General features: G+C 69.6%; 38 protein-coding genes. 19 read left to right on the forward strand and 19 right to left on the reverse strand.

The window, feature by feature from the left end; translation table 11 throughout:
• From ACIHFD_RS62890 to ACIHFD_RS62905, 4 genes are all read right to left on the reverse strand, one after another.
• Positions 1-204, reverse strand: a 204-nt coding sequence (locus ACIHFD_RS62890; protein WP_397375111.1) for a hypothetical protein, incomplete at its 3' end; no start/stop codon positions are given.
• Positions 158-1,042 carry a sugar phosphate isomerase/epimerase family protein gene (locus ACIHFD_RS62895; protein WP_397375112.1) on the reverse strand — a complete coding sequence of 295 codons (885 nt, stop codon included), beginning with the start codon at positions 1,040-1,042 and terminating at the stop codon, positions 158-160. The genes ACIHFD_RS62890 and ACIHFD_RS62895, both read right to left, overlap by 47 nt.
• Positions 1,012-1,857, reverse strand: coding sequence for an SCO3242 family prenyltransferase (locus ACIHFD_RS62900; protein ID WP_397375113.1), 846 nt, complete (start codon positions 1,855-1,857; stop codon positions 1,012-1,014). Before ACIHFD_RS62900 ends, ACIHFD_RS62895 begins: the two co-directional genes overlap by 31 nt.
• Positions 1,854-2,993: an inositol-3-phosphate synthase gene (locus ACIHFD_RS62905; protein ID WP_397375114.1), complete on the reverse strand. Its 1,140-nt coding sequence runs from the start codon at positions 2,991-2,993 to the stop codon at positions 1,854-1,856. The genes ACIHFD_RS62900 and ACIHFD_RS62905 overlap by 4 nt, the downstream gene beginning before the upstream one ends.
• 391 nt (positions 2,994-3,384) lie before the next feature.
• On the opposite strand from ACIHFD_RS62905, the gene ACIHFD_RS62910 reads away from it, so the two are divergent.
• From ACIHFD_RS62910 to ACIHFD_RS62945, 8 genes are all read left to right on the forward strand, one after another.
• Positions 3,385-4,374 carry a multicopper oxidase domain-containing protein gene (locus ACIHFD_RS62910; protein WP_397375115.1) on the forward strand — a complete coding sequence of 330 codons (990 nt, stop codon included), beginning with the start codon at positions 3,385-3,387 and terminating at the stop codon, positions 4,372-4,374.
• 143 nt (positions 4,375-4,517) lie between these two features.
• Complete coding sequence (locus ACIHFD_RS62915) at positions 4,518-8,456, forward strand: ThuA domain-containing protein (protein WP_397375116.1); 3,939 nt, start codon at positions 4,518-4,520, stop codon at positions 8,454-8,456.
• 91 nt (positions 8,457-8,547) lie between these two features.
• Positions 8,548-10,206, forward strand: coding sequence for an OmpL47-type beta-barrel domain-containing protein (locus ACIHFD_RS62920; RefSeq protein WP_397375117.1), 1,659 nt, complete (start codon positions 8,548-8,550; stop codon positions 10,204-10,206).
• A gap of 419 nt (positions 10,207-10,625) precedes the next feature.
• Positions 10,626-10,802 (forward strand): hypothetical protein, encoded by a 177-nt coding sequence (locus tag ACIHFD_RS62925; protein WP_397375118.1) that lies wholly within the window; start codon positions 10,626-10,628, stop codon positions 10,800-10,802.
• 86 nt (positions 10,803-10,888) lie between these two features.
• Positions 10,889-11,548: a DsbA family protein gene (locus ACIHFD_RS62930; RefSeq protein ID WP_397375119.1), complete on the forward strand. Its 660-nt coding sequence runs from the start codon at positions 10,889-10,891 to the stop codon at positions 11,546-11,548.
• Between the two features lie 269 nt (positions 11,549-11,817).
• Positions 11,818-12,414 carry an RNA polymerase sigma factor gene (locus ACIHFD_RS62935; protein ID WP_397375120.1) on the forward strand — a complete coding sequence of 199 codons (597 nt, stop codon included), beginning with the start codon at positions 11,818-11,820 and terminating at the stop codon, positions 12,412-12,414.
• Positions 12,411-13,313: a CU044_5270 family protein gene (locus ACIHFD_RS62940; protein ID WP_397375121.1), complete on the forward strand. Its 903-nt coding sequence runs from the start codon at positions 12,411-12,413 to the stop codon at positions 13,311-13,313. The genes ACIHFD_RS62935 and ACIHFD_RS62940 overlap by 4 nt, the downstream gene beginning before the upstream one ends.
• Complete coding sequence (locus ACIHFD_RS62945) at positions 13,310-16,471, forward strand: S8 family serine peptidase (RefSeq protein ID WP_397375122.1); 3,162 nt, start codon at positions 13,310-13,312, stop codon at positions 16,469-16,471. Before ACIHFD_RS62940 ends, ACIHFD_RS62945 begins: the two co-directional genes overlap by 4 nt.
• Positions 16,472-16,690: 219 nt before the next feature.
• Here ACIHFD_RS62945 and ACIHFD_RS62950 read toward each other — a convergent pair whose 3' ends face one another.
• Positions 16,691-17,704: a zinc-binding alcohol dehydrogenase family protein gene (locus ACIHFD_RS62950; protein WP_397375123.1), complete on the reverse strand. Its 1,014-nt coding sequence runs from the start codon at positions 17,702-17,704 to the stop codon at positions 16,691-16,693.
• A gap of 80 nt (positions 17,705-17,784) precedes the next feature.
• On the opposite strand from ACIHFD_RS62950, the gene ACIHFD_RS62955 reads away from it, so the two are divergent.
• The gene (locus tag ACIHFD_RS62955; protein WP_397375124.1) at positions 17,785-18,414 is read left to right on the forward strand and encodes a CGNR zinc finger domain-containing protein; all 630 of its coding nucleotides are present in this window, start codon (positions 17,785-17,787) and stop codon (positions 18,412-18,414) included.
• Between the two features lie 33 nt (positions 18,415-18,447).
• Here ACIHFD_RS62955 and ACIHFD_RS62960 read toward each other — a convergent pair whose 3' ends face one another.
• Together ACIHFD_RS62960 and ACIHFD_RS62965 are read right to left on the reverse strand one after the other, a co-directional pair.
• On the reverse strand, positions 18,448-19,344 hold the full coding sequence (locus ACIHFD_RS62960; protein ID WP_397375125.1) for a hypothetical protein: 897 nt from the start codon (positions 19,342-19,344) through the stop codon (positions 18,448-18,450).
• Positions 19,345-19,438: 94 nt separating this feature from the next.
• A complete protein-coding gene (locus ACIHFD_RS62965) occupies positions 19,439-19,627 on the reverse strand; it encodes a hypothetical protein (RefSeq protein WP_397375126.1) in 189 nt (62 codons plus the stop codon).
• A gap of 10 nt (positions 19,628-19,637) precedes the next feature.
• Between ACIHFD_RS62965 and ACIHFD_RS62970 the strand changes: the two genes are divergently transcribed.
• Positions 19,638-19,970 carry a DoxX family protein gene (locus ACIHFD_RS62970; protein ID WP_397375127.1) on the forward strand — a complete coding sequence of 111 codons (333 nt, stop codon included), beginning with the start codon at positions 19,638-19,640 and terminating at the stop codon, positions 19,968-19,970.
• 21 nt (positions 19,971-19,991) lie between these two features.
• Here the strand turns inward: ACIHFD_RS62970 and ACIHFD_RS62975 are convergent, their stop codons facing one another.
• The 5 genes from ACIHFD_RS62975 to ACIHFD_RS62995 all read right to left on the reverse strand — a co-directional run bounded on the left by ACIHFD_RS62975 (position 19,992) and on the right by ACIHFD_RS62995 (position 26,628).
• Positions 19,992-21,218: a protein kinase gene (locus ACIHFD_RS62975; RefSeq protein WP_397375128.1), complete on the reverse strand. Its 1,227-nt coding sequence runs from the start codon at positions 21,216-21,218 to the stop codon at positions 19,992-19,994.
• Between the two features lie 202 nt (positions 21,219-21,420).
• Positions 21,421-23,130 carry an aminotransferase class V-fold PLP-dependent enzyme gene (locus tag ACIHFD_RS62980; RefSeq protein WP_397375129.1) on the reverse strand — a complete coding sequence of 570 codons (1,710 nt, stop codon included), beginning with the start codon at positions 23,128-23,130 and terminating at the stop codon, positions 21,421-21,423.
• 133 nt (positions 23,131-23,263) lie between these two features.
• Positions 23,264-24,742: an apolipoprotein N-acyltransferase gene (locus tag ACIHFD_RS62985; protein WP_397375130.1), complete on the reverse strand. Its 1,479-nt coding sequence runs from the start codon at positions 24,740-24,742 to the stop codon at positions 23,264-23,266.
• A 103-nt stretch (positions 24,743-24,845) separates the two neighbouring features.
• A complete protein-coding gene (locus ACIHFD_RS62990) occupies positions 24,846-25,508 on the reverse strand; it encodes a response regulator (protein ID WP_397375131.1) in 663 nt (220 codons plus the stop codon).
• Between the two features lie 4 nt (positions 25,509-25,512).
• Positions 25,513-26,628, reverse strand: a complete 1,116-nt coding sequence (locus ACIHFD_RS62995; protein WP_397375132.1) for a sensor histidine kinase — start codon at positions 26,626-26,628, stop codon at positions 25,513-25,515.
• 218 nt (positions 26,629-26,846) lie between these two features.
• Between ACIHFD_RS62995 and ACIHFD_RS63000 the strand changes: the two genes are divergently transcribed.
• Positions 26,847-28,799 carry an exo-alpha-sialidase gene (locus tag ACIHFD_RS63000; RefSeq protein ID WP_397375145.1) on the forward strand — a complete coding sequence of 651 codons (1,953 nt, stop codon included), beginning with the start codon at positions 26,847-26,849 and terminating at the stop codon, positions 28,797-28,799.
• Positions 28,800-28,868: 69 nt separating this feature from the next.
• Here ACIHFD_RS63000 and ACIHFD_RS63005 read toward each other — a convergent pair whose 3' ends face one another.
• Entirely contained in the window at positions 28,869-29,813 is a 945-nt protein-coding gene (locus ACIHFD_RS63005; protein ID WP_397375133.1) for a dihydrodipicolinate synthase family protein, read from the reverse strand.
• A gap of 184 nt (positions 29,814-29,997) precedes the next feature.
• Between ACIHFD_RS63005 and ACIHFD_RS63010 the strand changes: the two genes are divergently transcribed.
• Positions 29,998-30,684 (forward strand): FadR/GntR family transcriptional regulator, encoded by a 687-nt coding sequence (locus tag ACIHFD_RS63010; protein ID WP_397375134.1) that lies wholly within the window; start codon positions 29,998-30,000, stop codon positions 30,682-30,684.
• A 193-nt stretch (positions 30,685-30,877) separates the two neighbouring features.
• Positions 30,878-32,431: a sulfatase gene (locus ACIHFD_RS63015; protein ID WP_397375135.1), complete on the forward strand. Its 1,554-nt coding sequence runs from the start codon at positions 30,878-30,880 to the stop codon at positions 32,429-32,431.
• A 48-nt stretch (positions 32,432-32,479) separates the two neighbouring features.
• On the opposite strand, the gene ACIHFD_RS63020 is transcribed toward ACIHFD_RS63015, so the two are convergent.
• Both ACIHFD_RS63020 and ACIHFD_RS63025 read right to left on the reverse strand, forming a co-directional pair.
• Entirely contained in the window at positions 32,480-33,253 is a 774-nt protein-coding gene (locus ACIHFD_RS63020) for a hypothetical protein (protein WP_397375136.1), read from the reverse strand.
• Positions 33,202-33,738 (reverse strand): hypothetical protein, encoded by a 537-nt coding sequence (locus ACIHFD_RS63025; protein ID WP_397375146.1) that lies wholly within the window; start codon positions 33,736-33,738, stop codon positions 33,202-33,204. Before ACIHFD_RS63025 ends, ACIHFD_RS63020 begins: the two co-directional genes overlap by 52 nt.
• Between ACIHFD_RS63025 and ACIHFD_RS63030 the strand changes: the two genes are divergently transcribed.
• On the forward strand, positions 33,643-33,975 hold the full coding sequence (locus ACIHFD_RS63030; RefSeq protein ID WP_397375147.1) for a hypothetical protein: 333 nt from the start codon (positions 33,643-33,645) through the stop codon (positions 33,973-33,975). The genes ACIHFD_RS63025 and ACIHFD_RS63030 overlap by 96 nt on opposite strands.
• Positions 33,976-34,098: 123 nt before the next feature.
• Here the strand turns inward: ACIHFD_RS63030 and ACIHFD_RS63035 are convergent, their stop codons facing one another.
• Positions 34,099-37,164, reverse strand: a complete 3,066-nt coding sequence (locus ACIHFD_RS63035) for a S8 family serine peptidase (RefSeq protein WP_397375137.1) — start codon at positions 37,162-37,164, stop codon at positions 34,099-34,101.
• 905 nt (positions 37,165-38,069) lie between these two features.
• Here ACIHFD_RS63035 and ACIHFD_RS63040 point away from each other — a divergent pair.
• Positions 38,070-38,657, forward strand: a complete 588-nt coding sequence (locus tag ACIHFD_RS63040) for an RNA polymerase sigma factor (RefSeq protein WP_397375138.1) — start codon at positions 38,070-38,072, stop codon at positions 38,655-38,657.
• Entirely contained in the window at positions 38,650-39,987 is a 1,338-nt protein-coding gene (locus tag ACIHFD_RS63045) for a CU044_5270 family protein (RefSeq protein WP_397375139.1), read from the forward strand. Before ACIHFD_RS63040 ends, ACIHFD_RS63045 begins: the two co-directional genes overlap by 8 nt.
• Before the next feature lie 513 nt (positions 39,988-40,500).
• Here the strand turns inward: ACIHFD_RS63045 and ACIHFD_RS63050 are convergent.
• Positions 40,501-41,175, reverse strand: coding sequence for a DUF899 family protein (locus ACIHFD_RS63050; RefSeq protein WP_397375140.1), 675 nt, complete (start codon positions 41,173-41,175; stop codon positions 40,501-40,503).
• Between the two features lie 98 nt (positions 41,176-41,273).
• Here ACIHFD_RS63050 and ACIHFD_RS63055 point away from each other — a divergent pair, with 98 nt between their 5' ends.
• Positions 41,274-41,513, forward strand: a complete 240-nt coding sequence (locus ACIHFD_RS63055; RefSeq protein ID WP_397375141.1) for a hypothetical protein — start codon at positions 41,274-41,276, stop codon at positions 41,511-41,513.
• 9 nt (positions 41,514-41,522) lie between these two features.
• Here the strand turns inward: ACIHFD_RS63055 and ACIHFD_RS63060 are convergent, their stop codons facing one another.
• Positions 41,523-41,939 (reverse strand): nuclear transport factor 2 family protein, encoded by a 417-nt coding sequence (locus ACIHFD_RS63060; RefSeq protein WP_397375142.1) that lies wholly within the window; start codon positions 41,937-41,939, stop codon positions 41,523-41,525.
• Positions 41,940-42,118: 179 nt separating this feature from the next.
• Here ACIHFD_RS63060 and ACIHFD_RS63065 point away from each other — a divergent pair, with 179 nt between their 5' ends.
• The gene (locus ACIHFD_RS63065) at positions 42,119-42,808 is read left to right on the forward strand and encodes a LuxR C-terminal-related transcriptional regulator (RefSeq protein WP_397375143.1); all 690 of its coding nucleotides are present in this window, start codon (positions 42,119-42,121) and stop codon (positions 42,806-42,808) included.
• A 69-nt stretch (positions 42,809-42,877) separates the two neighbouring features.
• Here ACIHFD_RS63065 and ACIHFD_RS63070 read toward each other — a convergent pair whose 3' ends face one another.
• The gene (locus ACIHFD_RS63070) at positions 42,878-43,009 is read right to left on the reverse strand and encodes a hypothetical protein (protein ID WP_397375144.1); all 132 of its coding nucleotides are present in this window, start codon (positions 43,007-43,009) and stop codon (positions 42,878-42,880) included.
• Positions 43,010-43,288: 279 nt separating this feature from the next.
• Here ACIHFD_RS63070 and ACIHFD_RS63075 point away from each other — a divergent pair, with 279 nt between their 5' ends.
• A complete protein-coding gene (locus ACIHFD_RS63075) occupies positions 43,289-43,495 on the forward strand; it encodes a hypothetical protein (RefSeq protein WP_363973284.1) in 207 nt (68 codons plus the stop codon).
• Positions 43,496-43,917 lie beyond the last annotated feature (422 nt).

Here is a 43,917-nt window from a genome sequence, read left to right on the forward strand (position 1 = left end):
CGCGGACAGGATGGCCAGCCGCTCGCCGGTGTCGCCGCGCTCGTACAGGTTGCGGATCACCGCGTGGTGACCGTGCAGCGCGCCGAGCAGCGCGCTCCGGGCGGTGGGGCCGCCCCGCCGTTCGGCCTGCGGGAAGAGCAGGTGGATCGCGTCCGGGTCAGACTCGACCCGCCGTACGGCCTCTGTCTGCCACTCGTCCCTCATGTGCCCTCCTCAGGAACTCGATCGATCGGCGGGCGACCTGCGGGGCCGCGTGGCCGTGCCGGGCCAGCTCCACGGCCACGAGACCGGAGTAGCCGTGCAGAGCGGCGAGCACCGGGACGAAGTCGATCTCACCCTCGCCGAACTCCAGGTGCTCGTGGACTCCCCGGCGCATGTCCTCGATCTGCACGTGCACGGTGTACGGCAGCGCCCGCCGGACGCAGGCCGGCAGATCGTCCCGCTCCACGCAGTGGCAGTGCCCGATGTCGAGGGTGAGGCCGAACCGGGGATGGTCGCCGAGCATCCGGCGCAGCCGCTCGAAGCCGTCCAGGTCGGCCACGAGCATCCCGGGTTCCGGCTCGAACCCCAGGGTGACGCCGGTCCTGTCCGCCTCGTCGAGGAGCCGCTCGCACTGGTCGGCCAGCCGTGCGTACGCCTCCTCCTCCGTCATGCCGTCAGGTTTGACCCCGCTCCACAGATGGACCACCGGGGCGCCCAGATCGGCGGCGATCCGCATGGCCGTCGTCAGGAACTCCGCCCTCCGGCCCGCGTCGTCGCTGATGAGGGTCGGATGATGCTTGCGCCACGGGTCCAGGGTGTAGCGCCCGCCCGTCTCGACGACGGCCGCGAGGCCGAGGCGTTCGAGGAGTCCGGCGATCCTCGACACCTCCGCGGCCAGGCCGGGGGCATAGGGGTCGAGATGGCCGCGGTCGAGCGTGATCGCCGCGCCGGTGTACCCGAGATCGGCCAGGACCGCGAGCGCCTCGGCGAGCCGGTGGTCGCCGAAACCGTTGGTGCAGTAGGCCCACTTCATGACGTGGCCATCCGGGACGAGAGCCATCTGCCCAGGGGCAGCGAGCACAGCAGCGCGCCCGCCGCCCCGAACCGCCCGTTCCCGGCGAGCGCCGCCGCCTGGAGCGGGATCAGGGCGAGGATGCTCAGCCGGACGGCGTGCCGCACGTTCTCGGGATCGGGGTGGGCCCGTAACCCGGCCTGGACCGGGAGGGTCGAGGCGAGATAGCCGGCGATGAGGACACCGGCGCCCGCCCGGGCGGCGGCTCCCCTGCGCAAGCTGGCCGCGGCCGCCAGACCGGCCGCCGCGGTGGTGGCGGCGAGGGCACGCTCGGCCGTCCCGGGCACCGCCCCCGCCACCTCGGCCCGGCCGAGGATGCTGATCCCGTACGTGTGCGCGCCGACCGCCAGCGCCATCGGCACGGCGGCTCTCCCGTCCGCGCCGGCGCCCAGGAGCACGTCCAGGGCGCGGCAGGCGGCCATCGAGGCGGGGCCCGCCGCCGTCCGTTTGAGGCCGAGGTCGTAGGCCCACACCGCGCCGGCCAGCAGGCCGGCGACGGTGAGGCCGCGGCGTCCGCCGGTGACGGCGGCGGCGGCCAGGCCGGCACCGGTGAGGGCGGCGGCGACCCCGAGTGCGGCGCCCGGGCGGACCCGGCCTGACGGGATCGGGCGCTCGGGCCGCTCGATGGCGTCGGCCTCGCGGTCTGCCCAGTCGTTGAGCGCCATGCCCGACCAGTACATGAGCACCGAAGCCACGGCCAGCCCCGGGTTCGGGCTCCGTCCCGCGGCGACCGCACCCGCCATGGTGTCGCCGGGCACCGACAGTGCGGCCGGTGCGCGGACCAGCTCCAGCAGCGCCCTCATGACAGCTCCTCGGCGAAGGCGAGCAGGCGGGCGTACTGGGCGGCCAGGGCGTGTTCGCCGGTGCCCAAGGGGTTCTTGAAGAAGTAGCCGAGCTCGGGGAGCATCCCGCTGCGTCCCTTCTCATGCGCACGGGCGACCAGCCGGGCCAGGTCCAGGACGAGGGGGGCCGCCAGCGCCGAATCGCAGCCCTGCCAGGTGAACTGCAGCGCCATCCGCACGCCGAGGAATCCCTCGAAGGTCACGTGGTCCCAGGCGGTCTTCCACTCTCCCAGGTCAGCAACGTAGTCGATGTGCGTCCGCCCCTCGACCGGCTCTCCCACGACCCCGGCGACGACCTGGTCCTTGGAGAGCTCCTTGCTGGACCTGGCGGCCGGATCGGCGAGCGTCGCCCCGTCTCCGCCGCCGAGCAGGTTGAGCCCTGACCAGGAGCGCACCCGTAACGCCCGATCGGCGAACATGGGCGCGAGCGCGCTCTTGACCAGGGTCTCGCCGGTCTTCCCATCGCGTCCCGCGTACGGCACGCCCCGCCGGGCGGCGAGTTCCGCCAGCGCCGGCAGGGTCGGCCCGGTGGAGGGCGTGAACTCCACATAGCCGCACCCGGCCTGGAACGCCGCGTAGGCGTACAGCGAACTCGGCGGCAGGACGTCGTCCCCCGTCGCAAGCCGCTCCTCGAGATCGGCCAGCCTCTCGAACTCAGGACGCGGGCCGACGGGAGGCTCGGTCGACGACACGTTGATGACGACCACTCTGGCCAGGCCGTGCCGGGCGCGGAAGTCGGCGATGTCCCCGCTCAGGCGGGCCGCGGCCGCGGCCTGCCCGCCGTCGCCGCGGACGTGGCCGCGCCGGATCTCGGCGTCGGCGGCGTCCAGGTCCGCGGCGATCAGCCGTGGCAGGTCCGGCGGGATCACCCCCGCCCTGCTCAGCTGTTCGGCGCGTTTGCGTAAAGAGACCTCGCTGATGTCGTGGCCGCCGAACACCAGGCCGGCGAACGGGACGAGCCTCGCGGGAAAGCCCGGGGACTCGGTCACGCATCCCTGCGGGGGCGCGAGCCCTGCCCTGATCGCCGCGGCGCCGGCGGTCGCGGTCGTCGCCGCGGATCCCCGTGCCCCAATGAGCCACACCCCGACCTTGTCCATGCAAGCTCCTACGTGTCGGGCTCCATGCCGGACGAGAAATACGTCCGATATGTCACTAGCCGCGATGCTAAGAGCGACTTTTACCGATGGTCAAGCAGAAGATGACGGGCACACGTCCTATCGCGGCGATGATCGGATGCGAGCGACGCACCCAGCGGGCCGCCCTGCAGAGGAGCACGCCGACCTTTGGCCAGATTTTGGCGAAAGTCTTGACATTTGGCCAAAAAAGGCGCGTACTTCCATCGGCGGTCACCCTAACTACCACCCTCGACTCTCTGTGATTCCCACTCTTACACGCTCGCTCCCGAACCACACGAGCAGCCGCACCCAGCCCTCACGCGAGTGGGGCGCCGTCACCGATTGGGGAACCATGACCGAGGTAGGCAGAGGCATGGCGAAAAGCCTGTTCTCCCGGCGTGCCTTCACCGCCTCCGCGGCGTTCGCCGCGGTCGCACCGTTAGTGGCATCCAGCCAGGCCGAAGCAACGATCGACAAGCCCGCGGACAAGCCCGGCAAGGGCAACGTCCGCCGCATGACCCTCTACGCCGAGCGACTGCCGGACGGCCGGCTGGGCTACGGCCTGGAGCCCGGCAAGCCCACGATCCCCGGCCCTCTCCTCGAAATGGTCGAGGGCGACACCCTCGAGATCGAGATGGTCAACAACCTCGACGTGCCGGCCAGCCTGCACGTGCACGGGGTCGACTACGACGCGGCCAGCGACGGCACCCGACTGAACGACAGCGTGGTGGAACCGGGCGGCCGGCGTACCTACACCTGGCGCACCCACGCCCCCGGTCGGCGCCCGGGCGGCAGCATCGAGCCCGGCAGCGCCGGCTACTGGCATTACCACGACCACGTCGTGGGAACCGATCATGGCACAGGGGGGATCCGGCAGGGGCTCTACGGGCCGCTGGTGGTCCGTCGTAGGGGCGACATCAGGCCCGACAAGCAGTTCACCGTCGTCTTCAACGACATGTCGATCAACAACCAGCCGGCCCACCAAGCACCCGAGTTCGTCGCGAAGCTCGGCGAGCGGGTGGAGTGGATCGTGATCACGCACGGCGAGTTCTACCACACGTTCCACATCCATGGACACCGCTGGGCCGACAACCGCACCGGCCTGCTGGAACACCCGCAGGACCAGAGCCGGATCATCGACACCAAGATCACCGGACCGGCCGAGTCGTTCGGCTTCCAGGTGATCGCCGGGGAACGCGTCGGCCCGGGAGCGTGGATGTACCACTGCCACGTCCAGAGCCACTCCGACATGGGGATGGCCGGGATCTTCACGGTCACCGACGCGGACGGGAACGTCCCCGATCACTCGGGTGACGGCCACGCGGGCCCCACGACGAGCCCCACCACGGGCGCGCATCACTGACGCGGCCCAGGACCCGGCCGCGGCAGAACCCTCAGCTCTTCCCCAGCAGGTCCCGAATCACCCTCAACCCGAAGGAGCGAACGATGGGCCGAAAAGCCCTCTTACCGCCCCGACCAACCGCTTGGCGCCGCTTACTGATCACGATGTCGAGCGCCGTCCTGATCCTCGGGCTGGCGACCCCCGCCGCCGTACCCGCCCAGGCACAGGCCGCCGCCCCGAAACCGCCGGAACACGGCCCCGGAAAGGGCCCTGTCAGCGTGCTGGTCTTCCACGGCCCCGCCGACAAGCAGGACGACCCGGTCAAGCAGGCCACGGCGGCGATCAAGGAACTGGGCGGGAAGAACGGCTTCTCCGTCGACGCCTCGCAGGATCCGGCGGTCTTCACCACCGACAACCTGGCGCGCTACCGCGGCGTGGTGTTCCTGTCCGCCAAGGGCGCGGAGCTGAACGACGGCCAGCTGGCCGCCTTCCAGGCGTACATCAGGAACGGCGGCGGGTTCGTCGGAGTCCACGACGCCGCGCGCGCCCAGGCGGACTCGGCCTGGTTCACCGAACTGATCGGCACCCGCCCCGCCGGCGCCCTGCCCCCTCCGGAGAAGGTGGTGGAGAGCGCCGCCAGCGCTGAGAACCCGCCGAACGAGACGAAGGACAAGCTGTTCGACGGGAGCAACGACACCAAGTGGCTGGCCCGGACGCCGACCGGATGGGTCCAGGGGAAGCTCGAGAAGCCGGTCGCGATCGCGCACTACGCGTTGACGTCCGCCAACGACTTCCCCGGGCGTGACCCGAAGGACTGGGCCCTACAAGGCTCCCAGAACGGAACGGACTGGACCGACCTCGACAAGCGGAGCGGGGAGAGCTTCTCCCAGCGGTTCCAGACCAAGGAATACACGTTCGCCAACAGCACGGCGTACCAGTACTACCGGCTCAACATCACCGCGAACAGCGGCGAGCCCCTGATCCAGCTCGCCGAGCTGCGGCTGTTCGGCCCCACCGCCGGAGAGCCCCCGGAGAGCAAGCCGCAGGAGGCCGTCGTCGACCTCGTCGACCGCCAGCACCCGGCGAACAAGGGACTGCCCTTCACCGTGAAGCGCACCGACACGTGGATGAACTGGAGCCCCAACCCGCTGGGCAAGGTCCACACGGTCGCGCAGGTCGGCGAGCACACGTACGACCAGGGCCTGAACGGCAACGGCGCGTTCCATCCGATCTCGTGGTGCCGCGACTACGACGGTGGCCGGTCGTTCTACACCGGCATGGGCGGCACCAAGGCCGGCTACACCGGCGACGAGCAGTTCCAGAGCCACCTCGGCGGCGCCATCCGGTGGGCGGCCGGCCTGGTGCGCGGTGACTGCCAGGCGACGATCGCCTCGAACTACACCGTCGAACGGCTGACCGCGCAGAACAAGCAGGGCCAGCTCGACCAGATCGGCGAGCCCCACGGTCTGACCATCGCCCCGGACGGCAAGGTCTTCTACATCGGCAAGGCGGCCTGCACGACCGGCCCGATCGCCGACTGGAACGACCCCAAGGTCGGCCTCGGCTGCGGCACCATCCACCAGTGGGACCCGAAGACCAAGCAGGTCAAGCTCCTGACCACGCTCGCCGTCATGGGCAACCGCGGCAGCGGCGACGAACTGGTCAAGAACGAGGAAGGCCTGATCGGCATCACGCTCGACCCCAAGTTCGAGCAGAACGGCTGGGTCTACGTCTACTGGATGCCGCACGAGTCGATCGACAGGGACAAGCGGATCGGCAAGCGGACGGTCTCCCGGCTCACCTACGACGCCGCCAACCAGACCATGGACCAGGCCACCCGCAAGGACCTGCTGCAGTGGGACACCCAGATCCACAGCTGCTGCCACGCGGGTGGCGGCATGGCCTTCGACAAGGACGGCAACCTCTACGTCGGCAGCGGTGACAGCAACTCCTCCGGCGGCTCGGGCGGCTACTCCGGCAACAACTGGACCGCGGACTACAAGGGCGTCTCGTTCCAGGACGCCCGCCGTACCGCGGGCAACACCAACGACCTCAACGGCAAGATCCTCCGTATCCACCCGGAGCCCGACGGCACCTACACCATCCCCAAGGGCAACCTGTTCACCGGCAAGGAGGAGGGCGGCGGCAAGACCCGCCCGGAGATCTGGGTGATGGGCGTCCGCAACATCGCGCGCATCGCCTGGGACAACGTGAACAACTGGCTGACCGCCGGATGGGTCGGTCCCGACGCCGGCGGCCCCAGCGAGACCTGGGGTCCCGCCAAGTACGAGACCGCGACGATCCTCAGGTCCGCCGGCAACCAGGGCTGGCCGTACTGCATGGGCGACAAGCAGCCCTACCGTGACCGCAGCAACGCCGACGCCACCCAGCCCGCCGACTGGTACGACTGCGACCACCTGAAGAACACCTCACCGCGCAACACCGGCCTCGTCGACATCCCGCCGGCGCGCTCCAACATGATCTGGTACTCGCCGCAGGGCGGCGGCCCCGTCTACCCGAAGCGGAACGACGGCAGCGGCCTGCCCACGTACAAGCCGGGCGAGGAGACCCTGACCATTCCCTACCTCAAGGGCGGCGGCCAGGCGGTCATGTCGGGGCCGACCTACCATCGCTCCCAGGTCGACACCGACAGCGGTGTGGCGTGGCCGGCGTACTGGGAGAACAAGTGGTTCATCGGTGACGAGTCCAACGGCAACAACCGCGTCGCCGTGACCGTCGACCCGAAGACCGTGCCCGAGGCGGGCCGGCCCGTGTTCGGCGAGGACCTGCGCCAGATCATCCCGGGCGGCGGCGGCAACACCCAGATGCAGTCGTGGATGGACGCCAAGTTCGGGCCGGACGGCGCGCTCTACATGCTCGACTACGCCGGCGGGTTCTTCAGCCTCCACCCCAACCAGAAGCTGATCCGCGTCGCCTACAAGGGTGGTCCGGCGACGCCGAACCCGAGCTTGGCCGTGGCGCGTCCCGTCCGGCAGAGCGACCCCAGGACGATGGCGTTCTCCAGCACGAAGGCCGGCGGCGTGTCGTGGGAGTGGGACTTCGGCGACGGCGGCAGGCCGTCGAAGGAGGCGAACCCCACGCACTCCTACAAGGACTTCGGCACCTACAAGGCGACGCTGAAGGTCACCTACGCCGACGGCACGACGGCCACCGGCACGATCGACGTCAAGGTCGAATGCACCGCCCCCGACGCCCGGCCGACGGTCCGGCTGCTCGACACCGACACCGGCGTGGCCAACCGCGTGGCCGGCGGCGGCTGCACGCTGAACGACCTGATCGACGACGAGCGCGACTGGAAGAACCACGGCGAGTTCATGAGCCACCTCAACGACGTGGTGAACAAGGCCCGCAAGGACGGCGTCATCGACGACCGCGAGGCGTCCGCACTCAAGAAGGCGGCCGCCGAGTCCCAGATCGGCAAGACGAACGGATACGAGACCCTTTTCGACGGGACGGCGCAGTCGCTCCAGGGGTGGACTCAGGCCCCGTCGGGACAGTTCAACCTGCAGCCGGACGGCACGATCCGCGCTTCCGGCGGTCTCGGAATGCTGTGGTACTCCAAGAAGGCGTACGCCGACTTCTCGCTGAGGCTGCAGTTCCGTGACGTCGCGCCCGACGCGCTCCGCGCCAACAGCGGGGTCTTCGTACGGTTCCCCGACCCGAGAACGCCGCTGGAGCAACGTCCGGCGGGAAGCTGCGGAACGACCGGCTCGGCCCGTACGTCGCCCGCCTGGGTCGCGATCTTCTGCGGTCACGAGATCCAGATCTACGACGGCGACACGGGCGAGCCGCAAAAGACCGGCTCCGTCTACAACTTCGCCGCCACGGGCCTGGACAAGGCTGGGGTCACCCCGAAGGGCACGTGGAACGACTACGAGGTCCGGGTGGTCGGGCAGCACTACACGATCACCCGCAACGGCAAGGTGATCAACGAGTTCGACAACACGCCGGGCAAGACGTCGTCCCGCGCCGGCGACCCGCCCACGGACCTGCGCCAGTTCATCAGCGGGTTCGTCGGGTTGCAGAACCACAGCAACAACGACGCGATCGAATTCCGCAACATCCGGGTGCGCGAACTCTAGGCCGGTCCATCGGCCGGGTGCCGGGCCGGGGCGCCTGCCCCGCCCGGCACCCCACCCCAGCCGCGCAGACTTTGAGAGGTGCATCGATCCCATGCATGTCCGATTGATCCATGCCTTACGCAGGACGTTCAAAGCCGCTGCCACTGCGCCGGGCCTGGCCGTGGTGCTGCTGGCCGTGGGGCTTCCCGCGCTCTTCCTGTCATCGGTCCAGGCCGGCGCGCCCCCCATGCGGCTGACGGCCCAGGCGGACCAGGTGCTCACCTGGAACGCCGACAACAGCATGACCGCGTACAAGTCGACGCCGGACACCGCCACCGCGGGGCCCACCACCATCGTCTTCGAGAACAGTGCGGCGACCGGCAACACCACCGGCATGACGCACACCCTGACCTTCGACGTCTCCACCCCCGGCTACAATCACGACGTCAGCCTCAACATCATCGCCAGCCCCTTCGACGCGAACGGCGGCCGGCACCAGGCGCAGGTGAACCTCACCCCGGGCAAGTACCGCTTCTTCTGCGCGATTCCCGGACACGGCCAGATGGTCGGCGAGCTGGTGGTCACCGACGGCGGCGGCACGGACACCACCGCGCCGCAGGTGTCGGCTCAGGTGGCGGGCGACCGGAACGACGACGGCGACTACATCGGCTCCGCGACCGTCACCCTCACGGCTACCGACACCGAGTCGGGGGTGGAAACGGTGGAGTACGCGCTCGACGGCGGGGCATTCACGGCGTACTCGGCTCCGGTGACGGTCAACGAAGTGGGTGCGCACACTGTGCGTTACCGCGCCACCGACAAGGCCGGCAACACCTCCGAGCCGGGCACGACGACGTTCACCGTGGTGGCCCCTCCAGGCCAGGACACCACTCCCCCGCAGGTGACCGCCCAGGTGGCGGGCGATCGGAACGACGACGGCAACTACATCGGCTCCGCGACCGTCACCCTCACGGCGACCGACGCCGGGTCCGGGGTCGACAAGGTGGAGTACTCCCTCGACGGCCAGCCGTACGCGGTGTACGCGCAGCCCCTCCCCGTCACCCAGCCGGGCGCCCACACCGTGGCCTACCGGGGCACCGACAAGGCGGGCAACACCTCCGACCCGGGCACGACGACGTTCACGGTGGTGGCGGAGCAGGAGAAGGACACCACTCCCCCGCAGGTGACCGCCCAGGTGACCGGTGACCGGAACGACGACGGCGACTACATCGGCTCCGCGACCGTGACCCTCACGGCGACCGACACCCAGTCCGGGGTCGACACGGTGGAGCACTCCCTGGACAACGGCGCCTTCACCGCGTACTCGGCTCCGGTGTCGGTCAACCGGGCAGGCGCGCACACCGTGCGCTACCGGGCCACCGACAAGGCCGGCAACACCTCGCCGGTAGGCTCGGTGACGTTCACCGTGGCGGCTCCTCCGGGAGAGGACACCACTGCGCCGCAGGTGACGGCGCAGATCACCGGCAACATGGACTGGGCCTGGAACTACGTGGGCTCCGCCACGGTGACGCTCACCGCGACCGACGCCGGGTCCGGGGTCGGCACGGTGGAGTACTCCCTCGACGGCCAGCCGTACGCGGTGTACGCGAAGCCGCTCGCCGTCAGCCAGCCGGGCGCCCACACCGTGACCTACCGTGCCACCGACAAGGCCGGCAACACCTCGGCTGTCGGCACGGCCAGGTTCATGCTGGTCAAGTCCACACCGGGCGCGGGATGCCCGAAGCCGGGCAAGGGCTGCAAGGACACGTGACCCCAGCCGGCGGGCGGCCTCCCTCTTGAACGCCGCCCGCCGGTCTCGGCGCGTATCCCTCACAGACCGCCCTCTCAGACCGAGAGGCCGGGCTGGAGCAGGCGAACGGTCGGCCACGCAGCTCGGTGATACTCGTTGATCAGTCCAGCACCGCCACTGGCAGCCCTGGAAGCAGGCGCCGGCAGCGGCTCAGTCACCCGGGCCCCCGAGGCAGCCGCCTGGACATCGTCGAAGCCAACCCCCGCTTCGCCACCTCATCGCTGCGTTGTGTTTCCGGAAGTCACTCCCGGAGGCTGCTTCCGGCCGGAAGTAGAGCAGGGTCGGTACGCCTCCGCACGGGCGGTTGACCTCAACTGCGGTTGAGATTGCACGATGACGGCCGGGGCGTCGCCCCACATCCGACCGTGAGGAGTATGTCCGTGAGCACGGATTCCGGTTTCTATTCCATCATCGACCACACCGTTGATGGCTTTGACGCGCAGCGTGAGCTGGTGGAGGCGTTCGCGGAGATCCAGGAGCGGTGGGTGCGTTTCTATCCCGGCTACCGCTCGGCCCGCTTCGAGATCGGACCCGGGCCGCAGCGCCTCGATGCCTGATCGCCCGATCCCTCCCGGCGGGCGGCTGCACGCCGCCGGGTGGGCCGAACTCGCTCCATCAACCACGATCACCGTGCGGGACGCTCATGAAGCTTGAGATATACGCCGATGTGCTGTGCCCCTGGTGCTACATCGGCAAAAGACGCCTGACGGCCGCCTTGGCCCAGCACACCGGCCGCGACAGCATCGAGATCATCTGGCGCGGCTACGAACTCGCACCGGACGAAGGCCGAACCCCCGGCCCGACCGCCGCAGAGGCCATGGCCGGCTGGTGGGGCGAGCAGGCGCCCGCCCGCATCGCCCGGATCCGGTCGCTGGGCGCGGCCGAAGGCCTGGAGCTGAACCTGCATCTGGCCCGCCCGGTGAACACCTTCGACGCGCACCGGCTGGTCAAGCTCGCCGCTGACCGCGGCCGGGCCGACCAGACGCTGGAGCTGCTGCTGCACGCGTACCACACCGAAGGGCTCAACGTGGCCGACCTGCAGGTCCTGCGGCGCCTGGGCGGCGAGGCCGGGCTGAACGCCGGAGAGGTGCGCGCCGTCCTGGACGGCGACGACTACGCCGACGAGGTCCACGCCGACCGGCGCCGCGCGACCGAGCACGGCGTCACCGGCGTGCCCAGCCTGGTGATCGACGGCCGCCCGCCGGTCTCCGGAGTCCTGCCCGTCGCCGATCTCCAAGCGCTCCTGCGGTACGACCCGACCGGCTCAGACGGCCTCCCGATCAAGCCCGACCAGCCACGCTGACGGACGATCCGGTCACGCTGGATCGGCTCACCGCAGTCACGGCGTCCAACGGCCCGTGGGCCCGCGACCGGCCACACCCGGCGGGCCCGCCTTATGGTCCCCGATGCCAGTGCCTGATCCGGACCGCCACCCGGTGCTGATGTGCGGTGGGGCGGTGGGTGCTGGGAGGGCGATTGGGGGTGGTGGGAAGAAGAAGTGGGCCTGCGGCGAAGGATGGGTGAATGCAATGATCACCATCCGGAAGGCACACTCATGACGGAGACGGGCACGTGACCGCCGACGTGGGCGAGCAGGTGACCGACGCCGACCTCGTCGCCGGTTATCGGCGGAACCCCGAGCTGTTCACCGCCGTGCATGACCGCTATTTCCGCGACATCTACCTGTACGTGGCGGGCCGCCTGGACACGCAGGTGGCCGAGGACATCGCGGCGGAGACGTTCCTGCTGGCGTTCGATCGGCGGGATCGGTTCGACCCGGAGCAGGGGGGATTACGGCCTTGGCTGTTCGGGTTCGCCACGAACCTGGTGGCCAGGCATCGCCGTAAGGAGGCCCGCCGCTACAAGGCGCTGGCCCGGCTGGACCCCGCGCCGGTCGTGGAAGGGCACGAGAACCGGGTCGTCGCTTCGGTGTCCGCCCAGCGCATGCAGCCACAGCTGGCCATGGCGCTCGCCTCGCTGAACGGTGGCGAGCGTGACGTGCTGCTGCTCCTGGCGCTGGGAGGGCTGAGCTACGACGAGATCGCCCAGGCGCTCGGCATCTCCATCGGCACGGTGGGTTCGCGGCTCAGCCGGGCCCGCGCCAAGATCCACGCCCGGATCGACGGCGCCCTTATCGACAGCGCACTCAAAGGCAAGGAGACCCCATGAATGACCTGGAGGAAGTGGCCAGCCTGCTGGCCAAGCCGGAGCCGTCCGAGGAGGTGGCCGCGCGCAGCCGAAGCAGGCTCCAGCACAGGACGCGGGGCCACAAGACGCTGGGCCGGGGGCGCGTCAGGTGGTTCGTACCGGGCGTGGCGCTGGTCGCCGCCGGGGCGGCCGCCGCGGTCGTGATCGCTACGGGGGCGGTCACGAACGGCGGCGCACCGGCGCAGGTGATCGCCGCGGCTCCGGTCTCGGGCAAGGAGGTCCTGCTCATGGCTGCCGTCAGCGCGGAACGTATGCCGCAAAGCTCCGGGACCTACTGGCACGTCACCGCCACGTGGTCACAGAGTGACATTCCCCCCATGGAGAGCTGGACCTCGCGCGACGGCAAGCGCTGGACGAGGAACGGGCCGGGCGACCCTCCGGGCGACGTCGTACCGACCCCGGTCTCGCTCGCGCTCAAGGGCGCCGACGTGAGCTTCGCCGACCTCGAGAAGCTGCCGACGGATCCGGAGGCGCTGAAGGCGTGGATCGTCCAGCGCAAGGGCAACCCGAACGACATGTCCGCGTCCGAGATCCAGGGCGACCCCACCCTCACCCTGCTCGCGCTGATCACGGAGCTACCCGTGCCCGCGGAGGTCCGTTCCGCGGCGTTCCGGGCGCTCGCCGCGACGCCGGGAGTCGAGAACAGGGGCGCGGTCGAAGGCGGCCAGGCGCTGCGGATGCCCGACCCCGACGGCAAAGAGAAGCCGATCGAGCTGGTCGTCGATCCCGAGAGCGCCCGGGTCGTCCGTGCCAACCTCCTCCTCGCCGGTGACGGAGGCGTGGCGCTGACCGACGGGTACATCGCCGTGACCACCGACTGGACGGACGAGCTCCCCGAGACGCCGAAGGGCCGCCCGTGACCAGAGGCGAGGCATTACTCGCCGCCGTCCTGGTGACGGCGGCGACCACGGCCGCGACGCCGGCCCCCACCCAGCAACCCGCTGGGCAAGCGACCCGGCAGCCCACCCAGCGGCCGGACAGCGTGACCCTGATCACCGGTGACCGCGTCACGGTCACCGGCCAGAGGTATCGCGTGCAGCCCGGTCCCGGCCGTGAGGTCTCCTTCACGCGGCAGGTCCGGGAAGGCCATCTGTACGTGATCCCGTCCGACGCCCTGCCGCTGCTCGCCCAGGACGTACTGGACCGGCGCCTGTTCGACGTCACCCAGCTCCTCCAGTGGCGCTACGGCGACGCCGACACCTCCGACATCCCCGTCATTTCGCAGGGGTTCACCAGCTCCCAGGGTCAGGTACGGCGGCTGTCCGCCCTCGGCATGAGCGCGGCCCGCCTGCCCAAGGCGAACGCCGCCCGGACCTGGCACGACCTCACCCGAGCCCGCACTCTGACGGCCGGCCGTACAAAACTCTGGCTGGACGGCCGCAAGGAGTTCACGCTGGACGAGAGCGTCAAGCAGATCGGCGCTCCGCATGCGTGGGAGCAGGGCTTCACGGGCAAGGGCGTCACGGTCGCGGTCCTGGACTCGGGGTACGACCCCGACCATCCGGACCTGAAGGGCGCGGTCGCCCAGGAACGGAACTTCACCACCGACCCCGACATCCGCGACGAGAACGGCCACGGCACCCATGTCGCCTCGATCGTGGCGAGCCGCGATGAGAAGTACCGCGGGGTGGCGCCGGAGGCGAACCTGGCCATCGGGAAGGTGGGCGGCCGGAGCGGCATGACGGACTCGACCATCCTGGCCGGCATGGAATGGGCCGCCACCGAGGTCAAGGCCAAGGTGGTGAACATGAGCCTCGGCGCCCCCGACGGCCCCGACCTGGACCCGGTGGAACAGGCGGTGAACACGCTGTCGGAGCGTACGGGCACGCTGTTCGTCGTGGCGGCGGGCAACGACCGGCCCATGGTCTTCACTCCGGGCAGCGCCGACGCGGCGCTCACTGTGGGTGCGGTGGACAAGCAGGGCCGGCTCGCCGACTTCTCCGGTTCGGGCCCGCGAGCGGGCGACCACGCGATCAAACCCGACGTCACCGCGCCTGGCGTGGGCATCGTGGCCGCCGTTCCCGGGGGCGGTCACGAGTCGAAGGACGGCACCTCGATGGCCGCCCCCCACGTGGCGGGGGCGGCGGCGATCCTGGCCCAGCGCCATCCCGACTGGACGGGCGCGCGTCTCAAGGCCGCGCTGATCGGCAGCGCCGCGCCGGTCCAGGGGGCGACGCTCTATCGGCAGGGCGCCGGGCTGATCGACCTGGTACGCGTGCTGCGCCAGGACGTCGTGGCCCAGCAGGCCAACGTGTGGGCGGCGTTCCCGTACAACGGCTCGGACGAGCGTACGGCGACCAGGACGATCACGTACGCCAACGCCGGCGAGACCCCCGTCACCCTGGCCCTGGAGGCGGACGGTGAGACGCTGAAGCTGCCGATCGGCCAGATCACGGTCCCGGCCGGGAGCGAGGCGTCGCTCACGCTCACGATCGACGCCGCGGGGAAGGCGCCCGGCGACTATCCGGGCACGGTGACCGCCAGGTCGGGCGAGACCGTGATCCGCACGCTGGCCGGCGCGTACGTCGAGCCGGAGTCGTACGACGTCACCGTCAACGTCATCGGCAGGCAGGGCACCCCGGTCGACCCCTCGATCTGCGAGATCTACGACGCGAGGACCGGGACCATCCACGCCCTGTTCTTCCAGAACGGCGCGGCCAAGGCCCGGCTGCCCAAGGGCGACTGGAACGTCTACGCCTACATGTACGAGAAGATCGACGGCAGGACCGTCGTGACGATGTCCGACAGCCCGCTGAGGGTGGACGGCGACCAGCGGTTCACGGTGGACGCGCGTCAGGGTCGTCCGGTCAAGATCACAGTGGACGATCCGAGCGCGGAGCTCCAGCCGGGGTTCGACGAGGAAGTGGTGCACGGGGCCTGGAGCAACGGCGGAAGCCAGAGCCGGATAGACGCCAACAGCCAGCTCTTCGTCGTCCCGAGTTCCCAGGCCGGGCTGACGTACTCGCTGAGGACCACCTGGCTGAGCAAGGACCAGGCGCCCAGCCCGTACGTCTACGATCTCGTCGACCGGCGTACCGGCGGCCTTCCCGAGGATCCTTCGCGCGCCTTCAGGCAGCGGGACCTGGCCAAGGTGACCGCGACCTACCGGGGTTCGGGGGAGTCGGGCAGGCCTATGATCGGGCTGAGCTCCCGTTACTCGCCCGGCTCGACCCTCAGCGATCCGGTCGGCGAGATCCCGCTGCCGGGGACGCTGGTCCAGTACCTGACGCCCGGGCTGGCGTACGAGAGCGGGCTCCAGGTCGGCGACGCGCTGATGTTCGGCGGAAGCAGACTGGCGAAGCGCGGTGAGAGCCGCAGCGAGGTCTGGAACGCCGCGGTCGTCGGGCCGTCGTTCCTGCTGCCGGCCGGTACGCGTACCGGCGACGAGCTGGTCTTCGCGGGGACGGGAATGTTCGCGGACGGGTTCGAGCGCAGGACGGGCTCGGACACCGCCGCCACCGGCACCGCCACGCTGACCAGGGACGGGGCGGAGGTGGCGCGGGCGGAGTTGTCCACCTGCGACGCCTTCGATCCGGGACGGTGTGAGCTGCGGGCCGCCTTGACCGCCGGGACGGGCGCGTACACGCTCACCGCGTCGATGCGGCGGTCGTCGTCGGCGCTGTCCACGGCGCTGTCCACGGCGGTGGAGTCGGTGTGGACGTTCCGCTCCGGGACCACCGCGAAGGAGCAGGCGCTGCCGCTGATGGCGGTCCGTTTCCGGCCCGAGGGCCTGGACGACGCCAACCGCGCCGCCGGCGGGAGCGTGACCCGGCTGCCGCTGTGGATCGAGCGCGACCCCGGCTCCGGGCCGGCGGACGTACGGTCGCTCCGGCTGGAGATGTCCGCCGATGACGGGGCTCACTGGCGGGCGGTTCCGGTGGTCCGGAAGGGGTCCGGCTGGACGGCAGCGGTGCCGAACCCCCGTACCGCCGGGTTCGTCTCCCTCCGAGCAGTCGCGACCGACATGTCGGGCAGCGCGGTGACCCAGACCATCACCCGCGCGTACGCCGTGCGCTGATCGGCTGACGCCTGGCGACAGGGAGACCTGTCCCCAGGCGTCAGCCCAGGTCGCGGTCTCCTCGCGCCCGCATGGACCGCCGGGTCAAGCGTGCTCACGGGCGCCGCCGAGATCGCCCGGCTTGCGATGGCACTCACTCAAGTACAGGGCCGTTGAAAGCGTCTCCCCAGCTTGGGCCGTACGGCGCGGGCCCGTCCTCATCGGTGGAGCAGCGGCTTGTCAGCCAGGCAGCCCGTGGCCATCGCCGGTGCCGAGCATGACCTTGCCGCGGTTGGCGCGGGACTCCAAGCGCCGGTGTGCTCCCGCTGCGTCCTGCAGGGCGAAGACGGAATCCACCGGCACGCGCAACTCGCCGCCGGCCACCTTCGCGATCAACTGCTCGAGGTCGGCACGCGGGTCGTATCCGAGCTCGACGAGGTTGGCGGACTGGTAGCCGTGGATGCTCACGTTCTTCGGATAGAAGTCGCGTGTGTCGATCACGCTCGGCGCCAGGGCGACGTTGGCCAAGGCCACGACCCGCCCGCCCGGCGCGGCGGCTTTGAGGCTCAGCGGGAAGACGTCGCCGCCGACCGTGTCGAGCACCACCTCGGCCCCGCGTCCGCCTGTCAAGGCTTTGACGTGGCCGAGGAGGTCGTCGCCGGACAACTGCCGGGAGTCGAGCACCTCGTGCGCGCCGAGCTCGGCGACCCACATGGTCTTCTCCTTGGTGCCGGCCGCCGCGATCACCCGCGCCCCGGCCGCCGCGGCGATCTGCACCGCCGCACTCCCCACGCCACTGGCCGCCGCGTGGATCAGCACCGTCTGACCGGGTTGGATCTGTCCGAGGGTGGTGAGGCAGTACCAGGCTGTCAGCCATGCGACCGGCAGCGCCGCCGCGTGGAACGGATCTACGCCGTCCGGCAGCGCCAGCACCCGCTCGGTCGAGACCCCGGCCTGCTCGGCGTAGAAACCAGGTGCGTTGGGCTCCCCCCTCATCAGGACCTTCTGCCCGACGCGGAAGCCGTGCGTGGCTTCGCCCAAGGCGCTGATCGTCCCGGCCGCCTCCAGGCCGAGGATCACGGGCGGCGGGTCGGCCCGGTGGTAACGACCCGATCGGAGGAGCGCGTCGGCCCGGTTCACTCCTACGGCTTCGATCTGGACCAGCACCTGGCCGGGGCCGGGTGACGGATCGGGCACCTCGACGACGTTGAGGACTTCCGGACCTCCGAATGCCTGCACCACTACAGCGCGCATGACCCTCCTTCGTGACACCGTTTGAACAGGTGTCAGCCTGCAACACTGGTTCAACTGGTGTCAACTGGTAGGGTGCTGCCATGAACCCGCGAACGTCCGAGGCCGAGCCGCTGCCCGCCTTCGTCTTCGTCGGCGGCCGACCGTGCCTGGACCTGGTGGACACGCTCGGCAAGCGCGGCACACTCGACATCGAGCGCCTGCCCACACCCGAGCGCCTCGGCAGGTGGCTGCGCGAGGTCGGTCTCGCCAACAAGCCACCACGAGTCTCCGAGGACGAGCTGGACCAGGCCCGCGAACTGCGCGAGGCCGTCTACCGGCTGGTGCGCTGCGTGCTCGACGGGACGCGACCGGACCGGCACGCGCTGGCGGTGATCAACCGGATGGCAGCCGTCGCCGATCTTGCGCCGCGACTGGAGGTCGCCACCGCTTCAGGGACGAGCCCTCTCACCGCGCGATGGCCGACCCCCACGCCGGTCGACGCGGCGCTGTCCACCCTCGCGCGGGACGGGATCGACCTGCTCAGCGGGCCTCTTGCCGCGAGGGTGAAAGAGTGCGAGAGCCCTGACTGCACGCTGGTGTTCCTCGACGACTCACAGGCGCGCCGCCGTCGCTGGTGTTCGATGGACCGCTGCGGCAACCTTGCCAAGATCGCCAAGTACCGCTCGCGCGGGCGCGACGCCACCTCGTCCGATGGTGCGGCCGATCGATAAGCGGGTGCCACTGGGGCACGCCATTTCTCTGAACTAATCAGAAGTCGATGCCGAGCCGGTGTCGCGAATCAGACTCTCGGTCAATCTGCGTCCTCGCATCAAGAACCCGCCCAATGCAACATTGAACTCCTCAAGCGCCCTCTCCCATTCTTTGAGGCTCCGTCTGGCCTCGTCGCGAAGCCTGGCGTCGCGGAAAAGGAGGCCGGCGTTGCCCCTTACACCCAGATCCTTGTACCAGTAAATCGCCCCGACGACCAGCCTTATTGCGAGGTTCTGCTGTGCAGTCGCCACCTGGCAAATTGGCGACAGCCTCTCCAGGACTCCCTGCGCGGCCTGGAGACGCTTGGCCGCCTCGTCAAGGGTCTTCACGTCTTCGTCCAGATCCCACAGAATGCGAACACGCCGGAATTCCAGCATTACTTGGCTTCCGAGATACTCGCACTCGAAGCGGACTTTATTCACACACGACATCACATGGTCCAAATCTTCGTGGTACCCCACCACAAGATCCCAAAGCTCCACTGCGGGGCTGTCCTCGTATCGCGCCAGGTCCCAGATACGTGAGGTATTGCGTACCCTCTGCAGGGCCAGTCGGGACATCGAGTCGTTGAGCATTCTGCTGGCCGTGGTACGTTCCAGGCGCTCAGCCTGGCGGCGGGTGATGTTCTGCAGAAACAGCAGGGCTATGGGAACCGCGAAGAAGAAGGCAGTGATACTGGTGATGAGGTTGGTGAGGAAGGGGAAGCTCGCCCACATCCTCGTCACATCTCCGAAGACGCCCAGGACGACGAGGGCAATCCCAGCTGCCCACATCAGCATGACGCCTCGTTTGAGGTGAGAACCGGCGTCAGTCCAAGAGTCACCGCAGAAGCGTGCGAAGCCGCCGACCACGTCAAGCAGACGTTCGCGATTTCCGGTGCTGTTCTGCATCGGCGTCTCCAAGCGGGAGGTGTTCCCCACCATGAGGATCATCTTGTCTACTACGATCGCAACGAGTCGAACGGCAGGCCTGGTTCCACGGCTGTCAGGAAGAGACGGCGGTATCCGGGAAGGCGGGCATGCCGAGGTTGATGGTAGTTCCCCGGCTGGCTCTTTCACCGAACTTGTCTTCGGCACCGATGAGGCTGACACGAAGGCCTTCGATCTCGCTGGTTGCCGCGATAGCGCAGGTCATTTGTGCTGTGTGGATCTTTGGAGCGCCACTGATGAGCACCGTCGTTGTCGTGTTGTCGATCCTGCTCGGTCTGCTGTTCCTCGGGACCGGCGGCGTCAAGGTGCTGAGTCTGCCGCAGTCGCTGGCGATCCGCGATCATCTCGGACTCCGGCCGAGGTTGTGGCAATTGATCGGCGTGTGCGAGTCAGCCGGGGGTCTGGGGCTGCTCGCCGGGCTCGCGGTGCCGTTGCTCGGCGTGGCCGCGTCGATCGGACTGGTCATGTTGATGGCCGGTGCAGTCATCAGCCGGATCCGGGTGTCCGACTCGGCGGCGACGATATCCGTCGATGTCCTGGTGCTGGCGTTGGTGGTGGTTCTCGTGGTCGTACGCGCGTCGGCGTGACGGGGAATGCGGCCGCGGCCGTCATTTCGGGCCGTGACCCTTTGTCTTGATCTTCTTCGTCTTGATCTTCTTAGCCTGTCCATGCGGGATACCGGCCACGTCGGTGGAGAGGGTTGGTTCCGTACGAGCCTGCTCCGGTTCGCTCCTCGCGACCCGGCGCTGGCCCGAGATGAGATGGGCCGGCAGCGCCGTGTCCGGCTCGATCGCGGTGGGCGGCGAAGTGGCCTCCGTCAGGGGTGGCGAAGGGTGCGTGCTCGGCTCGACGCGCCACCACGAGGTGGTCGCCATCACGCTGACGATCAGGGCCGCGATGACGGCCGCCTGCCGCCAGTGCTCGACAGCCCACTGCCGGTACGGCGCCCGTTCCACAAGCGGACGGCCGACGGGCGAGCCGCTGATCTGCCCGCTGTCACCGTCAACGGTCGGAGGGTCCGAAGAGATCGGAATGACCGGTTGCTCACACAGGGTGGACAGTTGCTCGTGAAGGCGAGCCGCGTCCGTACGCCGGGCCGGATCCTTGTCCAGCAGCCCGGCGATGATCGAGGCGAGCGGCCCTGCGTGCTCCAACGGCAAGGGGTCCGAGGCCATCACCGCGGACAGGGTCGCCAGCTCACTGCTGAACCCGAACGGGGCACGGCCCTCGACCGCCGCGTACAAAGTGGCGCCCAGCGACCACAGATCGGCCTGCGGCGTGGCGGGGCCACCGCGGGCGCGTTCGGGGGCGATGTAGGCGGGTGTGCCGACGACAACGCTCTCCCGGGTGCGGCGCGCCTGGTCATCCAGGGTGCTGGCCAGCCCGAAGTCGGTGAGGATGGCGTGCCCGTCGTCGGTGATGAGGATGTTGGCGGGCTTGATGTCGCGGTGCACGATGCCGCCGGCGTGGGCGGCGCGCAGGGCGTCCAGCACTTCGAGCCCGATTCGAGCGACCGCGGACGAGGGCAGCGGTCCCCGTTCGCTGATCACCTGGGCGAGGCTGGGGGCGGGGACGAGCTGAAGTACGATCCACGGCCGTTCGTCGGCGACCACGACGTCGTACACGGCTGCTATGCGCGGGTGGCTCAACCGCGCGGTAAGGCGAGCCTCGCGCAGGGTTCGCCTGAGCAGCGCCTCGCGCTCTGGCCCCGGCCGGTGCGGGATGCGAATCTCCTTGACCGCCACCTGCCGATCCAGCAGCTCGTCATGAGCGCGCCAGACCCTGCCCATGGCCCCTCGGCCCAGCTCGGCCAGCAACCTGTACCGAGCCCCCAATAACCATCCTTCATAGCCTGTAGCGGGCATGACGACATGCGTACCCGATCATCGTCCGTACATGCGCGACCGCGATCTTTCGACTGTTGGTTCCCGGAGAATGCCGGCCTGCCCGGCCGTTCTCGCCGAGGAAGGAGCAGTGCTTCGCTTACGGCCGACCGGTTGGCCGCCTGCCGGAACGCCTGAGACGCCGGCCCGGCGATCACCGAAGCGATGGCCTCCTCGCCACAGTGGCCAGGCAGGCGGCCGGCAGCGGGAACCAGCGCAGCCGCTCGAAGTCGTCCGGCAGGCCGGGCGGGCGCAGGTCGATCTCGTCGGAGCGGGCCGCCAGGATGGCCCGCGCCTCCTCCAGGTAGCCGGGCAGGGCGTCCTCGCCGGCCCGGACGTGTGGGGCGGGCGGCGCGCCGGGGTCGTCAAAGCGCAAGTCGGAAAGGTGCAGTGGGGGCTCGGCGGAGTCCTGGTGGTGCCGCCACAGCCCGGTACGGGGCTCGAAGCGGTAATCGGGCAACAACCGGTGGCCGTAGCGGGCGACCAGTTCGACGGCCTCGATGAGGTAGTCGCAGACCGCGTCGGAGACGAAGTAGTTGAAGTTGATGCGTACCCAGCCCGGTTTGATGCCCTGGCAGCCATGCCCGATCTCCTCCTCGAAGGCCCGCGAGCGCGCGGCGTCGATGGCCAGCAGGCGATGGCCGTAGGGGCCGGCGCAGGAGCAGCCGCCGCGCGCCTGGATGCCGAGCAGATCGTTCAGCACCGCCACCACGTAGTTGTGGTGCAGGAACAGCTCCCCGGACCGAATGCGAACCGACACGATGGACAGCCGCCGAGAGTGCCGGTCGCCGAGGATCTCGATGTTCGGGTTGTTCTCCCATCGTCGCAGGGCCCGCTGCCAGAAGCGTTCCTCACGAGCCTGGATGAGGTCGGTGCCGATGGCCTGCTTGAGCCGGAAGACCAGCCCGGCGCGGATCGACTCGACGATGGCCGGTGTGCCGCCCTCCTCACGGGCGACCGCGTCGTCGAGATAGCGGTGCCCGGTGGGGTCCACGAACAGCACGGTGCCGCCGCCCGGCGCGGTGGGCACCCGGTTGCGGACCAGTTCGCGCCTCACCACCAGGACACCCGGTGTCTGCGGCCCGCCGATGAACTTGTGCGGCGACAAGAAGATCGCATCCTTGTGGTCGTTCGCCCCGGGCGCGCTGGCGGCCATCCGGATCGGCACGTACGGCCCGGCCGCCGCGTAGTCCCAGAACGACAGCGCGCCGTGCTCGTGGAGCAGCGCCGCGATGCGCTCGGTGTCGGACAGGATGCCGGTCACGTTCGAGGCGGCCGAGAAGCTGCCGATCAGCAGCGGCCGACCGGCGTGGCGCGCCAGCTGGACCCGCAGGTCGTCGCAGTCGATGTGGCCGTCGCGGTCCTCGCCGATGGCGACGGTGTCGGCGATGGACTCGCGCCAGGGCAACTCGTTCGAGTGGTGCTCGTACGGACCGACGAACACCACCGGCCGATCCTCCTCCGGGACCATCGGCGCGTACCGGCCGGGGACCCGCAGCTCCAGGATGCCGACGAGCTTGTTGATCGCCGCGGTCGCGCCCGAACCGCAGAAGATCACCACGTCGTCCGGGCCACCGCCGACGGCGTCGTGGACGGCGCCGCGGGCCTCCTCGCGTAATCGACTGGTCTGCAGCCCGGTTCCGGAGCTCTCGGTGTGGGTGTTGGCGTAGCGCGGCAGGACGTGGTCGCGGACGAAGTCCTCGATGAAGCCGAGCGACCGGCCCGAGGCGGTGTAGTCGGCGTAGATGATGCGGCGCGGTCCGTACGGGCCCTGCAGCACCTCGTCGTCGCCGATGACGGCGGCGCGGATGCGCTCCAGCAGCGGCGAGGTCGGCGGTTCGGCGGCGGATCGTCGTGTCTGCACGCATCCAGGATCCCCCGCTCGCCGGCCCGGGCAACAGGCCGCCACGGGGATGCTCGCCCGCACCTGGCCGGCCGCGACAAAGCATTCCGCCGCCTGGAATCCACCTGGTCACAGGCTCCCCTGTTCCCGTTCATCACGGGATCAGGGCTATCGGTGCTTCATGTCGCTTGCTTCCTGCTGACGGAGTCGAAGCCCGGGGCCGCAGGAAGGTCACGCCCGCGCATATCGCGGCCAGCAGGAGAATGCAGGCCCACGCGAACCAGTCGCCGAACCTGGTGTACAGGGTCGGCACCGCACGGTCCGGCAGGTCCGCGGTCATCGACACGAAGGAGGCGTCCGTGGTGCGGGCCTCGGCCAGCAGGCGACCGTTGGGGTCGCTCACGGTCAGGGCGCCCTGCCGGGACGCCCGTGCCACCGTCAGGCCGTTCTCGATCCCGCGTGTGATCGCCATCCGGCTGTGCAGCCAGGCGTCGTCGCCGAAATCCCAGGCCGGTACGAACAGCGCGGTCGCCCCGTCGCGCCGGTAGCCGCGGACCAGGTCGGGGAAGTCGAGATCGAAGCAGATCGCGATCGCCCATCGTCCGCCGGACCCGGGCACGAACGCCTGCGCCGTTCCTGCCTGGAACTCGCTCTCCAGGCCCGGGACGAGGTGGCGCTTGACGTACTCGACGGGCCGGCCGCCGTGAGAGGGGAAGTCGATGGCCGCGTTGTACTCGCGCCCGTCCCTGGTGAGGATCAGCCCGACGATGATGTCGAGGCGATGGTCGGAGGCGAGCCGGGACAACGGTCCGGCGAGCGACGGCAGGTCCGCCTCATCCACCCGGAACACCTTCTCGGGAAGTACGACGACGTCGGCGCCACGCTCGGCCAGCGCCGGGATGCGGCTCATGTAGCCGGCCAGCAGGGTTCGCCCTTCGGGACCGGTCACCGCCACCGGGTCGATCGACCGGTCGGTGGCCAGCAGCGCCACCTTGACCGCCGTTCCCGCTTCGGCCGGCCGCAGCTGCCAGAATCCGTATCCCGCCGCCACGGCCGCGACCAGCGCGGCGGCCACGGCCACCCGTACCCGGCCGACCGCAGCGTGCGTCAACAGGGCGGCGACCGCGGCCGGGGCTCCCATCAGCAGGAACGTCACTCCCCATGGCCCGGTGGCCGAGGCGAGCTGGATGACGGGAAGGACGTCGGCCTGGGTGTAGGCCAGGCTCCACCAGGCGCCGTTCGGGGTGATCAGCGACAGCGCGTACTCGATGACGGCCCACGCCGCCGGGACGACGCCGACGGCCATCAGCGGGCGTCCGCGCAACGTCAGGCCCCGGTAGGCGATCACCACCAGGCCGAACAGCAGCGCCGAACCGATGAGCAGGAGGACGACCAGCACCGGCGGTATCTGCACCGTGTTCAGGAAATATCCCCACATGGGGGTCTGGCCGGCGAGCCAGGCGACGGACGCAGTGGCGAGCGCCGCACGCGCCGAGCAGCGCGGTACCAGGACGAGGACCGGGATCGGCGCGATCCACGTACACCACGGCACCGGCCGCAAGCCGGTTCCGAACCAGAACAGCGTGGCCGACAGCACCGCCGCGGCGATCAGCCACCATCGTTGTGATCTCATCGAGCAGACTCCTCCACCTGGGAACTGCCTCGATACTCCGCACTGGAGCCCTGCCGCCGCATCGGCGGGAAGAGTGATCTCCGCACTCCCCCTCACGGACCGCTCAGGCGCCTCCGGCGACGATGAGTCCCGACTCGTAGGCGAACACGACCGCCTGTACCCGATCGCGCAGCCTCAGCTTCGTCAGGATTCGGCTGACGTGGCTCTTGACCGTGTACTCGCTGACGACCATCTCGCCGGCGATCTCCGCGTTGGACAGCCCCCGGGCCACCAGCCGCAACGTCTCGGCCTCACGGCTGGTCAGCTCGATGAGGCGGGCGGCCAGCCGGGGCGCCACCCCATGATTCGGCCGCAGGACCAGGTCCTCGATGAGACGTCTGGTCACCGTGGGCGCCAGCAGGGACTCTCCCGCCGCCACCACGCGCACCGCCGCGACCAGTTCGTCGCGACGGATGTCCTTCAGCAGAAATCCGCTGGCCCCCGCGCGCAGCGCGTCGTAGACGTACTCGTCCAGATCGAACATGGTCAACACCAGCACCTTGGCGGACGTCGCCGAGCAGATCCGCTCAGTCGCCTCGATCCCGCCCATGCCGGGCATCCTGATGTCCATCAGCACGACGTCCGGGCGCAGCTCGGTCGCGGCCTGAACGGCCTCGGCGCCGTCGGCCGCCTCGCCGACGACGGTGATGTCGGCCTGAGCGTTCAGGATCATGGCGAAGCCGCCCCGGAACAGATCCTGATCGTCGGCCACGAGCACGCGGAGCATACGCCTATCCAACCGGAAGCGTGGCCACCACCACGAAGCCTTTGTCCCCCGGACCGGCGTGCAGCGTCCCCCCGCAAGCGGTGGCCCGTTCGCGCATCCCGATCAGGCCGTGCCCTCCGGCGGCGCCGTCCCCGCCCCTGCCGTCGTCGGCCACCTCGACCCGCAGCGCGCTCGGCGTCCAGCACAGTCGTACCCGCGCGGTGCGCGCGTGCGCGTGGCGCAGCACGTTCGTCAGCGCCTCCTGCACGATCCGGTACGCCGCCACGTCGACCTCCGCGGGGATCGGCCGCGGCGGGCCGTCGCTGGTCAAGGTCACCCGCAGCCCGGTACGGCCGGTCCGCTCGACCAGGTCCGGCAGGGCCGCGAGCCCGGGTTGCGGCTCCCGGCGACCGTCCTGGCCCGAGCGCATCGCGCCGAGCAGGGCCCGCAGCTGGGCGATCGCGCCCCTGCCGGTGTCGGCGATCGCGTCGAAGGCGGCCTCCGCACGTTCGGGATCGGCCCGGAGCATCAGCGGTCCGGCCTCAGCCTGGACGACGATGAGGCCGACCGAGTGGGTGAGGATGTCGTGCATGTCCCGGGCGATGCGAGCCCGCTCGTGAGCTGCGGCGATGGCGCGCTCCCGCTCCATCCGCAGGGCGCGTTCGGCCAGCTCGGCGGCTCGGGCACGGCGGGCGCGGGTGCTGGTGCCCAGCGCGTACGCCGCGACGAACGCCGTACCCACCACCCGATAAGAATCCAGATCTTCCTGCGGCAGGACGAGCGAGACGTACACTCCGGCGCCGATGACCGGGACGGCCACCAGCCGCAGCAGCGGCGGGCTCAGCGCGGCGATGGTGTAGGTGCCGACCAGCGGCCCGTACGGCAGCATCGGCTTCTCCCACATCACCAGCGCCGTCATCGCCAGCCCGACCACACCGGTCACCACGAGTGGCGCCGTCCGCCGCCACAGCACCGGCACCGAAGCCAGCACGGCCAGCACGACCACCCACCATGGCTGCCGGAAGGGGGCCAGCACAGGACCGACGGTGGCAGCCGACACGACGACAGTGATCGCGATGTCGACCACGCGTGGGGGTACGTTCTGGAACCGGGTGCGCAGCCGCTCAGTGAGTCCGGGCATCTCGCCCAGTATCAGGATTCATGCCGCCCGGCGCATCCCTCTCACGACGGACAGCGTCCTTCACTCTCAGGAGTGGTCCTGGTGCCCGCGTCGCCGAAGAACGCGTCCGCCATCCTCAGCGCCCTCCGGGAACATTCTACGTTCACCGTCTATTTAACATCGGACGTTGGACGTAGGATGTCCCCTCGTAACCTTCTCCTGTCAGGAAGGGCGTGGACATGCACGATGGCCATCCCCCGGAGGGCCGTGCCGGGCGTCGCTCCCGGCGCCGCCGGGCGGGCGCCGTAGTGGTGCTCGCCGGCTTACTCGTCAGCGCGTTCGCCGGGCCGGCGACCGCGGCACCGGCACCGGCACCGGCACCGGCACCGGCACCGGCGGAAACGTTCGAGGCCGGCGCGACCGCCGAAGCCGCACCGTTCGTGGACGAGCAGGTGCTCTACAAACAGGGCGACTTCGGATACGGCTGCTTCCGGATCCCCGCCGTGGTGCGGGCCACGAACGGCATGCTCCTGGCGTTCGCCGAGGGACGGGTGAAGGACTGCGGAGACGACGAGGACATCGACCTCGTCGTGCGCCGTTCCGCCGACAGCGGCCGGACCTGGGGCCCGCTGCAGGTGATCTCGGAGGGCAACGGCACGACCCACGGCAACCCGGTGCCGATCGTCGACGAGCGCACCGGGCGGATCGTGCTGGTGAGCACCCACAACGGTCCGGAGCCGTGCCCCAACGGCTGTGACCGCGACCCCTGGGTGCAGTTCAGCGACGACCACGGGGCGACCTGGTCGGCCGCCAGGGAGATGACCGAGGGCAAGCGTCCGGAGTGGAACTTCTGGTACGCCACCGGCCCGATGCACGGCATCCAGCTCAAGCGGGGCCCGCACGCCGGGCGGCTGGTCGTCGGGGCGAGTTTCGAGAGCTGGGACCGGGTCGGCAAGCACGTCTACGGCACGCACCTGCTCTACAGCGACGACAGCGGGGCGACGTGGAACATCGGCGCCGAGACGTCCCGCGATGACGGCACGGTCATCGCCCAGGAGGTGACCGTCGTCGAGCTGACCGACGGGCGGATCTACGCCTCGGCCCGTGAGCGCGGCACCGACGAGGGCAGCCGGGCGTACGCGACCAGCAGCGACAGCGGCCAGACGTGGGACGCCCCGTTCCGCACCATGCCGGCGCTGGCGACGACCGACGTCCAGGCGTCGCTGCTGCGGTTCAGCGACGGGCGCATCCTCTTCTCCTCGCCGATGCACCCGGGCGCCAGGGAAGCGATGGGGATCCGGTCGTCCTACGACGAGGGCCGCCGCTTCGAGACCTGGGACGAGGGCAAGGTCTTCTACTGGGGGCCGACGGCGTACTCGGACATGGTGCGCCTGGACGGCGACGAAGCGGCCCTGATGTACGAGGCCGGCGCCATCACGCCGTACGAGCAGATCCGCTTCGCACGGTTCAACGAGGCGTACCTGGAGACGCCGAACGGCACCCCGCCCGGCATCCCCGGCCCTCCGGCGCCCGGCCCGACGACGCCGGACAAGTCGCCGTACCGCAACCAGGCGTATGTCCGCGGTGGCGCTCAGACCACCGACGGGCGGTTCGGCGACGGGCTGGCTCTGGACCGGGTGGACGACCGGGTGGAGGTGCCGTTCAACGGCTCCATCGACCTCGGCGCGAAGGACTTCACGCTGACCTCCTGGATCCGGTACTCGGAACAGACCGGCTCGCACGCGATCCTCTGGTTCCACCGGGTGAACAGGGGCACCAACCCGCCGGCGCTGTGGCTGCGGGCCGAACCGGCCAGCAACCGCATCCGGGCGGTCCTCTCCGTCGACCGGTTCAACGTGACCGTGCAGTCGCCGAGCGCGTACAACGACGGGCAGTGGCACTTCGTGGTGCTCCAGCGGGTACGTGGCGAGCTCCGGCTCCTGGTGGACGGCGTACAGGTCTCGTCGGCGGCGCCGCCGCCCGGCTCGCTGACCCTCGGCAAGGAGTTCGGGCTCGAGGGAATCCACATCGGGCAGCGGTTGGACGGTGTGGACCGCTTCCGTGGGTCGCTGGACGAGGTACGCGTCTACCGGCGTGCCGTCACCGACGCCGAGCTGGACCTGATCCGGCAGTGGAACCTCCCGGTCGGCGGCCGGCTCGGGCTGCGGCTGCCGTTCGACAACGTCGGCTGAAGCCGTTCGGCGATGGCGCTCGCCGGCCCCGGCGAGCGCCATCGCCGAACCTTGACGGCGAAGGACGTCCTACGTCCTGTGCTGATCGCCGGGGAAGAGCTCGGGCAGTTGTGCCCGGGCCAGTGGCCTGAGCCGTACAGCGAGCGAGGCGTCGACCGACTCGTACGGCCACCGGACTCGCGTGCCGATGTCGGCCCAGCCGCCGAGGTGGGCCAGGAACTTGTCCAGCGCGGGGTTGGCGTACCCGCTGTGCTGGAGCGGCCGGACATGCGCGGCGAAGAACTCGTGGATCCGTCGTTCCACGTCGAGCGCGGCATCGGGTCGCGCGACCATCATCCGCTGCCATGCCATGGCGCCGGCCGGGCTGAGGGCGGCGATGTTCGAGTAGGAGCCGGCGGCGCCGTGCCGCCGTCCGGTCGCCAGGTCGTGGCCGACGACGAAGACGGCGAGGCCGGCCGCGTGGCGCCGCATCTCCGCGTACCACCCCGCGTCGCCGCCGGCCACCTTGATCCCGATGACCGCGGGAACCTCGCGGCGGATCACCGGATACAGGTCGGCCGGCACCTGCGTCTTGGCGTGCGGCGGGTTGTACAGCACGAGCGGCACCGGGTCGGCGGCGGCCGCGACGCGGGCCAGGAAGCGCACCACCTCGGCGCGCGACAGCGGCAACCAGTCCGGCAGCGTCACCTGGATCGCACCGGGCCGGAGCACCCGCGCGCGGGCCACTCTGGCCAGGCAGGTCTGCGCGCTCATGTGGCCGGCGCCGATCTGGAACGGGAGCCTGTGCCGTTCGCACCGCTCGGCCATCAGCGCGTTGACGCGGTCGTACTCATCCTCCCCGAGCGCGTGGAACTCGCCCGCGGTGCCGTGTGCGTACAGGCCGTCAAGCCCCGCGGCGACGAGCACGTCCAGCGCCGCCTCCAGGCGTGTCCAGTCGATCGACTCGTCGTCCCGGATGGGCAGCAGGACCGTGCCCCAGGTGCCGCCGAGCGACCCCGGCGTCAACGTCTCCACGGCGCCCCGCCATCCGTTCGGTACACGTAGAACATCCTATGTCCCGGGACGGGCGCGCGAACAGGCCATGTCCGCCCGGGGAGTCATCTGTGTCGTCGGCGTAAACTTTCCTCTACCGGGCTGGCCTTCCGGGACCAAGAGGCGGGATGTTTGACGCAAGGCCTTCGACGAGCCTGGGGGTGGCATGCGTACACGTGACGATGCGTCACTTCAGGAGCGTATCGTCGCCCTGATTCACGAGCGCGGACTGGCCCCCGGGTCACCGATGCCGACCGAAGTGCAGTTGATGGAGCTGCTCGGGGCGAGCCGCAACAGCGTCCGCGAGGCCGTGCGGGCCCTGCAGGCGTTGGGCATCGTCGAGATTCGGCACGGACATGGGACGTTCGTCGGGCACGCGTCGCTCGACGCGCTGACTCCGTCGTTCGCCTTCCGGGTGCGTTCGGGGCCGGGTGGGATCCGCGCGCTGCACGATCTGGTCGAGGTCCGCGAGCTGCTCGAGACCGGGCTGATCGGCCAGGTGGCTCAGAACACCAGCGCCCCCCGGCTCGCCGCGTTGGAGGCCCTGGCCAATGGCATGGATCGGGACCGGGAAGCCGATCGGGCGTTCCACGCGCTGCTGTACGACTCGTGCGGCAACGAGCTGGTGCTGCAGCTGATCGGCCTGTTCTGGGACGTCTACCACGAGGTCGAGCCGACGCTCGGCCCGCCGGAGGAGCGGAGCGCCGAGATCGCGGTCAACCACCGCCGGATCGTGGCGGCGCTTCGCGCTCGGGACGCCGAGGCCGCACGGGAGGCGATGCGGCTGCACTTCCGCGACGTCAAGGCGCGCATCGAGCGGGCGGAGGCCCGGGCCGTACCCGCGCCGACCTGACCCCGGTCACACCGGTCCGACGACAGCGAGGCTGACCGTAACGCGCATTCGGCGCGCTTTGCCAGGAAGCCTTAAGGATCAATCGGTTGATCGCCGCATTGAGCGCTATTAGCCTGCATCCCACCCTCATCGTCGGACAATTGTAAAGAAGGCGGTCATGGCCATATCCCGACATATCCGCAGAACCTTAGCGGTGGCCACCGCGCTGGTCCTCAGCCTGAGCCTGGTTTCGCAAGCAAGCGCGGGGACGGTCGCGGTTGCCAAGCCCCAGCGGCCGAACATCATCTTCTTCCTCGTTGACGACATGTCCGCCGACCTGCTCGCGTACATGGACACCGTGCGCGGCCTGGCCGACGACGGCACGACGTTCAGCAACTACTACGTGTCCAACTCGCTGTGCTGCCCGTCACGCGCCTCGATGTTCACCGGCCAGTTCCCGCACAATACCGGCGTGGCCACGAACAAGAACTCCGATCGCGGTGGCTACAAGGCCTTCGCACCGCACGAGTCCAGGACCTACGCCGTCTCGCTGGAACAGGCCGGATACCGCACCGGCTACCTCGGCAAGTACATCAACGAGTATCCGGTGGACGCCGACTACCACGTCCCGCCCGGCTGGGACGAGTGGCATGTGGCGGCCGGCGGCGGTTACGGCGAGTTCAAGTACCAGCTCACCCGCTACGTCAAGGGGGAGACTCCCGGCCTGGACACCTCCGACGGCACTTACCTGGTGGACGAGCTCGCCAAGCGGGCCACGGACTTCATCGAGCGCTCACGCGAGCGCGCCCCGGACCGGCCGTTCTTCCTCCAGGTCTCGCCCTTCGCGCCGCACTCCAGGATCGGCGCCAAGCCGGGCGACAAGGAGCCGCGCTTCCCACCCGCGCGCCGCGACCGGCCGAAGACCCAGTTCCCGGCCGGGGAGTTCCCGCACGGCGACTGCGGCGGGCCCGATTGCAACGACATCGACGTGAGCACGTTGCCGGCGTTCGACGAGGACACCGCCGACAAGCCCTCGTGGGTACGCCGCGCTCCGCTCGCCCCCGCGCTGGTCAAGGAGCTGCGCAAGGACTTCCGCGACCGGATCCGCATGGTGCAGTCGGTGGACGACATGGTGGCGCGTGTCCTCTCCACGCTGACGGACGCCGAGAAGCGCAACACGTACGTGGTGTTCACCAGCGACAACGGCTTCCATCTCGGCCAGCACCGCCTCGTACGCGGCAAGTCCACCGCCTACGACCACGACGTCCGGGTGCCGCTGCTGGTCAAACGGCCTACGGCGGGACGGCACGGCGACCTGGTGAGCGGCGCCATCGCCCAGAACGTCGACCTGTTCGCGACCTTCCTCGACATGGCCGGGGTCGGCGCGGCCACCCGTGACGGCCGCGACGGGCGCAGCCTGCTGCCGCTCATCCAGGGCCACAAGGTGAAGGACTGGCGGAAGACGGCGCTGATCGAGCACGTCAAGCCCAACCCGGCCGCGCCGGGCGAGCCGGACCCCGATGCCGAGCCGCTCGAGGCGGGGAACTCACAGCCGCCCAGCTACGCGGCGGTGCGCACTGCCGGAGAGCTGTACGTGGAGTACGAGGGCGAGGCGGAGCCCGAGTACTACGACACGGTGGCGGATCCGAACCAGGAGTCCAACGACCCCGGCAGCGCCAGGACGTCCGACCTCGGCAAGGTCCTCGACGCCATGGTGGGATGTGGGAAGCCTGGCGCGCCGGACTGCTGGACCGCAGCCCGACTCTGACTCACCTCACCCCGGTCAGACGCTCGGCGTTGAGGGGCCTTGCCCAGGTCAGTCGTCCTCACCCGCCAGGATCCGCCGTACCTCCTCGGCCATGTAGGGGGCGTCGTCCGGCCAGGAAGCCGCAACGCGTTCCAGAAGTTCGCGGTGGTCGTCCAGACGGCCGCCGTCGGCCAGACCGACGGCGGCCTGTACCTGGATCTCCACCTCGGGCCGGTGGAGAGCCCGCAGAAGGTGTGCCGTGGCCTCAGGGGCCTGGCAGCCCTCGAGAGCCGAGAGCATCCGGACGCGCAGCTGGAGCGGACGGTCTGCGTCGTCGATGTAAGCGGCGACCAGCGCGAGGAGGCGCACGTGAGGAGGGCCTTCGGTGTGGAAGAAGGCGGCGCCCGCGGCGTCGGCCGCCGCCTCGACGACCGCAGGGTTCGTCGTCTGCTCCAGAGCGTCCGCGATCAGGTCGCAGTCCTGTTGCTCGGCGACGTTCATCATCGCGTTGAGGGCACTGGCGTGGTTCGCGCCCGCGCCGCTCTCCGGGCTCATGTCGGCGGACGAGGGCGGCTGCCGTAGGAGTTCACGGGCAGCCTTCAGCACCTCGGCTTGATGCGCCCCGTACAACGGGGCTCCCCCGAATCGGCTGAGCGCGCTGGATCGCTGGAACACGTCCAGCGCGATCCCGACCGCGGCCTGGTCGCCGCTCCGCAGGAGAGTGAGGAACGGGCTGATCGGCCCCGACCAGGTTTCCGCGACGTCGGCCTGAAGGGCTTCGCAGGCGGACATCAGCCGCTCGTCGGAGAAGCGCGGGTGCGTCCAGTAGTAGGAGCCGTACATACGAACGGATCTTGCCACGGCGCACTTGCCGTGCGCAGGCGAGTTTCGGTCCCCCTCGACGCAGGCGCTGGATCTGGTTGGTGCCGTTCTTCGCGTACCAGATCCGCCACCTGCCGAAACCTCGCGATCAAGCCCTTGACCTGAGGTTTCTGCCGGCCATGTCCGCCTGGTCGCCGGGCAGGGCGGCCCCTGTGAACGGGCCTCCTGCCTTGCCGAAGAGCAGCCTGATGCAAGCTGAGCATCGAGTGGTCAGGGCGCCGGTTCGTCGGCGCCGGGTGGCTCGAAGAAGTCATGCGGTGAGGGTGGGGCAGGGTGACCGGTGATGGGCGCAGTCCGTCGATGAGCAGGGCGAGGTAGCGCCTGCGGTCCTCACCCTGAGGGTCGCCGGGGTGCACCGTGGCCAGGCTCATGACGGTGATCACGGTCAGATCGCGAGGAAGCAGTTCCGGTCGCACCACGCCCGCGTCGATGGCCCGGCGCAGCATGGGTTCGATGGCCTGCGCGAAGAGCTGCGTGCTCTCGTTCGCGAACGTCACGAACTCGTGGGCTTCGCGCGTGCGGCGATCTCCTCGAGCGTCGCCTGCGGCCCGATCTCCTCGAACGCCAGGACAGCGGCGTCGATCCGGGCTTTGGTACTGGTGAGGTTCAACTGTCGCGAGCTGGCCGCTACGCTCCCGGCGACCACGCACGGTCATCGCCAACCGGCCGACCGGCCGAACTGACGACAGTTGAATGAGCGACCTCACCAGTCTCATCACTCGGCTACGAGACAAGGTCGACGTTGAAAGCCATCCGCGCCGACCCCGAGGACGCCGGCAAGCTCCCCCTAAGTGCCAGGCGAACTGTCAGCTTGTCGCGGAGACGATCCGGTACGCGCGGATCACGGTCTGCTCGACGGCGTTGCCGGAAGTGTCGATCGACTTGGCCCGCAGCGACACGAACCCATCACCGTTCGGATGGCGCAGAACGATCCTCGAGTTCCGGACCTCCGCCTTCGCCCAGGTGGCCCCGTCATCGTAGGAGACCTCCACGGACAGATCCCGCGCGCGGCCCGCCGCGCTGCCAGGCAGCGAACGCACGCTGACCGGCACGGTGAAGATCCGGCCGGCCGGTGCGGTGTTCCGCGCGTCGAGCTCAGGAGTGAAGCTCACTACGGACACCGGCAGCCGGGCGAGGGCGTCTGTGGTGTCGGAGTGGAACGTCCAGGCCACGGATACGCGCGTGGACAGCGTTGCCGGAGCTCCCCGCTCCGCCTCGGCGACGAGCCGGTACGCCGCCCGCCCTGCGGGCACGGAGAAGTGCGCGGTCAGGGACGGCGCCTCGCCGACGAGCACGCCGTCGCGGTAGAGGGTGGTGTGTCCGGTGGCCCGCGAGGAGTAGCCGAGCGAGCCCCGCCCATCGCCGAACATCCCCAGCTCAGTCGAGATGACGTCGCCGGTGCGACTGACGCTGTCGCCGAGCTGGTCCCCGGACGGCAAGGAAGGACCGAACACGCCCCGGTTCCACAACTCGGTGGTGACCTGGCCCGCTCGGTAGTGCGTGAACCCGGATTGGAACTCGTTGACCCGCCCGTCGGTGCCGATCTCCCGCAGCCGGTGCTGCCAGCGGATACCTCCCTCAGTGTTGACGTGTACCGTCCGCACCGAGGGGGCAGTGAACTCGGCCCCAGAAAGGTAGGAGGGAATCCTGTCGTCGCGCGGCCAGGCCCGGCCGTACGCCCTGAGCTCCGCGTCGGGTAGGTGAGCGGCGTAATCCATGCGTATGGTCGCCAGGTTCTTGGGGTCCACCGACCGTTTGAAGCCGGTCACCACTCGCCCTGGCTGGAACCAGGCCGCCCGATAGACGTCCGTACCAGCCATCCATTCTCCCGCCACCTCGGTCAGCAGCCCGTCGTAGTGGCGGGCGGGCCCGAGCTGGGCGGTGAAATGCCGGTCAAACCCCTTGCCGACCCACCCCCTGGCCGCCCGGCCATCGGCTTCCTGCCATTGGTAGACGACCTGGGCGTACGTCGGCATCGCGTCGGCGCTCGGTGGCTCCACCTCAAGCGGTCTGCCGAGCCGGGCATCGGCGTCGACCGTCCGCGCCCGGTCCAGCACCAGCTCGGGCTGGACGAGCAGGGTGACGCCCGCGTCATCCAGGACGACTGTGTCGACCTGATACTTGCCCTTGGGCAGCCGCATGACCAAGCTGCTCTGCCCGCCGAACACCGCGATCGGCGGCTGCTCGGCGTCCAACCGCCTGATCGACATCTCGAAGTCGCCGGTGGGGGTGCCGGCCCGGTTGGTGTGGCGCACGGTCAGGTCGTAACTCTCGACTTCCTTCTCTACACCGACCGGCGTGCTCACGCTCACACTGCCGGGCCCCGTCGCCACGACGTAGCCACCCAGCAGCCCGTCGGGCACATCGCCAGCACGGGTGTCGGCGATGACCGTCGCCTCGGCCTGCCCGCCGGCAGGCACGGTGAGCGTGCTCGGACTCACCGTGAAAGCTGCACTCGCCCTGGCCTGCAAGGTGAGCGTGATCGGCGTCGGGAGAGAGTTACGGTAGACCAGCTTCTTGGCGGCCGGCTGGTCATCGTCGTGCGGCCACGCCTGCCTGGCGAACCCCAGCCCGGGCGGCTGCGCTGTCACCGCCTGCGCCGTCGCGCGGTCCGCGTTCACCCGGCCCGCTCCCTGGGCGAAGACGCCGACCTTCGGGTGCGGCTCGGCCGAGGCCATCAGCGCGGCCTTCAGCAGGTCGCCCTTCCACTCTGGGTGCTGCCCCGCCAGCAGCGCCACGGTTCCCGTCACGTGCGGCGTCGCCATCGAGGTGCCGGATAAGGCGATGTAGGAGCCGGTCCCGGGGATGTCCTTCCCCCGCGCGGCCGTGATGTCCACGCCGGGAGCGGTGATATCCGGTTTGAGCCCACCGTCGCCCGGTACGGGCCCCATGTTGGAGAAAGCGGCCAGCTCATCCGACTTGTCGACTGCGCCCACGGCCAGGGCGGCGTTCGCCGTGCCCGGGCTGCTGACCCCGCGCTCCATCCCCTCGTTGCCCGCGGCTACCACGAAGAGGGTGCCGTACTGGTCGCTGAGAGCCTCGACCGCCTGCTCCAGCGGGTCCTCCTCCGGCGTGTCCGTATCGCCGAAACTCATGTTCACGACCCGGGCACCCTGCTCCGCCGCCCACTGCATGCCGGCCAGGATCGCCGAGTCGTTACAGAAGCCTGCCTCGTCGCACACCCTGCCGTCCAGCAACGTGACGCCCGCGGCCACACCGCGATAGCGCCCGCCGGATGCCGCGCCGCTCCCGGCGATGATGGAGGCAACGTGGGTGCCGTGCCCGGCAAGATCCCGCTCGTCAGGCACATCTGTGAAGTCCTTCCTGCCGCTCACCTTGCCCGCCAGGTCGGGATGAGCAGCGTCGATCCCGGTGTCCAGTACCGCGACCTTGACCCCTTCCCCGGTGAAGCCCCTGGCCCAGGCCGCGGGCGCGCCGATCTGCGGGACGCTGGTGTCCAGCGACACCTTTCGTAGCCCGTCCAGCCACACCTTGGCCTTCCCACCGGCGCCCCACAGGAGCCCCGCTCCCCCGGCTGCGGCCTTCTCCGGCCCCCCGGTGAGGTCCTTCCAGAAACGGGAGGCGTTCGCCCGCTCCTCACGCACCGCGAACCCGCCGACCGCGGCGAGCGCCCTGCCGTCCGAGGCTCCACTCAGCGTCCGGGGCTGAGCGGCCCCGGTGACGACGAGTGGCAGGTCCTTGCGCCGATCGTCGTAGCCGTACTCCAGCAAGGTGGTCACATCGAACAGCCGCGAGTCCAGCCGCCCGGCCTTCAGCAGCGGCACCGCATCGCTCGGGACGACGCGCAACCGCCCGCCGCTCTCGTCGGTGATGAAGGTGACCCCCTTCCTCCCATCACCGGCCTCGATCACCGCGCCGCGCTCCCCGGTGACTGTGACACGGTCACCGCTGATCAGCGTGACGGTCCGCGAGACTGCGGCCGGCGGCTGTGTTCCGGCAGATGGAGACGCGGCGACGGCCGGTTGGGGGGTGAGCAGAGCGGTAACGAGCAGTAACGTCCCAGCCGCTCCGGCTCTCGTTCTCATGGGCATGGATACTCCAGATCGACAAAAAGTGGATCACCACATATCTCCCGCTCCGGGAATTCCTTTCACGCCTTGCCCACGGAGCCTCTCCATCGCGGGCCGCTCGCCCAGTACACCGATGTGATGAGAGCAGGCGGCCTCTGAGTCGGTGAACGCCACCTTTCCGTCTCGTACGATGAGTTTCTGGCCGGTGAGCGTTTCCAGGTGCCGGGCCCAGGTTGCGGTTCCAGCGGTCCTTGTTGATCCGCGAGTCGAAGTAGTCGGGCCCAGGCCGGTGAAGTGCGCATCCAGGTCTGCCGGCAGATGCCCGCCGACGGTCAGGACGGCGTTGCCGGAGGCCACGATCGCTTTCTGGGGAGCCATCCGGCGCGCCAGTCGCCGATGCCGCCCTCCCAGGAAGGTGCGGTTTGAAAGACTTGCCCCCGTCGTAGCGGGGTGCGGGCCGACGGTTGGGAATGCCGGGTGGGCGTCCGGGGCCGGGCCTGGAAGGTTCAGGTGCGCCGGCCGGTTGGGCGACGTGGGTCGGAGGTCCCGAAACCCGTGCGGATGTGAGCTGACCAGGTGGGACGGGTTTCTCCCAGGGACGGCGCAGGTCCTCGGTCAGGTGGCCACCGAGGCGCAGCTGGGTGATCGACTCGCGCCCCCTCTCATCGTGAAAGCGAATCGGCACTTTTACGGAGTATTGGTGTACCGAAAGAAGGGACACCACGCGGATGGCCGCTCCTCCCGACATGCCGGCGCTATTCGATGACGCCGAACTCATCGAACGGTCGTGGCAGTACCCCGACTCGTTCGCCGAGCTGTACGACCGCCATTTCGGCGACATCTACCGCTACGTGGCCGGGCGCATCGGCACGCAGGTCGCCGACGACGTGGCGGCTGAGACGTTTCTCGTGGCGTTCCGCAAGCGAGAGACCTTCGATCCCGGCCGGGGCACGGTGCGGTCCTGGCTCTTCGGGATCGTCACCAACCTCATCGGGCACCATCGCAGAGGCGAGATCCGAAGGTTGGAAATGCTTCAGCGGGCCTCCGCGACGTCGGAGACGACGGCCGACCCAGGCCACGAGGACCGGGTGGCGGCCTGGGTCACAGCGGCGGGCCTGCGGGGGCTGCTCGCCGCTGAGCTGGGGCGGCTCTCGGACGGCGACCGCGACGTCCTGCTCCTGGTCGCGCTGGCCGGTCTCAGCCACGAGGAGATCGCCCAGACCTTGGGCATCCCCTTCGGCACCGTCGGCTCCCGGCTCAACCGGGCGCGCAAGAAGCTGCGTGCAGCCCTGGGCGAGGTCAATCCCACGTTCGAAGGACAGGCCGATGAATGAGCTGAACGACCATTCTCCCGAGCAGTGGGACGTGGACGACGTCGTACGCGACCTGCTCAGCGGCCCCGACCCGACGCCGGACGTCGTCGCCACGGGCCGTGCCATGCTGCTCGACGAGCTGTACTCCGCCACGCCTCAAACCGGAACACGACACAGTGATCCGCACCGAGCAGCGGGCCGTCACAACGGTAGACAGCCCACGCAGCCTCACCTCAAGGTCGCGCCACTTGTCGAGCCTCATCACACTGACAGACGGCACGCCGAGTCTGCCCAGGCGGCCTCTCGTCACGACGACGCGCGGCATGTGACCACGCCCGTTTCCGGGCGTCGCTCCGCCCGCCGGCGGCCCCGGCGTGGCCGGCTGGCGGTCGCTCTGGCAGGAGGGGCACTGGCCGTGGGGGCCGTGTTCGTAGCGACCGCCGTTGTCGTCCTTCCAGACGCGCCGCGCCCCGGAACCTCTCAGAGCGCGATCCCGCGCCCCGCCGCCCGCCAGATCCTGCTCGCCGCCGCCGACGCGATCGCCACCGCGCCCGCAGAGGGCGAGTACTGGCGGATCAGACAGCTCACCACGTCGATGATGATCGAACCCGGACGCGCCTACGTGCTCCAGCGCAGACTGTCGGAGGAGCGGTGGCTGGCACGGCGAACGCACGACCAGGGCTGGCGGATCACCCGCGACCTCGGCACCACACCCGCGACCCCGGAGGACGAGGCCGCCTGGCGGACGGTGGGCTCGCCGTCGAGCTGGCAGTACTCGGCAGACACCGCCGGCCTGAACGCCACCTCGAACGAGAAGGTGACGACCGCCCCGGCCGAGCCGCAGGCCGCCCGGCTGACGGGCACGTGGCAGGGCTCGGGGGGCACGCTGCTGTTCAAGCCGATGACCTGGGCGGAACTCGGCAAGATCCCCAGCGAGCCCGAGGAACTGCGCGCCTATCTGGAAAAGCGCATCGAGGCGAAGCCCGGATCGGCCGGCCTCGAACCGCGGCTGCGCGAGGCCTGCATGCAGATCCTGCGCGGCCTGGCCGTCTCCCCCGACGTGCGGGCGGGGGCGTACCGGCTGCTCGCGACCCTGCCGGGTATGCGGGCCGACGGTGAGGTGGCCGACCCGCTGGGCCGTCGCGGGCAAGCGCTCAGCTACGAGGTGGAGGCGAGTCCCGGCCAGACGACGGAGGTCCGGTTCGTGGTCGATCCCCGTACCGGGCTGCCGCTGGCGCTGGAGACGACGTCTCCGGGCACGCTCGCGGACGGCCGCACGGTGCAGCTCCGCCACTCCACCTCATACGAGGCCATCGGCTGGACCGACGACAAGCCCGCGCCCCGGGGATGAGGTACGCGGTGGCCCCATCCGAAGGGGGGCCACGCCGACCAATCCTCGCGTACCGACATCCCACAATGCTCAGGGTGAAGCACGGGTGCCGTTCTCACCCTGAGCCTGTCGGGCGTTACCTGCTGTAGTTCTCCCCGAAGGTTACCGCTTGACATGCAACTCGTCCGGGGACGCGCCGCCAGGACGGGGGTGAGGACGGCTTCCATGAACTCCGCAGGCGGCAGCCACGCTTCATTCTCTGCTTCAGCATCAGAAAGGATGTTCCCGCTCATGTCCGGTAACGATCGACGATCAATAGCAGGAATGTTGCGGGGGCTTGCCGCCTTGTGGGTGTTGGGCACGCCATTCTTATTCATATTCACCGTCACCTTCGGCTTGGGTCTCGGCGACACAGACCTAGGCAATATGCCACTCGTCATAGTCTTCGGAACCGCCATGTACACGGTGGGAATTGGCACTCCCCTGACTGGTCTCTGCATTTCCATATTTACCGGACGGTATATGCCGGCCGGACTATTCACCGTGGCTTTGATCATGGCGCTGTTTGCCGCATGGCGAATCAGATTGTTCCCGTTCAACTATTGACCTGGCCGTCCGGGGCCAGTGCCTTTCGGCGCACCTGCCAGGCGACGTACGCGAACCGAACATCCCTGAGCAGACGCTCGATCCAACCGAGTTTGAGCGCCTCCTTAAGAAGTGATCTTTGCGTAGAGAAGACTTGCAGGTCAGGCCGCTGAACGTAATTTCGGCGACCCTCTCGGAGGCGGCCCGCCGCGACGCTCCCCCGCACCGACCATCACCTTCGAAGGCCGCGCCGCGGGCGTAGCTGGAGTAGGTGTGGTAGACGGTGCCGGCCTGGAGGGCGAACGCGCTCATCCCGGGCAGCTCGGCGGCCGGGTGCGCCTCTGGCCGGAAATTGTAGGTGGCGCCGTTGGCCTGTTGCTCGGGCGTGAACGAGACGCGGTAGTCGTAGTTGAAATCGCTGCCGTTGGAGGAGACCCAGGTGAACCGCCAGCCCATCCGCCGCTTGTAGGCGTTGATCTTCTCCAGTGGCGCGCGGGAAACGCTGATGAGGGTCACGTCGCGGCTGCGCGAGACGCACACCGCCTCGGGCGACGGCTCCAACCCGACAACCTCGTGGCCGAGGGCCAACCACGGGACGGCGTGCCGCCCACCGCCGCACCCCACGTCCAGGATTCGGCCTGCGGCCTGCTCCCAGCCCCAGCGCTCCAGGTCCGACCAATGCTCAGGCTCGGCGAAGTACCGCGACGCGTCGTTGGCGGCCGGTGATCAGGCCGTCGTCGCGCTCGATCACCTCAACCGCAGCCGAGCAGCCCGACCTGCCCGAAGACGCCGACCTCATCCCACTGACCCGCAACGAGATCGCGCGCCTGGCCGCTATCGCCCCGCTCGCGCGGCTCTACCCGCCAGGACACCACCACCGCTGGTCGATCTGGCGACGACGCCACCAGCACCGCGCCAAACAGTGCCACTACCAGCGGCGATGGGTGTCCGACAGGTCGTAGGCCCCAGCGCTATTGCTCCACCACGAACACCGGTTCGACGTTCAGCTCGCTGATCCGCCAACCGTCGGGCGTCCGGACGGCCTTGTTGCGGGCCAGCCCGTAGCGCCGGGAGGCCGGCACGAGACTGTCGGCGTGGCCGGACAGGGCGGTGATGTAGGCGCGGATCGTCGCGGTGTCGCCGTCGACCTCGATCAGCACGCTGCTGATCCGGTGGAGCAGGCGGGCGTAGTCCTTGTTGCCGGCCTCGATCTGTGCGATCAGGACGTCGCGGCCGGACCCGGTCCCGTTGCGGGTCGTGCCGGTGGCGTCCTGCGTCAGAACGGTGTTCAGGTCGTCGAAGCGGTGCTCGTCCAGGGCCCGGCTCAAATGCAGCATCAGGTCGTGCAGTTCGGCCCGGTCGGCCAGGGTTCGCAGGTCGTAGTTCATGAGGTGTCCTTTCGGGACTGGTGGATGAAAGGAACCATGCGGGGCCGCGGCGGGGGCGCGCATCACTCCTGCCCCGTTCTTGCGCAAAGTCGCAACGGTGTCCGCCCCGCGTTGCCGCCGCTCGGTTTTCTGGGGCAGGATGCGGATTCACGGGGTGGGATGTCAGGGGGTGGCCGGCGATGTCTGAGGCGGCGTGGCTGAAGTCGCTGCGGGTCGGGCGCGGTGTGTGCCCGCTGTTCGGGGCCGATGCCGTGGTGGCCCGGTTCGCCGAGATCGTCTCCGTCGAACGCAGCGAGCGGCTGGTCATGGTTCCCGCGTCGTCCCAGCGCCCGCTGCTGGGGACGCTCCCGATGCCGCCGGATGTGCGGACGCGTTGGCTGGGGTCGGCCCCGTCGGGCCATGACGCGCGCCTGATCGCCACCGGCGCCGAACATCGGATCCTGCCGGCCCTGCCGGCCAAGATGGTCATCATCGACCGGGCGGTCGTCATGACGCCCATCGACCCGGAGGATCCGCTGAAGGGGGTCTGGCAGATCACCGCCAAGCCGCTGGTGCGCGCCCTGGTCGAGATGTACCAGCGGCTGTGGGGGCAGGCGGCCGAGCCGGTGCGGTGGCCGGCGGGGCTATCGGCCAGGGAACGCGCCGTGCTGACGCTGCTCGCCGAGGGCTGCACCGACCAGACGGTGGCCGAGCATCTGGGCCTGAGCCGGCGCACCATCACCTACACGGTCGCGGACCTGATGGAGAAGTACGGGGCGCGCAGCCGGTTCCATCTGGCGCTGCTGCTGGTCGGTGCCGACGCCGGGGATTTGTTCGACACGACCGGTGTCCACGCTGGGGCACGCGACCACCGCAGGATCTTGAGTTGACGTAACAATCACCATGATCAGCGGTGGTCGCTTCGTCTCTTCAGCCACACCAGTCACACCAGTAACGATCTACGGCTGGAGTATTGGGGCGAGCTGGTCGCGGGCGGCCGCCGCGTCCCCCGCCTTCCCCGTCCACACGGCGAAGTTATGCCGTACGACGAGGGTCTGGGGGTTCCCGGCGCCCCGTACCCATTTGCTCAAGGTACGTAGCGCGGAAAGCTGGTCGCGGGTGGCGGCGATCGCTTATGGCTGCCCGGCTCGGCACCGTGCCTTACATGCCTGACAAGATCATAGCGCTCTGACCTGCGAGAATGGACCAAGAACCCAAGATAACGATTGCGGAGCGTGTCTGGCCGTGGCCGGACACGTTTGCCTGTGGCCGAACATAGCCGCCTGTGAGTCGATGGCGGGCTTGCCTCTTCGCCTGCAGGGTGCGCACACTGAGCGGTGACCCCTTCCCGAAAAGAGACGAGATCAGCAGTGAAAGCATGGATCCTGCTCGTCGGCGGTGTGCTGTTCGCCCTGCTGGGAGCGGTGTGGACGCTGCAGGGGCTGGGCGTTCTGGGCGGCAGCGTGATGAGCGGCGTCACCGCTTGGGCGGTCATCGGCCCGGTGGTGGTCATCGTCGCCCTGGTTGTCGCCGTCATTGGGGTACGGGGCTTGGCCAAGCGGCAGCCTCGCGACTGATCTACACCACGTTAAAAGAGGCTCGTCCCCCAGCGACACTGGCATGGCCGACGCTCACGGGTCATCCATCGGTGTCGACAGCGGCTTGGCCTCGCCGGCGCGCGACGCCAATCCGGCCCACAGCCCAAGTACGACGGCTGGAAGGGGCAGCCGGTTGACATAAAGACACTTAGCGAGCAACGCGACCTGCCGAAACGCTCGATCCAGCGTTATCGCGCTGCAGGGCGCCTGACTCATCCCCCAACGCCCGGACCGAAACCGGCCCTCTGCGGGTGACACCGTCGCGCACCGCGACCTGCGGCGATGCCGCTCGTTTGGGCCGTGTGGCGCGATTCTTACCGGCAGGCCTTGAAAGCCCAGAGTTCAGGCGAACCGAAGGTCTCTCACGCTGAACCTAAGGGTCTTCAGACTTCATGGACGGT

The organism is Nonomuraea sp. NPDC051941, from assembly GCF_044593615.1.

Coding starts and splice junctions, on each gene's coding strand:
- ACIHFD_RS62895 (WP_397375112.1), bottom strand. CDS start 1,042: ATGGCTCTCGTCCCGGATGGCCACGTCATGAAGTGGGCCTACTGCACC.
- ACIHFD_RS63060 (WP_397375142.1), bottom strand. CDS start 41,939: ATGAACTACGACCTGCGAACCCTGGCCGACCGGGCCGAACTGCACGAC.
- ACIHFD_RS62995 (WP_397375132.1), bottom strand. CDS start 26,628: ATGCCCGGACTCACTGAGCGGCTGCGCACCCGGTTCCAGAACGTACCC.
- ACIHFD_RS62955 (WP_397375124.1), top strand. CDS start 17,785: ATGAACCCGCGAACGTCCGAGGCCGAGCCGCTGCCCGCCTTCGTCTTC.
- ACIHFD_RS63020 (WP_397375136.1), bottom strand. CDS start 33,253: ATGTACGGCTCCTACTACTGGACGCACCCGCGCTTCTCCGACGAGCGG.
- ACIHFD_RS62960 (WP_397375125.1), bottom strand. CDS start 19,344: ATGCAGAACAGCACCGGAAATCGCGAACGTCTGCTTGACGTGGTCGGC.
- ACIHFD_RS63045 (WP_397375139.1), top strand. CDS start 38,650: ATGAATGAGCTGAACGACCATTCTCCCGAGCAGTGGGACGTGGACGAC.
- ACIHFD_RS62915 (WP_397375116.1), top strand. CDS start 4,518: ATGTCGAGCGCCGTCCTGATCCTCGGGCTGGCGACCCCCGCCGCCGTA.
- ACIHFD_RS62940 (WP_397375121.1), top strand. CDS start 12,411: ATGAATGACCTGGAGGAAGTGGCCAGCCTGCTGGCCAAGCCGGAGCCG.
- ACIHFD_RS62985 (WP_397375130.1), bottom strand. CDS start 24,742: ATGAGATCACAACGATGGTGGCTGATCGCCGCGGCGGTGCTGTCGGCC.
- ACIHFD_RS62950 (WP_397375123.1), bottom strand. CDS start 17,704: ATGCGCGCTGTAGTGGTGCAGGCATTCGGAGGTCCGGAAGTCCTCAAC.
- ACIHFD_RS62910 (WP_397375115.1), top strand. CDS start 3,385: ATGGCGAAAAGCCTGTTCTCCCGGCGTGCCTTCACCGCCTCCGCGGCG.
- ACIHFD_RS63010 (WP_397375134.1), top strand. CDS start 29,998: ATGCGTACACGTGACGATGCGTCACTTCAGGAGCGTATCGTCGCCCTG.
- ACIHFD_RS63040 (WP_397375138.1), top strand. CDS start 38,070: ATGCCGGCGCTATTCGATGACGCCGAACTCATCGAACGGTCGTGGCAG.
- ACIHFD_RS62920 (WP_397375117.1), top strand. CDS start 8,548: ATGCATGTCCGATTGATCCATGCCTTACGCAGGACGTTCAAAGCCGCT.
- ACIHFD_RS62900 (WP_397375113.1), bottom strand. CDS start 1,857: ATGAGGGCGCTGCTGGAGCTGGTCCGCGCACCGGCCGCACTGTCGGTG.
- ACIHFD_RS63025 (WP_397375146.1), bottom strand. CDS start 33,738: ATGCTGCGCCGGGCCATCGACGCGGGCGTGGTGCGACCGGAACTGCTT.
- ACIHFD_RS62990 (WP_397375131.1), bottom strand. CDS start 25,508: ATGCTCCGCGTGCTCGTGGCCGACGATCAGGATCTGTTCCGGGGCGGC.
- ACIHFD_RS62905 (WP_397375114.1), bottom strand. CDS start 2,993: ATGGACAAGGTCGGGGTGTGGCTCATTGGGGCACGGGGATCCGCGGCG.
- ACIHFD_RS63065 (WP_397375143.1), top strand. CDS start 42,119: ATGTCTGAGGCGGCGTGGCTGAAGTCGCTGCGGGTCGGGCGCGGTGTG.
- ACIHFD_RS62930 (WP_397375119.1), top strand. CDS start 10,889: ATGAAGCTTGAGATATACGCCGATGTGCTGTGCCCCTGGTGCTACATC.
- ACIHFD_RS63000 (WP_397375145.1), top strand. CDS start 26,847: ATGCACGATGGCCATCCCCCGGAGGGCCGTGCCGGGCGTCGCTCCCGG.